The following is a 55866-nucleotide window of genomic DNA, read 5'->3' as shown; positions in this document are numbered from 1 at the left end:
GGTCGACGACGACCGCAACATTCTCACATCCGTCTCGATCGCGCTGGAAGCCGAAGGCTACCGCATCATGACTTACACCGACGGCGCTTCGGCGCTTGACGGTTTCCGCACCACCCAGCCCGATCTCGCCATCCTCGACATCAAGATGCCACGCATGGACGGCATGGAGACGCTGCGCCGTCTGCGGCAGAAATCCGATCTGCCGGTGATCTTCCTGACCTCCAAGGACGAGGAGATCGACGAGCTGTTCGGCCTCAAGATGGGCGCGGACGATTTCATCCGCAAACCGTTCTCGCAACGTCTTTTGGTCGAGCGCGTCAAGGCCGTGCTGCGCCGCTCGGCGCCGAAGGACCCGACCGTCGCGCCGAAGGAGAACGACGCCAAGGCGCTCGACCGCGGCCTTCTGCGCATGGATCCGGAACGGCATACCTGCACCTGGAAGAACGAGCCGGTGACGCTGACCGTCACCGAATTCCTGATCCTGCAGGCGCTGGCGACCCGGCCCGGCGTGGTGAAGAGCCGCAACGCGCTGATGGACGCCGCTTATGACGACCAGGTCTATGTCGACGACCGCACCATCGACAGCCACATCAAGCGGCTGCGCAAGAAGTTCAAGGTGGTCGACAACGAGTTCGAGATGATCGAGACGCTCTACGGCGTCGGCTACCGTTTCAAGGAAGCCTGAGGCGGCTGGCGCCTTCGCGAAACACTTAAGAGCATCTCCGGTTCTCGTTCCATCGGGACCGGGATCACTCCAAAGCGCGATGAGATCATCGCGCTTTGGTTTATTTCTTGAGCATGATCCTTTCGGAAAACCGCTGCACACTTTTCCGGATCATGCTCTAGAATGTGGGGACCTTCTCAACGCCGTCCTAACACGGGCGTAAGCATTGCTGGACCGAACGCAGCCTGATCCAAACCAGAGCGCCGGCGACGTCGCATCCGACGGCGTTAGGGACCAATTTGCCGAAGCCAAGCCGCAGGGCTTCCGGCCGCTGAACTGGCTGAAGCGCGCCGGGCAGTTCTTCTTCGCGCTGTCCTTTTCCAGCCTGACCCGCCGCATCGTCTCGCTCAACCTCGCCGGCCTCGTCGCGCTGGTCGCCAGCATCCTCTATCTGTCGCAATTCCGCGCCGGCCTGATCGACGCACGGGCGCAGAGCCTCCTGGTACAGGCCGAGATCATCGCCGGCGCGATCGCGGCCTCCGCCACGGTGCAGACCAACGCCATCACCATCGATCCCGACCGACTGCTCGACCTCAAGCCGGGCGAGACCTATGGCGGCACCGACGAATATTCGCCGCTGGACTTCCCGATCAATCCGGAACGGGTGGCGCCGGTGCTGCGCACGCTGATCTCGCCGACCAAGACGCGCGCCCGCATCTACGATCCGAACGGCAGCCTGCTGGTCGACAGCCGCAATCTCGAAAACGTGCTGCGCTACAATTTGCCGCCGCCGGCCGAGAAGCCCGGCATCGTCGAACGCGGCATGGTCGCAGTGCGCACCTGGCTGAACCGCGGCGACCTGCCGCTCTATCGGGAGCTCGGTCCCGAGAACGGCAACGGCTATGCCGAGGTGAGCGATGCGCTCCAGGGCCAGAAGCGCTCGATGGTGCGGGTCAACGCGCGCGGCGAGGTGATCGTCTCGGTCGCGGTGCCCGTGCTGCGCTCGCGCGCGATCCATGGCGCCTTGATGCTATCGACGCAAGGTGACGACATCGACCAGATGGTCACCGCCGAGCGCCTCGCCATCCTGAAAGTCGGCGGCGTCGCGGCCACCGTGATGATCATGCTGTCGCTGCTGCTCGCGAGCACGATCGCCGGGCCCGTGCGCCGGCTCGCCGACAGCGCCGAGCGCGTCCGCCGCCGCATCAAGGCCCGCATCGAGATTCCCGATTTCACCCGCCGCCGCGACGAGATCGGCCATCTCTCGGGCGCATTGCGCGACATGACGAGCGCGCTCTACAGCCGCATCGAGGCGATCGAGATGTTCGCGGCCGACGTCGCCCACGAATTGAAGAATCCGCTGACCTCGCTGCGCTCGGCGGTCGAGACGCTGCCGCTGGCGCGCAACGAGAACAGCCGCGCGCGCCTGCTCGAGGTGATCGAGCACGACGTCAAGCGGCTCGACCGTCTCATCTCCGACATCTCCGACGCCAGCCGTCTCGACGCCGAATTGCAGCGCCAGGACGCGATCCCGGTCGATTTGCGCCGCCTGCTGACGACGCTGGTGTCCGTCGCCAATGAAACCAAGCTCGGCCATGACGTCGCGGTCGAAACACGCTTCGAGGGCCGCAGCCCGACCGACACCTTCGCCGTGAGCGGCCATGATTCGCGGCTCGGACAGGTGGTCTCCAACCTGCTCTCCAACGCACAATCGTTCTCGGAAGCCGGCAACAAGGTGCGCCTCACCTGCCGCCGCGTGCGCTCCGAGATCGAGATCGTGGTCGACGACGACGGCCCCGGCATTCGCGACGACGCGCTGGAGCGCATCTTCGAGCGCTTCTACACCGACCGTCCGCATCAGGGCTTTGGCCAGAACTCCGGCCTCGGCCTGTCGATCTCCAAGCAGATCATCGACGCCCATGGCGGACGCATCTGGGCCGAGAATCGCGCCGGCCCGCCGGATGACGAGGGCGTCCCGACGGTTGCCGGCGCGCGCTTCGTGGTGAGGCTGCCGGCGCTATGAGCCAAAGCAGTTTGAACGAAGGCGAGCCCAGCGTTCACGCCTCCGCGGTCAAGGTCGGGCCTCTGGCGGTGCTGATCCGCGGGCCCTCGGGCTCCGGCAAGTCGCGCCTTGCCTTCGATTTGATCATGGCGGGACGCGCGGGCGTGATCGATAGGGCCGTTCTGGTCGGGGATGACCGTGTCCATCTGGCGACAGTCGGCGATGAAATTGAGGTCCGCCCCGCGCCACGTCTGGCTGGCCTGATCGAGATCCGGGGCCTCGGGATCCGCCACTGCGACTTCGTGGAGCATGCGATTGTCGGTCTCGTGGTCGATCTGGACGCCGCAGACGCCGAGCGCCTGCCGCCGCCGGAAGCGCTGAAAACCAGCATTTCTGGTGTCGAAATACCGCGAATTCCCGTTGCTCGCGACACTTTACCCCTCCCCCTGGTTGTTGCGGCCTTGACCACTACCAAGAGTTCATCTTCCGTTAACCCTCCCGGCGATTGTTTGAAGGGAAATGGTAACCATATGAACCCCACTATCGCGACCGAATAGACCGGCGCAGCTCCCCTCATCCATCCGTCTAGATTCAGGGAGATACGCAACATCCCCTCTTGCGCAGGGGCTCTGGATGGTCAAAGTGGCGCGTTCGTGCGGTGCACCAAAAGCGCCCGCGAGGAGTTTTCCGATGATTGGTCTAGTACTTGTGACCCACGGGCGCCTTGCCGACGAATTCAAGGCAGCGCTTGAACATGTCATGGGCCCACAAAAACAAATCGAAGCGATCACGATCGGCGCCGAAGATGATTCCGATCTCTGTCGAAGCGACATCATCGAGGCGGTTAACCGCGTCGATTCCGGCGATGGCGTTGCGATCCTCACCGACATGTTCGGCGGCACGCCGTCGAACCTTGCAATATCCTGCATGAGCCGGCCGAAGGTCGAAGTGCTCGCAGGCATCAACCTTCCCATGCTGGTGAAGCTCGCCAAGGTGCGCGAGGAGCGTCCGCTGCCCGACGCGATCGCGATGGCCCAGGAAGCGGGCCGCAAATACGTCACCATCGCCAGTCGCGTGCTCGCCGGCAAATGAGCGAGGAGGCGCCACAAGCGGGGACAGGCGTGCCCGCGGGCGCGATCTCCAAGGATCTCCTGATCATCAACAAGCGCGGCCTGCATGCCCGCGCCTCGGCGAAGTTTGTCCAGGCGGTCGAGCGCTTCGATGCGCAGGTCTGGGTGACGCGCGGCGGCGAGACCGTCGGCGGCACCTCGATCATGGGATTGATGATGCTCGCCGCGGGACCTGGCACCACCATCACGGTCGCCGCCGCCGGCACTGACGCCGAAGCCGCGCTCACGGCAATCACCGAGCTCGTTGAAAGCAAGTTCAACGAGGAAGGGGTTTAGCGGCTTCCTCTCGTGTCCCGGACGCGGTGCGGCGCGCAGTGCCGCGCCGCTGAGCCGGGACCCAGTGCATCAACAACTGGACCCCGGCTCTGCAGCGCATCGCTGCGCGCTGCGCTGCGTCCGGGGAACGTCAGGCACAGTGCGTTACTATTTCGCCGGCGGCGCGATGTAGACGTTCCAGCTCATCGACGGGCCGGCCTTGCCGTGGGTGAAGCGGCGCGTGGTCATCACCATACGCTCGGCATTCGGCGCGGTCTCGGATATCCATTGCTCGAACTTGGGCAGGCGTTCGTCGGCAGCATCGAACACGCCGATGAAGCCGTATCGCTTGACGTCGTCGAGCGAGGTCAGTCCGGAGGCCCAGGCTTCGTTCGGCGTGAACGGGCTGGGGTGATCGGCGCTGTAGAACACCATCGGCTGGATCGTCTCCATCGTCCCCGCAACGACGGCCCAGCGCGAGGCGAAGCGTGCGTGCCAGGCCTGGGTCAGCTCGCGCGCGAGATCCGAGCGCGCCCCATAGGTCGCGGTGTTGCCGGCATTGGCCGCCATCTCGCGCGCGGCAATCCAGGGCGAGGCTAGCAGCGTCGCGACGCTGAGCACGAACCAGATCGCAGCGATGTTGAACAGGCTCGCGCTCTGCACGCGCAGCGCGGGGATCGCGACCAGCGCCAAGGGCACCAGGAAGAACAGCGAGATGCCCCAATCGGTCTTCAGGTAGATGCTGAAGACCAGCGCGCCGAGCGGCGGGCCGAATGCGACGATGATCTGGATGATCCAGACGTTCAGCGCCTGCGAGAGATTGACGCTCGAATTGGCGCCGCGCGCCCAGGCGCGCGTGACGATCCGTGCGGGCGCGCGCAGCAGCAGTGCGAACCACGGCGGCACCAGCGCCATCGCGAGCCCGGCCAGCGCCACCGGCAATGCCAGCAATCCCAGATTATGCAGCGCGTAGCCGGCGACGAGCTGATGCACCTGGCCGCTGTCCGCGAGGCTGTAGGTGTCGCCGGCATAGGTCAGCGGCACGAAATGCGCCTCCGCCAGCCAGACGACATGCGGGATCATCGCCACCGCCATCGTCGCGATCGCCAGCCACGGCGCCGGCGATGACAGGAAGCGCAGTCGCTCCGGATGGATCAGCGCGGCAAGCCCGATGGCGCCGATCATGGTCAGCACCCAATATTTGGTCATCAGCGCCAGCGCGCCGGCAAGTCCGAGCAGGACTCCGGACTGCCAGCTCCGCTTCTCGAACGCATTGAGATAGGCGAGCACGAGCAGCGGCAGCGTGACGAGCTGCAGCAGATCCGGGTTGTACTTGAAACCCTTGAAATTGAAGATCGGGTAGAGCGCGACCATCACCACGACCAGGAAGGCGCGGCGCGCATCCACCACGCGCAAGGCCACCAGCCAGCAGATCACCATGCCGACGCTGACGGTCGCCATCGCGAGCGCATAGGTCGCCCAGTCCGCGGGCGGGAACAGCTTGAACCAGACGCCCGCGACCCAGCCCGACAGCGGCGGGTGCTTGCCGTAGCCCCACAGGAATTTCTGGCCCCAGCCATAGGCTTCTGCGACGTCCATATGAACGTCCTGCGCGGCCTTGAGATTGATCAGGATGACGGTCCAGAGCACCGCGTGCAGGATGGCGAGCTGGATCACCAGCCACAATCTCGCCTCGGGGCGGACCGCGCAGGCAACCAGCCAGGCCCGGAAGCGGGTCAAGCTCAGGCGGGTCTTAGTGCGCGCCCTATGGGTCGGAAGAGACGTGATCGACATGGGCGTTGCCTAGCGCGTTTTGGGCGATGGTGGAATCAGCTTGGCGTGAACAAAGGCCCTGAAATTACAGCAATATGGTTGCCGCACGGGGATGTGAGTGGTATCCCGCGCCCATGACGACCGTCCCCATTTCCAACATCCGCAATTTCTCCATCGTCGCCCATATCGACCATGGCAAATCGACGCTGGCCGACCGCCTGATCCAGATGACCGGCGGCCTCTCCGACCGCGAAATGGCGGGCAAGGAGCAGGTGCTCGATTCCATGGACATCGAGCGCGAGCGCGGCATCACCATCAAGGCGCAGACGGTGCGCCTCTCGTACCGCGCCAAGGACGGCAAGGACTACATCTTCAACCTGATGGACACGCCCGGCCATGTCGACTTCGCCTACGAAGTCTCGCGGTCGCTGGCGGCCTGCGAAGGTTCCCTGTTGGTGGTCGACGCCAGCCAGGGCGTCGAAGCGCAGACGCTCGCCAACGTCTACCAGGCGCTCGACAACAATCACGAGATCGTCCCGGTCCTGAACAAGGTCGACCTTCCCGCCGCCGAGCCCGAGAAGATCAAGCAGCAGATCGAGGACGTCATCGGCATCGACGCCTCCGACGCGGTGATGATCTCGGCCAAGACCGGCCTTGGCGTCCCCGACGTGCTGGAGGCCATCGTCACCCGCCTGCCGCCGCCGAAGGGTGACCGCGACGCCACGCTGAAGGCGCTCTTGGTCGACAGCTGGTACGACGTCTATCTCGGCGTCGTCGTTCTGATCCGCGTCGTCGATGGCGTCATGAAGAAGGGCAGCCGCGTGCGCATGATGGGCACGGGCGCGGCCTACGACGTCGAGCGCGTCGGCTTCTTCACGCCGAAGATGCAGCAGGTCGACGAGCTAGGCCCCGGCGAGATCGGCTTCATCACCGCCGCGATCAAGGAAGTCGCTGACACCCGCGTCGGCGACACCATCACCGACGACAGGAAGCCGGTCACCGAAATGCTGCCGGGCTTCAAGCCGGCGATCCCCGTGGTGTTCTGCGGCCTGTTCCCGGTCGACGCCGACGATTTCGAAACGCTGCGCGCCGCGATGGGCAAGCTGCGGCTCAACGACGCCAGCTTCTCCTTCGAGATGGAGACCTCGGCCGCGCTCGGCTTCGGCTTCCGCTGCGGCTTCCTCGGCTTGCTGCACCTCGAGATCATCCAGGAGCGGCTGTCGCGCGAGTTCGATCTCAATCTGATCGCGACCGCGCCGAGCGTCATCTACAAGATGAAGCTCACCGACGGCACCGAGATCGAGATTCACAATCCCGTCGACATGCCCGACGTGGTCAAGATCGCCGAGATTGACGAGCCCTGGATCGAGGCGACGATCCTCACCCCGGACGAATATCTCGGCAGCGTGCTGAAACTGTGCCAGGACCGCCGCGGCGCGCAAAAGGAGCTCACTTACGTCGGCTCCCGCGCCATGGTGAAATACGATTTGCCGCTCAACGAGGTCGTGTTCGACTTCTACGACCGCCTGAAGTCGGTCTCCAAGGGCTACGCCTCGTTCGACTATCATCTCACCGACTACAAGCCGGCCGATCTCGTCAAGATGCAGATCCTGGTCAATGCCGAGCCGGTCGATGCGCTCTCGATGCTGGTCCATCGCACCCGCGCGGAAGGGCGCGGCCGCGCCATGGTCGAGAAGATGAAGGAGCTGATCCCGCCGCACATGTTCCAGATCCCGATCCAGGCGGCGATCGGCGGCAAGGTGATCGCGCGCGAAACCGTCCGCGCCCTGCGCAAGGACGTCACCGCGAAGTGCTACGGCGGCGACATCACGCGTAAGCGGAAACTTCTGGAGAAGCAGAAGGAAGGCAAGAAGAAGATGCGGCAGTTCGGCAAGGTCGACATCCCGCAGGAAGCCTTCATCGCCGCGCTGAAGGTGGACAGCTGAGGCTGCGCTTGGGGCGAGCCGGCCCCGTCTACGCGGCCGTCAAACTAAAACTGCGAAAACAACCCCATGCACAGTAGCCGCTCCATTGGCGGCATTGCACTTTTTCGATTTTACGAATTCGGTTTGATCCGTCGGGCAAAACAGGGTTATGGCACCTGCATCGCAGGGTGTGCGATGCAGGCATCCACGTTCGCTTCCTGATCGATCACACCTTCTGCTTCGCCTCGACGTACCGCGCAAAATTGTCGAGGATCGCCTGCCAGCCGCCTCGCTGCTGTTCGACCGAGTGCGTCGTTTCGCCATCGAAGACAACGCGGACCACAATGCCGTTCGGGGCGGACACGAACTCGATCTCGGCCTTCCGATCGCCGAACGAATATTCGATCCGCTTGTGCTCGATGATCTTGGTGTAGGTGCCGGCGAAGTCGAAGCCCATGCTGCCATCCTTGGCTTCCATCCGGGACGAAAAGTCGCCGCCTTCCCGCAGGTCGACCGTCGCCTTGGTCGTATGCCAGTCGTCGGACGCCGCATTCCACTTCACGATGTCGGCAGGCGTCGTATAGGCCAGCCAGACCTGACCAATGGGGGCTGCGACGCTGGTTTCGACGGTGATCCTCATGGGTATTGCTCCAGTATGATTTCGGCGGCCCGAGGTGACATCAATTCACCCGTGCGGGATCCATGCTCCGCTCGTGCGGGACATGTCCATCAAAGGACGAACGAGCCCCGTCGATGCCGACATGATCGAACCATCAATACGATAAAAGAGGGGCCATCGGGGAGGCGCGCGCCCCACCTGCCCGCAGTCCGCGTCAGCAGATCTTTTGAAAACGCGCGCGCCACCGCGATGCCTTGACCGGCGGAAGCACGTAGCTTTTGCCTTCGGCCGAGATCTTCAGGGGCTGCCCGGACTCCAGGAGATCGAGGACGCGGTCTTCCAGCACGCGCCATTGATCATCGGCAAGCCCGGGATGACCGAGGTCCGCCTGGTTGAACATCGAGGTGCTCGGCGGGAAGGAAGAGGGGCCGGAATATGTAAAGCCGGCGAAATCCATGTGCGTCTTGCCGTTGCCGATCGTGATCGAGGCCTCGGTGTGTTCCTGTGTCGGCGCGTTGCCCGGATAGACCGCATCCAGCTCGAAATGCGAACCGCAGCCGATGCGGAATACCGTCTTGCCGCGCGGGTCGGAAAAGACGAGCCATGGCCGATCCTGGCGGTCCATTTCGAACGTCCATGCGCCGCTCCACATGTCCTTCGATGGGCCGCCGGCCGCCGCTGCGGCAGACAATCCGAGCCACGTCAGGGCGACGACAAGTTGGAGCAGTCTTGCATGCTTCGTCATGGCCCCCTCAACGCGATCCGCTGATGATCCTCACACTAAGGACGTCTCGATCGGCCCGGCCGACCTGCTCAGATCGGCCTTGTCTTCCCTCGAATGGCCATCGACCGCTTCAGCACCTGCTCGGCGTCGGCATGGCGGCCTTGATTCCTGTAGAGACCGGCGAGGTTGTCCAGGACACCGGCAAGATCCGGATGATTGGGGCCGACGGTTTTCTCGAAAGTGACCACCGACCGCTTGAACAGCCGCTCGGCCTCGGTGTTCCGTCCCTGACGCGCATACAGCGCACCCAGATTGTTCAGCGCCTGCGCGATGTCGGGGTGAACAGGACCGAACGCCTTCTCGGACACCACCATCGACCGCTTCAGCAGCCGCTCTGCGTCGGCATAGCGATGCTGCTGGATGTAGGCATCGGCCAAATTGTTCATCAGCACCGTGGCTTCGGGATCGTCGGGACCGAGCGCTTTCTGCAGCACGGCCAGGCCCCGCTTGAACAGCGGCTCGGCCTGATCGTATCGGCCCTGGCTGCTGTAGACGGCGCCGAGATTGCACAGCGGCAACACGATCGACGGGTCGTCTGAGCCGAGCATCTTCTCGTCGATGGCGATCGATCGCTTCAACAGCGGCTCCGCTTCCGCGTAGCGCCTTTCCGCGCGATAGAGATCGCCGAGATTGTTCAGCACCATTGCGACTTCCGCGTGATCCGGGCCGAACGTCTTCTCGCGGATGGCCAGCGCCCGCTTGTACAGCGGCTCGGCAACGGCGTGTTGGCCGAGATTGTGATGGATCGTGCCGAGGTCGCTCAGCGGCATCGCGACGCGCGCGTCATCCGGGCCGAACTCCTTCTCGTGAAGGGCCAGGGACTTCTGGGCCAATGGCAGCGCTTCCGCGTACTTCCCGGCCCGATAAAGCGCCTTCATCTGCTGCGTGAGCGCGCCCGTCTCGTCCTCCTCGCCGTAGGACGGCGCGCCGAACGATAGGCTCAAGGCAAGTGCGGTGACCGCAACGCAGATCGATGCTTTCAGGGTCTTCATCGCGCTTGTCTCTCGTCGCAGGCACAAAGGGAGCCAACACGCCGTTGGTGCTCCCGGAAGCCGGACAGGTTCAAGGCGGCGGCTGGCGGACCCATCGCCGGCGGTTTCGCCGACCTCAACCAGCACAAGAGCGATCGATCATGCGGCTGTGCGCAGCCGGCGGGCAAAAGCAGATCATCATTGCCCGAGCTGCTGAAGCACGGCGGACCACAGCGCGAGCGGCTCCCTGAGGGCTCCCGGCTCGGAGGGCTTCTGACGAACGGCGGTGTGCACCATGATGAGCTTGGAGGTTGGATCGACCAGGATGACCTGACCGCGGATGCCAAGCAGCGCAAATCTGCGCGGCTCGCGAGGCAGGAGCCACACCTGATAGCCGTAGCCGAAATAGGATGTGGCCACGCCCGGAGCGAGATGGCCATCGCCCGGTCTGACGGTCGTGGCATCGAGCAGCCACTGCCGGGGGATCAATTGACGACCTTCCCAGGCGCCGTCATGTGCGAGCAGCCGGCCCAGGCGCGCATAGTCGCGCAAGGTGGCGTTGAAGCAACAAAAGGCAATCTCTTGCCCGCTACCGTCGATCGCCCACGAGGCATCCGCTTCGGTGCCGATGGGGTCCCAGATCCGGTCGTGGAGATAGTCGGCAACCGGCGTGCCGGTGGCGGCGCGCAGGACCAGGCCGAGGATTTCCGTTTCAACGCTGGCATAGTGCCATTTGGTCCCCGGCGGTGCGGTTCGAATATTGAATTGCGCGACGATGGCAGCGGGGTCCTTTGGCTCATCGACGAACAGCGCCCGCCCAAGCCGGGCGATGTCATCGTGCCCATCATAGACTTCCGAGAATTCGACGCCCGAAGACATGTTGAGCAAGGCCCGGATGGATGTGTTTCCATATTCCGTTCCTGCAAGGCCGGGGACGTAGGTCGAGACGATGTCGTCGATCGACTTGATCCGTCCCTCCGAGACCGCGATCCCGACCAGCATGGCCACCAGCGTCTTCGCCATCGACTGCGAGAGAAAGCGGTCGCGGTCGGTCCGCGCATATTGATAGTGCTCGTACAGGATGGTGTCGTCCCTGGCGATCAGCAGTCCCGTCACCGGGTTGCGCTTGAGGTAGTCCCCGATGTTCAGCCGTTCGTTACCGAAACTGTAGGCGATCGATGGCTCTGGGGCGCGTTTGAATTGCCAGGGCGCCATTGCGCGACCGACCGGGCGCGAAGGGTAGATCTCGCCGAAATGGCTGTAGACCCCGACGAGCTTGTCAACCTGGGTGGCGGTGCCGCGCGCGCCGACCGGATAGCCCATCGCCGCGCCGTAGAGCTCGGCATCGGGGCCACTATCCGAAAAGACCGGCCCCGGCTCGCGGGGAGAGCTTCGGTCGTCCTGTGCGTATGCTGGAGGTGCCAAGACCGCGGCGGCGACAATGACAGACAAGGCAAGCGCGCGCCAACCGCGCGGCCTCCAGAGTGCTTCCCGTTTCATCGGACTTGCCTCCTCGCGCGTTCCTGTGTGTGCGCCTATGAGAACAACCTCGCAGACCGGTGACGAGAGGCATGCTATCATGACGGGCAGAAGGTGTCAGCGTGCGGCCGGTCCGCCTTGCGCCCAGCATCGACAAAACCAAAAGCGCGAGGAAACGCATGAGCAAGCCACCGAGCTCCGACGATGGCTGGGTTGTTGTCGCCACGTGCGCTGATGACTTGTGCTGGGTTGGGCACGATGCTGACGCCGGAGGTGTTGGCTTCCCGACCAAGCGCAGACCATCGCTCGACCTTGGCCGCGCTGTGGCCTGACACCGCCGACTGCCGTCGCCCGATGGCGGCCGTCCCGAGCCCTCTACTCTCTCTGCGCGATCCTGGTGCCATCGGCGATGCGGTCGCTCGGGTGCAGCACGATTCGGTCGCCGGCGGCGAGTCCTGAGAGAAGCTCGGCCGTGCGGTTGTTGCGGTGGCCGATCTTGACGAGAGTGGTCTTGGCGCGGCCGTTGTCGTCGACAAAAACGGCCCATTGATCGCCTTTCCGGAACAAGGCGCTCACCGGCACGGACAAGGCGTCCGGCGCGCTCCAGGTGGTGACATGAACGACAACGCGGTAGTCGTGTCCGAGTGAGGCCCACGCTTCGGGCGGGTCGCTGAGATCGATGGTGACCCGGACTCGCTGCTCCTCGATACCCAGCGCCGAGACCTTGAGGAAGCCGGCGGGGTCGACCCGGACCACCTTGCCCCTGATCGGCTGCCCGCCCCAGCCGTCGATTCGTACGGGCGCGCCGACCTTGATCTGGACGGCGTCGGTCGAAAGCAGGTCGGCCACGATCTCCAGATCGAGCGGGTTGCCGATGTCGACCAGCGGCGTGCCGGGCAGCACCGTCGCCTCGCTGTCCTGGATGATCTTCAGCACCCGTCCGCCCGCCGGCGCCAGCACCCGGACGCAGCACGTCGGCTCGTCCGACGGCGCGGCGTTGGCCGGATCCATCAACCGCGCCGCAAGACTGGTGCGCGTCGCGCGCCGCATGTCGATCTGAGCCTTTGCACTGGCTAGAGCGGCTTCGTTGGTCGCCACCTCGAATTTCGCCTTGTCGAAGGCCTGAGCCGAAATGGACTGTGTCCGCAACAGCGCTTGTGCCCGCTGGAACTCGGTCCGGGCGAAGTCCAGAGCGGCTTCGATCCGCTTCACCTCGGCTTCCTGCTGCTGGATGGCCGCATCCGCAGCCAGCACCTCGGCCTGAAGCTGGTCGCGCGAGCGCACATCGATGAAGCCCGGGAGCGTCGGCTGCATCAGCGCGACGACGGTCTGGTTGGCTACCACCTCGTCGCCGACGTGGAGCGAAGGCCCCTGCTCGCCAAGCGGATGCGAAATCCTCAGGACCTTTCCTGCGATGGGCGCCGAGACCGTGTAGACATGGCGGACGTGCGTCTTGCCGTCGTCATCCGCCGTGACTTCGATCGGCCCTTTCGCGACGGCGGCGAGATCCACCAGAACCGGCCGCGGCCAGGCGAACCAAGCCAGCCCGCCCGCAATCGCGGCCAGAAGCGCAACACCGATGAAACGTTTGGTCCAGTTGGCCGGCATGGCTAGTCTCGCGTCTTGAGGACCGCGACGAGGTCCAGTTTGTCGATGCGTTCGCGGATGATTGCGGCGGAGGCGATGGCAGCCAGCACCACGACGGAGGTCGCGATGACGTAGGTTGAGTGCTCGACGACAAGGCGGACGCGCATCAATTCGCCGGCCAGATTGGTCTTCATCACCCATGCGAGGCCGTAGCCCATCAGCCAGCCGGGCGGCTGGGCGATCAGCGTCAGGATGGCGAGCTCGAGCAGGAGGATGCGCAAGACCTCGCCGCGAGTGAAGCCGAGCACGCGCAGGCTCGCCAGCTCGCGCGCCCGTTCCGACAGTGAGATCCGGGCGTTGTTGTAGACGACACCGAACGCGATCACGGCGGCGAGCCCGGTATAGATGCTCGCCATCGTGGTGACGAGCAATGCGACCGTCTTGCGGAAGTTCACGAGCGAGACGCGCTGCAGCGCCACGCCGCCGACCGGCGGCATGGATTTCACCGCCGCGTAGAAATCCTCCGTCCGGCTCTCATCGAGGCTGAGGCTCACGCTGTTCACGACCGGTGCTTCGCGCATCAGCTTGCGGAGCGCCTCGATGTCCATCATCCCCTTGATGCCGAAATAATCCTCCACCGTCGCCACGACCGGCGTCGTGACCGTGCGGCGGGCCCCTTCCAGCAGATCGAGCTCGACGGTGTCACCGGCGCGGACGCCGAGGATCTGAGCGAGCATGCCTGACAGCGCAAGGCCCGTATCCGGAAGCGCGACCGGGTGGAGGTCGGCGTCGATGATCCGGCGCAAATCGGCATTGGCGGGCCGGCCGCTGATCATGATCCGGCGTTCGACGTTGCCGTGCCGAATCCGGACGGGCACCTCGCGGAACGGCTCGGCGGCGAGAACACCGGGAAGCCGCCGGACCTGCTCCACGACATTCGCGATCCGCTTCTCGGCAAAGCCGATGGTCGCGTCCTGCCGGTCGGCGAGGAAGTAGGTCACGTCGATCAGGTGCTCCATCGAGTCCCGCGTGAACAAGGAGACGACCAGGATGGCCGTGGCCAGCGCCATGCCGAGCGTCGTGAACGCGGCGCGGACCGGGTGTCGCGCGATGTTGCGGATCATCATCAGCGTCGGCTGCGAAACGAACCGGTCGAGCTGGATGCTCGCCGGCAGCAGCCGCCGATAGACCGGCGGCGCGGGCGGCTGCATGGCAACGGCCGGCGGCAGCTTGACCACCTCGCGCAGCGCCCGCAGCGCGCCGACGGCGGCCGCCGCCGCGCTGAGCGCGCCCGCGGTGACGTACAGGTCCGGCGCCTTCGCGAAAACAAGGAACGGGAAGTGGAAGAAGTCGCCGAACAGGGCGGTGACGCGCAATCCGAGCCAGGTGCCGGCCGCGCCGCCGAGGAGGATGCCGATCGCCACGATCAGCGCCACGAATTTCAGATAGTGCAGCACGACGCTGCGATCGGAATAACCCAGCGCCTTGAACAGGCCGATCTGCTCGCGCTCGAGCGCCACCAGCCGTGTCAAAGTGAGATTGACCAGGAACGCGGCCACCAGCAGGAAGATCGGCGGCAGCGTGCGGCTCATGTTGTTGAGCATGTCGAGCTCATGATCGAGCCAGGCGTGCGAGGTCTGGTCCTTCCGGCCATGGGCCGCCTGGCCGCCGTAGGGGTCGAGCAATGCGTCGAGCCGCGCGATCACCTCGCGCTCCGACGCGCCGGGTTGCAGCTTGAGCGACACCGCCGAGAACGCGCCGTCGAGATCGTAGACGCCCGCGAGCGCCTTCTCCGACATCCAGACGATGGCGTAGCGGCGATCGTCCGGCATCAGGTCGCCTGGGCCGACGGTGTAGACGAATTCGGGTGACAACGCCGTGCCGACGATCACGAGCTCGCGCTTCTTGCCGTTCAGGATGGCCGAGAACCGTGCCCCTTCCGAGAAGCCGTGAGCCCGCGCGAACGGCTCGTTGACGACGATTTCTTCGGAGCGGCCGGGCTCCGGAAGCCGTCCGGACCGCATGTAGAGGCGATTGAGATGCGGCTCGCCGCTATCGGGGAGCGAGACGAACTGGGCGCTTGCGGGCTCCGAGAAGCCGGGAATGTCCAGCAGCGCCGGCTTGGCGATACGAGCATCGACGGCGGCGACGCCGGGGATCTCGCGGATCCGGTCGGCGAGCGCCTTGGGTGCGCGCTTCGCCTGCGCGAACACGTCGCCGAACCCGTAGCGTTCGTAATATGCGATCCGCGTCTCCTCGAGCGATCGATGCGAGCCGACCGCGAGCACCAGCGTCGCAACGGCCCCTCCGATCACGAGCGCGACGGCGAGCACCTGCGCCCAGAGCCTTCTGACATCGCGAAACAGCTTGATGTCGAGCACCGTCATGGCCGTCACCAGGTGAGCTCGGCGGCTTGCCGCCGTGTCTCGTTGGTCTGAATCCGGGAGATCCGACCGTCGGCGAAGAACAGCACCCGGTCGGCGACCTCCTGAATGCTGGCGTTGTGGGTAATGATGATCGTGGTGGTGCCGAGTTGCCGGTTCACCCCGAGCAGCGCTTCGATGACGCGAATGCCGGTCTTGGAGTCCAGCGCCCCGGTCGGCTCGTCGCACAGCAGCACCGCCGGCCGCTTCGCGATGGCGCGGGCGATGGCGACGCGCTGCTGCTCGCCACCTGAGAGCTGCGCGGGAAAGTGGTGCATCCGCTCTTCCAGCCCGACCAGGGCGAGGGCCTCGTCGGGCCGCATCGGGTCATGAGCGACTTCGGTCACCAGCGCGACGTTCTCATACGCGGTGAGGCTCGGCACCAGATTATAGAACTGGAAAACGAAGCCGATATGGTCGCGGCGATATTTCGTCAGTTCACGATCTTCCAGATCCGTCAGGTCGAGGTCGCGGAATAACAGCCTGCCGCTGGTCGGCCGGTCGAGACCGCCCATGATGTTGAGCAACGTCGTTTTGCCGCTGCCGGAGGGGCCGAGCAGCACGACCACTTCCTTCTCGGCGATCTCGAGATCGACCTTGTTGAGGGCATGCACCATCACCTCGCCGGAGCCGTAGGTCTTGGTCAGGGCTTTGGCAGTGAAGACAGGCTGGCTCATCGAATTTGCCTGCGCATTCGTGGTCAGAATTACAATGGCCGAAGGTTAGGATGCACGCCGCGATCGATTACGGCGAGCAACATCGCCATCGCGCTCATCAGGCCGAGGCCCGCGAGAGTGATCACCGTCTGCGATGCCAGTCCGTTCCAGCCCAGGCTGAGCACCGCATGAGCCGCGGAGGACAGCAAGACACCGATGCAATAGATCGCAAGCGAGTATTCGCCGCATCTGATCAGCGGAAGCAGTGCTCTGGTCTTCAAGATGGCGGCATTGCTTGGCAGAAGGCGCCAACAGAGCAGTGCGAGCGCAGCAAAGTGCAACAGCCGCAAGATGTCGAGATTGGTCTTATCGACCGGGTAGATCAGCCGCGACAGCCATCCCGGCACGTAATCTTCAATGGCGTGGATCTGCCAGCCCAAGGTGATCACGAACGAGAACAGGACGAAGCTCGCCGCCAGAACGGCAAGAGCGCGGGAGTTGATAACGGCAAGTTGCCAATCGCCGCGGTCCGCGCCCCACCCGATGCCGATGACGAACAGCAACTGCCAGTTCAGCGGATTGAAATAGAGTTGCCCCCTCGGATAGGCCGGGATGTACCAGTCAAACAGATGGGCGAGAACATAGAGCGCAACGGATCCGGTCAGCGCCAGCGGCCAGGCGCCTATCGCGAGCGGCAGGATCAGGATGAGCGCGAAGTGCAGGATGACCATCAACAACAGAGGGTCCAGGTTGACCGGAGAATAGCGCAACATGGCGACCTGAAGCAGTGTTTCTCCGGGGTGTTGCAGCAGGATGGCCAGGTTGGCGTGATCGAACATGTCGGGCTGCCATGTCGCGATGTAGGACACTTCCGCCAGCAACACGACGACGGTCAGGATTTGCGCGACATAGATCTCGCACGATCGCCTCAGCATGCGTAAGCTCGCAACCCCAAAGCCGGAGCGGCGAAACAGGTCGCCGTAGACGATACCGGACGCCAGGCCCGACAAGAACACGAGAATCTCTGCCGCGTCGCTGAAGCCGAAATTCTTGGGCGTGAACCTGTTCAAATAGCTTTCCGGGATGTGATTGATGAAGATCCACCATAGGGAAAGGCCCCGGAACAGGTCGATCCGGAGATCGCGCTTCATCAAAGCGGGCGGTATGATCGCAATCGGTTTCACTCTTGCGCGCTTCCTCTCCTGATGGGTGCGCCTCCCTGCATTGGCAAAGTGCTTCACTGGCTCCGGTGAGCTGATCGCCCAGGATCAGCCGTGACGATAGGTGCCGGCCGAGCCCTGCCGGAGGATTCGGCTCAGGCGCGGTATGAAACCGGGGACATCAGCAGCGTACTTCGCATAGGCTCCGCCGAATTCCACCCTGGCATCCCGCTCCTCGTCCCTGGCGAGCTTCACGTACATGACGGTCAAGACCGGAAACATCGCCAGCGTGAGGATGGTGGGCCATTGCAACAGGAAGCCGAGCATCACCAAGACGAAGCCGACATATTGCGGATGCCGGACGTAGCTGTAAGGCCCGGTGGTCGCGAGGCTGCGGGTCTGCTGCGCGTCGTACAGCACCCTCCAGGCCGCGGAGATCAGGATGAACCCGGCCCCGATGAAGATGAAGCTCAGAATGTGGAACGGACCCGCGTGCGGATTGGTCTTCCAGCCGAACATCATCTCGAGCAGGTGGCCGGCGTCGTGCGAGAACCAATCGATGTTCGGGTAGCGCGACTGCAGCCAGCCGGACAGGAAGTAGATGGTCAGCGGAAAGCCGTACATCTCGACGAACAGCGCCACCAGGAACGCGCTGAACGCGCCGAACGAGCGCCAGTCGCGCGAGGTCTGCGGCTTGAAGAAAGTATAGGCGAACAGGATGAACACCGCCGAATTGACGATGACGAGGCTCCAGAGACCGTAGGCGGGCGCAGCGTCGTGCATCACACGCTCCTTTGGTCGTTCGGCCGGCCGCCGCCGTGATGGTGACCGTGCCCTCCGTGCATGAAGACGTGCATGAGCGGACAGGCGAGCAGCGGCAGCCAGATCAGGAGCCCGAGAACGTGAGCCCGATGTTCGGTGAACAGGAGCGCGCCGGCGATAGCCAGGAATCCCAAGAGAACGAGGCCAGCCTTGGTCTTGACGGACATGCCGCCCTGTGAGCCCTCGCGATACCCGGGATGGTCTTGCACGGTCATGGCACCCTCCTGCGGCCATTGGGAGCCTAGCGGCGCGGTCGTCATCAGAGTTGATTCACGTCAAGGTCGCGCCAGGCCTCCTCACTTGCCTTGCATCGGCATGGCGCCCATCCGCTCCTGCATCATCGGCATCATGCCCATGTGCGGCGCGAGCACTTCGTCGGCGGTCTTTTTCTGCTCGTCGGAGAGAGGGCCGACGAGGCCAAGGGCTCGGAGCCGGCGTCGTCCTTGAGCTTTATCAACATGACCCCTGCCGCCGGACGTTATTTTGAAACATCCGCAACCCGGAGAACCGAACATGATCACCAAGAAGCTCCTCGTCGCCGTCGGCGTCGTATCCCTGCTTGCCGTTCCCGCGATGGCTCAAACCACCGACAAGGAAAAGAACGGCCATCACTACAGCGGCGGCCCGAAGACCGAGGTCCCGCACCATATGGGCAAGAAGGAAACGATCGGCAGTTCTTCGACCTCTGGTTCGGGCGGTCACCACTACACGGGAGGGCCAGGCACCTCGACGCCGCACCACATGGGCGACAAGAAGTAAGCCGGACCTAGCCGGTCTGCGACCCCCGCAAGGTCGGTTCGCCGCTGTCATTCCGGGGCGCTCACAAGGCGCGACTCGGAATGACCACGCATTGCTTGATCCCGTCCGCCAAATGGACCACCATCGCGCCTCTACCGCTCACGGCAGAAGGAGCGAGACAACGCGGATGCAGGAGCTTCCCGGAGTTGGTCTGGTCGAACGCGCCCGCGCCGTCGCGCCGCTGATCGCGCGCGAGGCGGACGAGATCGAGCGGTCGCGGCGGCTGACGCCGTCCGTCGTCGCAGTTCTGATCGAGAACGGGCTCTATCGCGCGCTGCTGCCGCAGAGTCTCGGCGGCGCGGAAGCCCCGATCGAGACCTTCATGCAGATGCTGGAGGAGATCGCGAAGGCGGATGCATCCACGGCCTGGTGTCTCGGCCAGTGCAGCGTCTGCGCGATGATCGCGGCCTGGCTCGATCCCGACACCGCGCAGGAGATCTTCAACGTAGCCCCCGGCATCCTCGCCTGGGGCGCGATCGCGCATGAGGCGCGCAGCGTCGAGGGCGGCTATCGCGTCACGGCGCGGTGGGATTTTGCCTCGGGCTCGCGGCAGGCGAGCTGGCTCGGAGCGCATGTGCGGATCGTCGAGGCTGACGGCACGCCGCGGAAGAACGCCGATGGCTCGCCGGAGGTGCGCACCATCCTCTTTCCCGTCGCGAGCGCGACGTTGCACGACGTGTGGCAGGCGATTGGCCTCGCGGGCACCGGCACGGATTCCTACGAGGTGGCGGACCTCTTCATCCCCGAGCGCTTCACGGCCTTTCGCGATGTGCCGGCTGCGCTGCGCGAGCCGGGTCCACTCTACAGGATCGGCACCGGCGCGACCTTCAGCCTGGGCTTTGCCGCGGTCTCGCTCGGCGTCGCACGCGCCACGCTGGATGCCGCCATCACCTTAGCGCGCGCAAAGCACCCCTCGCTGGCAGGCAGCGCCATGCGCGACAATCAGGCCGTACAGGGTCTGATCGGCCGCACCGAAGGCGATCTGCGCGCTGCCGGCGCCTATCTCTACGCCACCGCACATACGATGTGGCGCGACCTCTGCGCCACCGGCGAATTCAGCGCGGCACATCGCAGCGCGGTGCGCTTGGCGGCGACCTGGACCATCCATCAGTCGGCCAAGGTGGTCGACGCCGCCTATCACATGGCCGGCGCGACAGCAGTGTTCCGCAGCCAGCCGTTCGAGCGCCGCTTTCGCGACATGCATGCGATCGCGCAGCAGATCCAGGCGCGGGACACGCACTATGAGGATGTCGGGAAGGCGATCTTGGCGGGGGGCTGATGGCAGCCGCTCAGCGCGCGCCTCGTCCTTCGAGACGACCGCTTTCAGCGGTCTCCTCAGGATGAGGCTAAGGAGCATTGGTGCTCGTTGAGACTAGTGCCGCGCACTCGGCCCTCATCCTGAGGGCCCGCCAACGGCGGGCGTCTCGAAGGACGGCCACAGTCGAGAGCGTTTCCATATGCGAGGGCCCTGGCTGCTTGCGGGAGAGGTTCGCCGAGAGAGCGGTGCATCCCTTAAGTCAGCATCCACTCACGCCACCAGCGCGGCGTCATTGCCGTCGATGCCGCGCTGTGCGGCGAGCAGGCTGACGATCTCGATATTAGGCCGGGCCTTGCTGAACAGAAAGCCCTGGCCTTCGTCGCAGCCCTCGGCACGCAGGCAGCTCAGCTCGGCTTCGGTCTCGACGCCTTCGGCCGTGATGGTGACGCCGAGGCCCTTGCCGAGGCTGACGATGGAGCGGATGATCGCCTGCGCTTCGCGGTTGGCACCGAGATCGCGGACGAAGGACTGATCGATCTTGATCTTGTCGAAGGGGAAGCTGCGCAAATAGCTGAGGCTGGAATAGCCGGTGCCGAAATCGTCCATCGAGATGCGCACGCCGAGCGCGCGCAGGGCATGCAACGTCGCCAGCACCTGCGCGCTCTTTTCCAAGAGCAGCGTCTCGGTGATCTCGAGTTCGAGCCGCCGCGGCGGCAAGTCGGAATGCTTCAGCGCGTCCGTCACCATCGAGAGCAGATTGCCGCTGCGGAACTGGAGCGGCGACAGATTGACGGCGACGCGGACGTCGTCCGGCCAGGTCGCAGCATCCAGGCACGCCCGGCGCAGCATCAGCCCGCCGAGCGGATTGATCAGTCCGGTGTCCTCGGCAACCGGAATGAACTCGGCCGGCGAGACCATGCCGCGCTCGGCATGGGGCCAGCGCACCAGCGCCTCGAAGCCGGTGATGCGGCCGCTCTGGAGGTCGATCAGCGGCTGATAATACGGACGCAGCACGTCGTTCTGGATCGCGTCGCGCAGCTCGACCTCGATCTTGCGGCGGCTCTGCGCTTTCGCATCCAGCGCCGCCTCGAAGAAGGCGAAGCTGCCGCGCGCATCCTGCTTGGCGCGCGACAGCGCCATGTCGGCGCTCTTGAGCAGCTGTTCGGACTCATCGCCATCGCCCGGCGCCATCGCGATGCCGATCGAGGCGCCGATCACCACGGAATGACCGTCGAGCAGATAGGGATCGGCGATGGCCTCGAGCAGGCGTTTGGCTAGGCCCACCGCGTCCTCGGGCCGCGTCAACCCGCTCTGCACGATCGCGAATTCGTCGGAATTGAGCCGAGCCAGCGCGTCTTCCTCGCGAAGTGTCGAGCGCAGCCGCTTGGCGACGCCGCGCAGAAGCTTGTCGCCGACCGCGTGGCCGAGCGTGTCGTTGACCGCCTTGAAATTGTCCAGCCCCAGCATCAAGAGCGTGACCTTCTCGGCGCTGCGCCGCGTGTGCAGCAGCATCTCGTCCATCTGCTGGCGCAACAGGGTGCGGTTGGGCAGGCCGGTCAGGGCGTCGTGCTGGGCCATGAAGGCGAGCCGCGCCTCGGCGCGCTTGCGTTCGGTGATGTCCATCAGCGCAAGCAGCACCGCGGGCCGCTCGGCATAGGTCAGTTCGCGGAAATAGATCGCAAGGTCGATCAGCGCGCCGTCGGCCTTGACGTGCTTCCAGGTGCGGCCGGCCTTTTCCTCGCTCGAACGGTCGGCGGTCCAGGGCGGCTCGCTGTCGAAGGCCTGCAGGGAGCGGATCTTCAGTCGCTCGAACTCGGCGCGGCTGTAACCGTAATGGGCGACCGCGGCATCGTTGACGCCGAGGATGCACTCGTCGTCCAGCGCGCAGACGATCATGGGGACGGGATTGCCGTCGAACAGCAGGCGGAACGAGGCCTCGCGCTGCTTCAGCTCGGTGATGTCGACGCGCAGGCCGACCACGCCGCCGTCATCGGTCAAGCGCTCGTCGATCAGAATGACGCGGCCGTCCGACAGCTTCTGCTCGTGGCGCGCGCCGGGCTGATAGAGTTTTTGCAGCCGCTCGGCGATCCACTCGTCCTCGTGCCCGGCAGCCTCGGGATAGTCGCCGCGGGCGACACCGATGCGCAGCGTGTCTTCGAGACGTGCGCCTTCTTCGAACAGATCGGCGGTCTTGCTGTAGATCTCGGCGTATTTCTTGTTCCAGAGGACGTAGCGGCCTTCGGCATCGAGAAACACGATGCCCTGCGGCAGGATGTCGACGGCCTGGCGCAGGCGCTCATGGGATTTGCGCGCGTCCGCGATCGCAGCTTCCGCCTCGGCGCGACTGCGCAAGACCTCGTCGCGTTCGGAAAGCGCTCGCGGCGTGCGCGCGAAGCGCGGCTTGCGCGGCGATTGGCCGGCCCGCGCAAGCCGCGCTCTGTTTCGCTTTGTTGCTTTTCGAGACTTCAAACCCAACTTCACTCGTCCCAATCGCGCCCCGCGGCGCAAGTCTTGAGGCAAGTGTCTGAAAGAAAAGTAATCTTGCCCGGCCGCGGTCCGCGCGAGGCGGGCCTTGCTGCCTGTTTGCGCGGCGCGGCTGCGGCGGCAGGCGCCGTCCAACTGGGTCCCGCGCCGCAATCGATGATCGACTTGCCGCAAAATTGCGCGCACGCTTGAATCAGTTCCGAAATCGCGCGCGATTGCATGCGACCCGCGGATTTTCCTCACTCCGCGCACGAATTTTGGTCAATGCAGGATACGGTTATTGCCCCCTTAAGAAACGCCGTTTGAGACACGATTTGGCGAGCAGCGGTGAGCCGGTGGCCGGGCCCAAGCCCCATTCTTAACCCTGATGCAGCATTGGGCTATAAGGACGTCTGCATGAGTCGCCGCTGCATCATCCTCCTCCTGCTTGTCATGACGCTCCTGTCCGCCGGCGGCGCGCTGGCCCAGGACAAGGGCAGCGTGAATCCGAAGCCGCTGCCGCCGCTCGCCAATCCGAACGACCCTGGTGTGGCCGCCAAAGAGCTGTTCGCGCGCAAGCTGCTGCCGTCGAAGGGGCCGGCTCATGTCGTCGGCTCCTACACCAAGGGCTGCATCGGCGGCGCGGAGCAGATGCCGCTCAACGGCGATCATTGGCAGGTGATGCGGCTGTCGCGCAATCGCAGCTATGGCCACGCCGACATGATCGCGCTGATCAAGCGGCTCGCGGCCAAAGCGCACAAGGACGCGGGATGGCCGGGCATCCTGGTCGGCGACATCGCCCAGCCGCGCGGCGGCCCGGCGCTATCGGGCCATGCCAGCCACCAGATCGGTCTCGATGCCGACATCTGGCTGACGCCGATGCCGGACCGCCGCCTCTCGCGCGAGGAGCGCGAAGACATGTCGGCGGTGATGATGGTGCGCCAGGACCGGCTCGACATCGACCCCCGTGTGTTCACGCCTGGTCATGTGCTGGTGCTGCGCGATGCGGCGCGGGAGCCGGCGGTGCAGCGCATCTTCGTCAACGCCGCGATCAAGAAGGCGCTGTGCCGCGAGGCCAAGGGCGATCGCTCCTGGCTGTCGAAGATCAGGCCGTGGTGGGGCCACGACTACCACTTCCACATCCGTATGCGCTGCCCGGCGGGTGCCGGCGAGTGCGAGGGCCAGCCGTCGCAGGCCGAGGACGAAGGCTGCAAGCCCGCCGATCTCGCCTATTGGTTCTCCGATGCGGTGCTGCACCCCAAGCCGCCGCCGGAGCCGCCGAAGCCGAAACCGCCGATGACGCTGGCGCAGATGCCGGCGGCGTGCAAGGCGGTGCTGCACGCGGCGGACGCGAAGCCGTAGCGTAACCTGGCGCCACACTCACCGCTGTCGTCCCGGACAAGCGTGAGCGCAGATCCGGGACGACAGCGGTGCTTGAGGCGCGCTTGTCGGGATGACGAACTCGTTGGTTGGTACACAACACCCAAATGCGCTAAGATTGTACTGCCGCCGTGCCGTAAGCCCGCGGCATCCTCGGGATGCGCATCCCTGACCAAAAAGCCTGACCGCATGCCTCGCATCGCTCGCGTGGCCAACGATGGAATCCCAGATGCGCGTCCTCGCCTTCCTCGCTATGCTCTCGTTCAGCGCGACCTCTGCTCTCGCCGCCGGCGAACCTAGCGGTTGCGACAAGTTCAAATGGCCGATCGAGCGGGAGCGCGCGGCGCTCTCCGCGCCGGACCGGGCGCAGCTCGCATCGGGCAGCGAGCAGGCGGTCTTGCCGTCCTCGGCCATCACGCTGGGGCTGGTTACCCCAGGCGAGGCAAGACTGCCCGCGCCGCCGGAGCGCGCGCCAAAGGGCGGCACCTTTGCCGGCTTCACCAGCGTCAAATCCGCCAAGGCAGGGCTATACACGATCAGCCTGTCCATCGGCGCCTGGATCGACGTGGTCCAGGATGGGCATGTCCTCAAGCCGGTGGCCTTCAGCGGTGCGACCGATTGCAGCGGCATCCGCAAGACCGTGAAATACGAGCTGTCGTCGCAGCCTTTCGTCCTGCAGGTCAGCGGTGCCAAGGAGAATTCAATCGCAATCGCGATCCTCCCCGTTCAATAACGCTGTTCGCCAGATAAACGGCCACCCTTTGACCTGAGGCCGCAGCCCCTGCTATCTTCGCCATGGCGATATCCCTGCCGGCCGTAAGCCGCCGGGTCCCGTGGAGCAGCGCTTCCACCCGTCGCAACCTACCCCACCAACGCCAGTCCTGCGCGTGCATCCTGCGTGCGCGGATTCGCACGGAGCGCTCCCTATGATACGCATTGCAGGACTTTTCACCGCCTTCGTGATCCTCGCGGGCGCGAGCCTTTCGCCGGCCGCCGCCGAGGACAAGACCATCACCGTGTTCGCCGCGGCGTCGATGAAGAACGCGCTCGACGAGGTCGACGCAGACTACACCGCCAAGACCGGCGTCAAGTTCTCGGTCAGCTATGCCGCGAGCTCGGTGCTCGCCCGGCAGATCGAGCAGGGCGCGCCGGCCGATGTGTTCGTCTCGGCCGACACCGACTGGATGGACTACGCGATCGTCAGGAAGACCATCAACGAGGCTTCCAGGGTCAATCTGCTCGGCAACAGCATCGTTCTGATCGCGCCGAAGGATTCTGAGATCAACAACGTCGCGATTACCCAGGGCTTCGACCTCGGAAAGCTCGCCGGCGACGGCAGGATCGCGACCGGCGACGTCAAGTCCGTGCCGGTCGGAAAATATGCCAAGGCGGCGCTCGAGAAGCTCGGAGCCTGGCAGGCTGCCGAGGCGAAATTCGCCATGGCCGAGAGCGTTCGCGCGGCGCTGACACTGGTGGCGCGCGGCGAGGCCAATCTCGGCATCGTCTATTCCACCGACGCCAAGGTCGAGCCCGGTGTCAAGATCGTCGGCACCTTCCCGGCGGACTCGCACCCCGCGATCATCTATCCGGCTGCCGCGACCACGACCGCGAAGGCCGGGACCAGCGACTATCTCGCCTTCCTGCGCTCCTCGGCCGCCAAGACCATCTTTGAGAAATACGGCTTCAAGTTTCTGGTCAGCCCGACAATCTGATATTCAGCACTTGATGTTCGAGATCTCTCCCGCCGAATGGACTGCGATCCTGCTCTCGCTCAGGGTCGCCGTCGTCGCCACACTGGTCGCAACGCCGTTCGGCATTGCGCTGGCGTGGCTGCTGGCGCGGCGCGATTTCTGGGGCAAGGCGGTGCTCGACGCCCTCGTGCATCTGCCGCTGGTGCTGCCGCCTGTCGTCACCGGCTATCTGCTGCTCCTCAGCTTTGGCCGGCGCGGCCTCGTCGGCGGCTTTCTCGCCGATCATCTCGGCATCGTGTTCTCGTTCCGCTGGACCGGCGCGGCGCTCGCCTGCGGGGTGATGGCGTTTCCGCTCTTGGTGCGCCCGATGCGGCTGTCGATCGAGGCGATCGATCGGCGGCTGGAGCAGGCGGCCGAGACGCTCGGCGCCGCCCCCTGGAAAGTGTTCTTCACGGTGACGTTGCCGCTGGCGCTGCCCGGCGTGCTCGCCGGCATGGTGCTCGGCTTTGCCAAGGCGATCGGCGAGTTCGGTGCGACCATCACCTTCGTCTCCAACATTCCCGGCGAGACCCAGACGATTTCGTCCGCGATCTACTCGCTGATCCAGACGCCGGATGGCGATGCCGCGGCCGGCCGGCTCGTGATCGTCTCGATCGTGCTGGCGCTGGGCGCGCTGATCGCGGCCGAATGGTTCGCCCGCCGCGCCACCGCGCGACTGCACGGGAATTGACCATGCTGCGCGTCGACATCGAAAAGAAGCTCGGCGAATTCTCGCTTCACGCGTCCTTCACCAGCGAAGGCCGCGTCATCGGCCTGTTCGGTGCGTCGGGCGCGGGCAAGACGTCGCTCGTCAACATGATCGCCGGTTTGCTGCGGCCCGACCGCGGCACCATCGTGATCGACGGCGAGACCGTCGACGACACCGCGGCCGGCATTCACGTGCCCACTTATCGTCGCCGCATCGGTTACGTGTTTCAGGACGCGCGGCTGTTCCCGCATCTCAACGTTGCGCAGAATCTCGACTATGGACGGCAGATGAACCGACTTGCGCCCGATCCGGCGCAGCACAAGCGCGTCATCGACCTGCTCGATATCGGCATGCTGCTCGATCGTCGTCCCGGAAAGCTCTCCGGCGGCGAGCGTCAGCGCGTCGCGCTCGGACGCGCGCTGCTCTCCCGGCCGCGCCTTCTGCTGCTCGACGAGCCGCTCGGCGCGCTCGACGAGGGCCGCAAGCTCGAGATCCTGCCCTATCTGGTGCGACTGCGCGACGAGGCCAACGTGCCGATGGTCTATGTCAGCCACGACGCCGCCGAGCTGCGCCAGCTCGCCACGCAAATCGTGATGCTGAAACAGGGCCGCGTGACGAGCTTTGGTGGGGTGAAGGTGCTGACGTAGCGGAAACGTGCAGCGCGGCCAGGCTCGCTCCCCTCACCACCCCTGTCATGCCCCGGCTTGACCGGGGCATCCAGTACGCCGCGGCCCATCGATTCCACCATAAATGTCACGGAGTACTGGATCGCCCGGTCAAGCCGGGCGATGACAGAGAGGTTATTGCGCGGGCTGCAAGGCGATGCTGAGCACTAAACCCCCGCCACCGACGTCCACACATCCGCGAGCTTCTTCCGCAGCGCCTGCGCGCGGGTCAGCGGCGCGGGCGTCTCGTCTTCTTCCGGCAGGCGCAGGCCGACGACGTTGACGCGGCCGCCGGAGATGCTGCGTGCGACCAGCACGATCTCGTCCAGTGCGAGCTCGGCCCCCTCCTTCGGCGCGCGGTCAAGATGGACGTCGAAATAATCGGCGAGGGTCAGCTTGCCCTCGTCCTCGCCGATCTTGACGCCGTAGATCTCGGCGAGCTCGGCGAGCGTGTGTTCGCCGGAGACCATGAAGTCGCCGAGCAGATGCGGATCCGGCGCCGAGCTCGGCTGCATGTCGACGAAGAAACGGTCGAGCGATTCGGCCTTTTCCGGCGGTGCCAGCAGATAAATGTAGTCGCCGGGCGCGACCGGATCGGCTTCGCTCGGCGTCAGGATGTTCTCGTTGCGGATCACCAGCGTCGGCTTGGACCAGGACGGGATCAGGCCGCGGCGGAAATACAGGCTCTTGGGCCGCACCGGATAGCCGACCAGCTGCTGCTCGAGCTGGCCGGGCAGATCCAGCTCGACGCGCCGCGGGCCGCGCTCGGCGCGCGGCAGCGCCACGTGAAGCTTGCGCGCGGCAGGCGCCAGGGTCCAACCCTGCAGCAGCAGCGAGATGATGACGACGACGAAGGCGACGTCGAAATAGAGATAGGCCTTGGACAGGCCGACCAGCATCGGGATCGAAGCCAGGAAGATTGCGACCGCACCGCGCAGGCCGGTCCAGGCGATGAAGATCTTTTCGCGCCAGTTGAAGCGGAACGGCGTAAGGCACACGAAGACCGCAATGGGACGCGCGACCAGCATCAGCACGAACGCGACGGCGACCGCCGGCAGCACGCTGGCGCCCAGCCGGCTCGGCGAGACCAAAAGGCCGAGCAGCACGAACATCACGATCTGCGCCAGCCAGGTCGCGGCATCGAGGAAGGCCACGACCTGGTTATGCGCGCGCGTCGGGCGGTTGCCGATGATGATGCCGGCGAGATAGACCGCGAGGAAGCCGGAGGCGTGCATCATCTGCGAGCCGCCGAAGATCACCAGCGCGGCCGTGGTCACGAACGGCGCATGCAAGCCCTGCGGCAGCGCCACCTTGTTGAGCGCGATGACGACGAGGCGACCACCGATGACGCCGACGACAGCGCCCAGCGCCGCCTCCAGGACGAACTCCATCAGCACATGGCCGGGCGAGCTCGAGCCGACGGAGATGTACTCGACCAGCATCAAGGTGAGGAAGATCGCGAAGGGATCGTTGGTGCCGGATTCCGCCTCCAGCGTCGCGCCGACGCGCGGACGCAGGCGCAGGCCCTGGGTGTGCACCAGCAGGAAAACCGCGGCCGCATCGGTCGAGGCCACCACGGCGCCGACCAGCAGCGACTCCGTCCAGTTGAGATCGAGCGCGAATTTGGCGAACGGCGCCGTGATCAGCGCGGTCAGCAGCACGCCGGCGGTCGCGAGCACCACGGACGGCGCAAGCACGGTGCGGATGCTGGCAAAGCGTGTCCTGAGGCCGCCGTCGAACAGGATCAAGGCCAGCGCCACCGAGCCGACCAGATAGGTGGTGCGGACGTCGTCGAACTGGAGCTGGCCGGGACCGGAATCGCCGGCGAGCATGCCGACCGCAAGGAAGACGAGCAGCAAGGGCGCGCCGAAGCGGAGCGCAAGCAGGCTCGACAGGATGCCGGCCATGACGAGGACGGCGCCGAGCAATATGGCGAGGCTGACGGAGTCGAGAGAGGCCATGCGGTGCTGCGGGTTACTCCAAGTAATGAGCGAGTTCAGTCAGGGGGCCACCGGCCGGGCGCTCCCTCGCCCCGCTTGCGGGGAGAGGTGGGGTGAGGGGGAGTCTCCGCGAGGACGGTGACAGCGAGACTCGCGGAGAGTCCCCCTCACCCGAAATTCAAGCTGCGCTCGAATTTCGGCCTCTTCCCGCACGCGGGGAGAAGCGAAGCACGCCGCGACCAACGGATTTACCCAAACATGTATCCATGCATCTCTATCGTCGTCGCCTCCGCGCGCCAACCCATTTTCGCGCCTCGCGGCAATCTGCCCGTATTATACGGCCTTAACGTCCATCACATGCCGGTGTATCGATGGCCCGGCCGCGCCCTTTGTGGGATTCTGCGGCTTCCTCGAATCAATTCCTCCCCGCTTGCCGACGAGACCGATGGACATGGACCTCAAGGACTTCATGGAGTTCGTGCAGACCACCGCGCGCAGCGTCGGGGCGGAAATCTCCTCGCCCTGGTTCTACCTGCAATTCGGGCTCATTCTGGCCGCGGCCGGCATCGCCTATGCGGCGGAGGCCGGCATACGCAACCGGGTCGACATGACCGCGCTGACGATGCGGTGGCCGCTGCCGCTCCGGCACTTCGCCCGGGTGATGGTCGCCAGCGCCTCGACGGCGGTGTTCACCTTGCTCGTGATCATCTCGCGCCTCGTGATGTACCACGCGACCTGGCCGAGTCGCTCCTATCTGTTGATGGTCGCCGCCAAGCTCGGGCTGGCCTGGCTCGCGATCCGGCTCGTGACCTCGGTGCTGCGCAATGCCTTCATCGTTCGCCTGGTGTCGATCACGGCGTGGTTCGTTGCCGCGCTGTCCATCCTCGGACAGCTCGATGCGACCGTCGACCTGCTCGATTCCTTCGCGATCGTGCTCGGCGGCCTCAGGCTGACCCCGCTGCTGGCAATCAAGGCCGGTGCGCTCCTCCTCATCGCGCTCTGGGCCACCAACATCGCCAGCAATTTCGCCGAGAGCCGGATCAACGCGACCACCGATCTGACGCCGTCGGTGCAGGTGCTGCTGGTCAAGATCATCCGCATCGGGCTTCTGGCCGTCGCCATCGTCATCGCGCTCGGCGCGGTCGGCATCGACCTGTCGGCGCTCGCGGTGTTCTCCGGCGCGGTCGGCGTCGGCATCGGTATCGGCCTGCAGAAAATCGTCGCCAACTTCATCTCGGGCATCATCCTGCTCGCGGACAAGTCCGTGAAGCCCGGCGACCTCGTCACCATCGGCGACAACACGGGGCGCATCAGCGCGATGAAGACGCGCTATATTTCCGTCGCCGCCGGCGACGGCCGCGAGTTCCTGGTGCCGAACGAGGATCTGGTGACGCAGAAGGTCGTCAACTGGACCTATACCGACAAGAACACGCTGGTGAAGATCGCCTTTGGCACCAATTACGACGCCGATCCGAGACTGGTCTGCAAGCTCGCGGCCGAGACCGCGGAAGCCCATCCGCGCGCGCAAAAAGGCAAGCCGCCGACCTGCATCCTGACCGAGTTCGCCGAAGCCGGAATGAAGTTCTCGCTGACCTTCTGGATCGCCGATCCCGACGGCATGGACAAGGTCAAGAGCGACGTGATGCTGGCGCTGTGGGACGCCTTCAAGCGGGAAGGCATCCGGGTTCCCTACCCCGTCCGCGAAATTCGCATCCGCGGCGGCGCGCTGCCGGTGGAAACCACCGTAGAAGTCCCGAATTAGGCCGCTTTCGGGCACAAGGCGGTAAGATTCTTGTTTTGACGCGTTTTCTTCACGCGAACCGGTAGCCACTTCGCTCGAAAACGCTCTGCCTTGGCTTGCATGAAGGCCGGCAATCGTTAAATTAGGGCCTGAAATCAAGCCTTTCCGCCGATAACCGCGATCAGCCCCGAAAAGACTGCACAAGCATGAGCTACGTCGAAGCCACCGATACCTCGCTGCGCAAGACCGGACAGATCAAGCTGCATGGCCCGGCCGCCTTTGCCGGCATGCGCAAGGCGGGCGCGCTGGTGGCGAAGTGCCTGGACGAGCTCACCGACATCGTCGGGCCCGGCGTGCCGACCGAGCGCATCGACCAGTTCGTCCGCGACTTCGCCTTCAGCCATGGCGCCTATCCGGCGACGCTGATGTATCGCGGCTATCGCTATTCGACCTGCACCTCGCTCAACCACGTGGTCTGCCACGGCATGCCCGGCGACCGTCCGCTGAAGGAGGGCGACATCGTCAATATCGACGTCACCTTCATCGTCGACGGCTGGTACGGCGATTCCAGCCGGATGTATGCGATCGGCCCGATTGCCCGCAAGGCGGAGCGGCTGATCGAGGTGACGTATGAAGCGATGATGCGCGGCATCGCCGCGGTGAAGCCCGGCGCCACCACCGGCGACATCGGTCACGCCATCCAGAGTTTCGTCGAGCCGCAGGGCATGAGCGTGGTGCGCGATTTCTGCGGCCATGGCTTGGGCCGCATGTTCCACGACGAGCCGAACATCATCCATATCGGCCGCCCGGGCGAAGGCGTGCAGCTCAAGGCCGGCATGTTCTTCACCATCGAGCCGATGATCAATCTCGGCAAGCCGCATGTGAAGATCCTCTCCGACGGCTGGACCGCCGTCACGCGCGACCGCTCGCTGTCGGCGCAGTTCGAGCACTCGGTCGGCGTCACCGCCACCGGCGTCGAGATCTTCACGCTGTCGGAGCGGCACGGCGAGAAGCAGATCGGGTGAGCCCGACGCGACTTCTATCGCCGGCGGCGGAATGAGGATGGCGCCCTCTTGTAGGTCGCAGCAAAGGCGTCGTTGAAGCGGCGCACGCTGCCGAAGCCGGCCGCAAACGCGATCTCCGCCAACGTCATATCGGTCTTGTCGATCAGACGCTTGGCTTCCTGCACGCGCCGGGTTGCCGCGATCTCGCTCGGGCTCGCGCCGGCATGGCGCATGAACAGGCGCAGCAGATGACGCGGCCCGACGCCAAGGGCTTCCGCAAGCTCGGCCATCGACGCCCGGTCCAGAAAGCCGTCATGGATCAGGCGCATGCCGCGCGCGACGGTGGTGGCCGTTCCCATCCAGGCGGGCGAGCCCGGCGCCGTTTCAGGGCGGCAACGCAAGCACGGGCGAAAGCCGGCCCGCTCGGCGGCAGCCGCGGTCGCATAGAAGGTGACGTTCTCCGAGCGCGCCGGGCGAACCGGACAGACCGGCCGGCAATAGATGCGCGTCGAGCGAACCCCGGAAAAGAACAGGCCGTCGAAAGCGCGGGCGCGCGCCAGACGTGCCCGATCGCAGGTCTCCCAGTCGAGATGCGGTGGCAGCATTTGCCGCTCGGCTGAATTCTTCGCCATCGCCAAATCATAGTTTCGATGCAGCGCACCGAGTAGCTGAAATCGGACATCATCGGGCGATGAGGTCCGAATTCAGCCAGCCCGTACCGCAGCTCTGGATCATGGTGCCGATCCAGGAGCCAATCGCATGAGCACACAGGCACAACACACGAGGTCGGGGCAGACCAGTCTCGCCATCGAGATCGGGCTCCTGCTGCTGCTCTCGCTGATCTGGGGCAGCTCGTTCACGCTCATCAAGCTCGCTGTCGCAACAATCCCGCCGTTCACGATGGTCGCCGCTCGCGTGAGCATCGCCGCGACGCTTCTGATCCTGATTGCGAGCGCGCAGGGCCACGCCCTTCCGCGCGAGCAATCGGTCTGGGCCGCCTTCTTTGTGCAGGGGCTGCTGCAAAGCGCGCTGCCCTTTACCCTGATCAGCTGGGGTGAGATGCATATCGCGAGCGGGCTTGCCGGCGCGCTCAATGCGACCCCGCCGATGTTCGTGCTGGCGATCGCTGTCATGACCGGGCGCGGACGGCAGGCGATCAGTGGGCGGAAGGTCGTCGGCGTTGCTCTCGGCTTTGCGGGCGTGGCCCTGACCATGGGCACCGATACGCTCTCCGGGATCGGCACGGCGGCGCCACTGGCCCAGATGGCGGTGCTAGGCGCGAGCTTCTGCTACGCGCTTGCACCGATTTGGGGGCAGCGGTTTTCGGGCCTGCCCGCGATCGTCACGGCAGCAGGGGCGATGAGCTGCGCCGCGGTGCTGATGCTCCCGACCGCCGCGGCTCTCGAACAGCCGTGGAGGCTGGCACAGCCGCCCGTGCAAGCGATCGCAGCGGTGATCGCGCTCGGAATGATCTGCACAGCCTTGGCGATGGTGATCTATTTCCGGCTGATCCGCACGCTCGGCCCGCTTGGCACGACCAGCGGGAGCTATCTGCGCGCAGGCTTCGCCGTGGCGCTCGGCACCGCCATTCTCGGCGAGCATTTGACCTGGTCCAGCCTTGCCGGAATGGCGCTCATTCTCGCCGGGGTGGTGGCGGTCACGGTGCCCGCGCTCGCACCGACCACCAGGACGCCAGTCGGCGCGTCGCCCCGCAATTGACGGTTGCAAAAGCGCTAGCCCCCGGCGATGCTGGCCCTGATGCCCGCCAAGCCGGATCACGACAAGAGCAAGCCTGACGACGCGCCGCACTACCACGGCCATCGCGAACGGCTGCGCGAGCGCTTCTACAATGCCGGCGCGGATGCGCTCAGCGACTACGAGCTGTTGGAGATGGCGCTGTTTCCGGCGCTGCCGCGGCGCGACACCAAGCCGCTGGCGAAGGCGCTGATCAAGACCTTCGGCTCGTTCGCCGAGGTCGTGCATGCGCCGGTGGCGCGGCTGCGCGAGGTCGACGGCATCGGCGAATCCGCGATCAACCAGCTCAAGCTGATCGCCGCCGCCGCGAGCCGCGTGACCAGGGGCGAGGTCAACAGCCGCAATGCGCTGTCGTCCTGGAACGAGGTAATCGACTATTGCCGCTCCAGCATGGCGTTCGCCGACAAGGAGCAATTCCGCCTGCTGTTCCTGGACAAGCGCAACCAGCTGATTGCCGACGAGGTACAGCAGACCGGCACCGTCGACCACACCCCGGTCTATCCGCGCGAGGTGATCAAGCGCGCGCTGGAATTATCGGCGACCGCGCTGATCTTGGTGCACAATCATCCAAGTGGTGACCCGACCCCGTCGCAGGCCGACATCCAGATGACCAAGGCGATCATCGACATCGCAAAGCCGCTCGGGATTGCCGTGCATGACCACATCATCGTCGGTCGAAGCGGGCACGCGAGTTTGCGCGGGATGCGGTTGATCTAAGACGAAAACGTGCCCACGGCATGCGGTGCGGCGAACCAGCCGTGCGGGTGCGTCAGGCCACGTAGCGCCGACCTCACTTGTCGACGGCAAATGCGAGCACGATGTGTTCGGGTGTCTGCTTGAAATCCTTGGCGATGGTGTCGCGAACGAGACCTGCGAGCTGGTTCAAGGGCTTGTCGTCATAGAGGCGCGGGAACTGGACCGTGACCGACACCAGCCGCCCATTGTGCCAATTGAAACCGACCTCCGGCTTGACGCCGATCGATTGCTCGAGGTCGGCGGCCACGGCCTTCGACTGCTTGAAACCTTCCGTCACCGTGCTGACGGCATCGCAGCCCGCGAGCGCGGTTGCGCAAAGGAGCAGCAGCATAAATCTGGACATGAAGATTCCCCACCGGTGACGGTCCCGCGAGCATGATCGGCGACAAAGCCCGGGGTCGTCAACGGGCGGTTGCATTGACGATGCTCACCGACATCAGAGCATCAGGGCGAGCGTTGAGGCGGTTCACGGCTCGACCCAGCGCTGCACGGCTTCGGCGGTATCGGCGGGCGTGGTGTTGAAGCAGATCGCGGCATCCGGCGCGAGGCGGTGAACGAGGTTGATCACCTTCTCGAACAGCACGAGACGCTCCTTCGGCTCGCGCAGGCCGGCGCCGATCACGATGCAGTCGAAGCGCTCGTCGCGCAGTGCCGCCGTGACACCGGCTTCCGCGGTGGCGTCGAGATCGATCAGGCAGCTCGTGACCTCGAAGCCGAGATCGCGCAGGCGCAGCAGCTGCGCCTCGATGTAGTCGCGCACGAGCTCCGGCGTGAGCTGCGGAAATGCGCTGTAGTCGGCATTGCCGGGTTCGATGCCGATGGCGAGGACGCGCTTGGCCATGCAGGACTCCTTGCCGGACCGTCTCGCTTCGCTAACGGACGGAGGACGGTGCCGGTTCCGCCATAGGCGGTCGGGCCCCGCATTGCCGTTCCTGCCGCCGATTTCCTATCCGGGCTGTAAGCCATTTCACATGCAACCGACCGGCGACCTGCCAGATTTGCGGGAGTTCACGCTGGCGTCACGCCCCGATCAGCCACCCCGTCTAGCTGGCTGGCGGAGATTCGATCGTTCATTCATTTGCGGGAGCGAAAAATGATTTCATTCGAGAGTTTGAAAGCGGAATATGAGCGGAATTGGGCCGGTCTCGAGATCCGGCCCGGGCGCCTTGCTGAGGCGAATGCGGTTGCCCGCAAGGCCCTCAATGGCAAGGCGACCTATCAGCAGATCGAGCGGTTGACGGGCGTGCCCTGGCATTTCACCGCGCTCTGCCACTACCGCGAGGCCAATTTCGATTTCGACACCTATCTCGGCAACGGCGAGTCGCTGCATCGCGTGACCACCATCGTTCCGAAGGGGCGCGGCCCGTTTGCCACCTTCGTGGACGGCGCCGTGGACGCGTTCAGGATCGAGAACTTCATCGGCGCCCGAGATTGGGGCATCGAGCGGATGCTGTTCAGGCTCGAGGCGTTCAACGGCTTCGGCTATCAGGCCAAGGGCGTCAAATCGCCCTATCTCTACGGCGGCTCGACATTATACGGCCCGCCCGAGGCACGCGGCGGAAAATTCGTCCGCGACCACGTGTTCGACTCCAACCAGGTCGATTCTCAGCTCGGCACGGCGGTGATCTTGCACGCGATGATGTCGCTGGATTCCTCGATCACACTCGACGGCGGCGCCCAATTCGCCGGCCACATCGAGCCCGAGGACGAAGCGGCCTCGACCATCGTTCTCATGCAGCAGGCGCTCAACAGGCTCGGCGCCAATCCGCCGCTCGCCGAGGACGGCATCAGCGGGCCGAAGACCAGAGCCGCCGTCTCGCAGTTTCAGCAACGGAACGGCCTGAGGGATACCGGGCTTCTCGATGCGGCCACGGTCGCCGCCATCACCCGCGCGACGCAGCAGCCGGGCCCCGCCGGGCAGACCGCCGATCTGTCCGACGTCCTGACGCGGCTGGAGGACCTCGCTCAAGTGCTGCGACCGTCAGCCGGCGGCACGACGCTGCCGGCGACGATACCGGGCAACACGTTGCCCGCCGTCTCCAACGATCCGATCAGCCTGTTCGAACGGCTTTTCTCTCTCGTCAACAAGGCGACGCCGATGCCAGGACCGGTCACCGCGACCAACGCCGCCCCCGTCGATCAGTTGAAGCAGGTCGTTGATCTGCTCAGCACGCTGCTGAGCAAGGACGGCAAGCCCATGCTCGGCCAGGTCAACGGCGCGCTCGGCGAAACCATCGGCAAGCTGCTCGATGGCAAGAAGACTGCGCTCGGCATCGGCGGCTCGCTAATCACCGCGCTGCTCTCGTCGGTGACGGCGAGCCCCAACGCGGGAGGCCTTGCCGGACTGCTCGGCACCATCGTGTCGGCGGTGCCGGGCCTCGGCCAGTTCGCGATGCCGATCTCGCTGGCGCTTGCGGCGTGGGGCGTGCTCGGCAAGCTGGAGAAATGGGCGCAAGGCACTGCACCACCACCGAAGCTGACGACTTGAGGCGCGATGAGATTGCGCCTACTGACGCAGCATGATCAGGGGATCGGCGGTGTCGGGGACGCGCCGCCATTGCGCGTTGTCGTCGGCCTCGAACTGCCAGACCGCGCCTGATTTCGACATCAGGACGATCTGGCCGCGCTCGAGCCGCCATTGCGTCGGGTTGAACTGCGCGATGGTCGGGTCGCATTTCGGCTTGAGGAAGACCTGGAAATTGTCGGGACTCGCCTCGGTGTTGGTCAGCGTCAGCCCGCACACCGGCTGGCCGTTGCCGCGCACCATCGCCCAGTCGCCGATCATCTGGTCCATCGACTTGGCCATCGAGCGGGCGGCGGCGAGATCTTGCAGGATGTAGACGCCCTCGCCCTGGCGCAGGCCTTCGAAGATGCCGGCTTCGACCTCGGTGAAGTCGATCACCGCTTCACCGGTCGCGTCCTGCATGCGTACGATGTCGAGCCCCCTGACGCTCCAGGCCACGATGTCCTTGGTGAACGGCAGCGCGGTCTTGCAGGCCGGCTCCAGCTCCAGCTTGTAGCCCTGCCCCGCCGCATCACCCTTCATCGTGACGACGCAGGTCTTGCTGCGCTCGGTGGTCGAGAGCTCCCACTGTCCTAGCATCGACTTCTTCAGGCTCGTCGCATCCTGCGCATGCGCAGGGCCGATCGCGGCCAACGAGGCCGCGACGGCGAATGCAACGCCCCGAAGAACGGCCATCAGCGCCCCCTGAACGGCGTTTCGGCCACCGGCGTCAGCGGCGCCTTGCCGGCGAACCAGGATTTGAGGTTGTCGACGACGAGCTGGTCCATCGCGTTGCGCGTCACCACCGAGGCCGAGCCGATATGCGGCAGCAGCACGACGTTCTGCATCGCCTTGAGCTCGTCCGGAACGTTCGGCTCGGCCGCGAACACGTCGAGGCCGGCGGCGAGGATGGTGCCCGATTTCAACGCCTGAACCAGCGCCGGTTCATCGACCACGGAGCCGCGCGCGACGTTGATCAGCACGCCGCGCGGGCCGAGGGCCTTGAAAACCTCGGCATTGATCATCTTGTTGGTGCTGGCGCCGCCGGGCACGATCACCATCAGCGTGTCCACCGCCTTCGCCATCTCGATCAGGTCGGGATAGTGCTTGTAGGAGACATCCTTGGACGGGTTGCGCGAGTGATAGACCACCGGCACCAGCGAGGCATCGAGCCGGCGCGCGATGGCCTGGCCAATCCGGCCCATGCCGACGATGCCGACCTTGCGGTCGCGCAGAGAGCCGACGCTGAGCGGATAGTTCTGCGTCTGCCAGAGCCCGGAGCGAACGTAGCGGTCGGCCTTGATGAATTCGCGCAGCGTGGAGATGAGCAGCCCCATCGCGACGTCGGCGACCTCCTCGGTCAGCACGTCGGGCGTGTTGGTGACGATGATGTTGTGCTCGGCCGCGTATTTGGCGTCGATGTGGTCATAGCCGACGCCGAAGCTCGCCACCATCTCGATCTTGGGCAGTTGCGACAGCGAATCCCTGTCGGCTCGGACGGTGTGATAGGTCACGGCGACGCCGCGAATCTTCTCGCGGATCGCCGGCGTCAGCCGCTCGAGATCGCCGCGCGTCTCGGCCTTGTGCACGACGAAATGATCGGAAAACCCGTTCTCGAGGATCGGCCGCACCGGCCCATAGATCAGAAGGTCGATCTTTTCGGACGAAATCGAACCGGCAGCCATCAGTTTTCCTTTCCAAGCGCGCTTTCATGCCAGCGCCGTAAAACGAGGTGCGAAACTAGCGCCAGCACCCCATAGATGACAATCCCGGCCAGCGACAACAAAAGCAGCGCTGCGAACATGCGGGGTATGTTCAATCGATAGCCGGACTCGGCGATCCGGTAGGCCAGCCCGGAGCCGGCGCCCGCCGTTCCCGCCGCGATCTCGGCGACGACCGCGCCGATCAGCGACAGGCCGCCTGCGATGCGCAAACCGCCGAGAATGTAGGGCAGTGCGGCGGGCAGCTTGAGAAAGCGCAGGGTCTGCGGCTTTGACGCACCATAGAGCTGGAACAGGCCGGCGAGGTTGCGATCGACCGAATTGAGCCCGAGCGTGGTGTTGGACAGCACCGGAAAAAAGGCGACGATGAAGGCACAGACCACGACCGCGGTCTGCTGTTCCAGGTAGATCAGCAAGAGGGGCGCAATCGCGATCACAGGGGTGACCTGGAGCACGATCGCATAGGGAAATAGCGAGTATTCCACCCATTTCGACTGGTTGAACAACAGCGCCAGCGCGATGCCGCCGATGCTGGCCGCGACAAAACCTTCGAGCGTGGTTGCAAGCGTGGTCTCGAGCGATTGCGACAGCACCGCCCAGTCCTTGATCAGCGTCAGGACGATGATCGAGGGGGCCGGCAGCACGTAAGGCGGGATCCCCTTGAGGCGGACCACCAGTTCCCAGGCGATGAGGCCAGCCGCGAACACGATGACGGGAAGCACCAGGCGCATCGCGCGTTGTGCAGCTCGTGGTTTTGCGGTGACGGGAACTTGCGCGTTCATAGCGTCAACTGCCCCGCATAGGACGGCGCCAGCGCGGCCGACACTTTCCGGCAATAATCCGAATAAGCCGCCGAGGTGCGAAACCCCTCGCCGCGCGGCTCGACCGTCTCGATGCGGATGTCGGCCTGGATACGGCCCGGCCGCCCCGTCATCACCACCACGCGCTGCGACAGATAGACGGATTCGAACACCGAATGCGTGACGAAGATGACGGTCTTGCCGAGAGCTCGCCACAGCGCGAGCAGATCGTTGTTGAGGCGGAAGCGCGTGATCTCGTCGAGCGCGGCGAACGGCTCGTCCATCAAAAGGATATCCGGATCGGTGACGAGCGCGCGCGCCAGCGACACCCGCATCTTCATGCCGCCGGAGAGCTCGCGCGGAAAGCTATCTGCGAAATCGGCGAGCCCGACGCTGGCCAAGGCGGCGTCGGCACGCGCGCGCCCCTCGGCCTTAGGCACGCCGCCGAGCTTGAGCGGCAGCCGCACGTTCTCACGGACGCTGGCCCAGGGCATCAGGGTCGGCTCCTGAAACACGAAACCGATGCCGTGACCCGGCTGCACCTCGCCCTCGTGGCGCGCCACCCGCACGATCCCGGAGGACGGCGCGCTGAGCTCCGCGATCAGCCGCAGCACCGTCGACTTGCCGCAACCGGACGGGCCCAGTAGCGAGATGAATTCGCCCTTGCGCACCGCGAGGTCGAACGGGCCGAGCGCCATGATTCCGTTGTCATAGGTCTTCGTCACGCCGCGCAGGCTGACGGCGAGATGCGTCAGGCCGGTCTCGACGGCGGAGGAGGTTCTGTCGGCTGACATCGACCTTGCGCTAGGGCTTGTTCGGGCGCAGTTCGACGCCGACGCCCTTGTTGACGAAGCGCAGCGTGTAGGATTTGCGGAAGTCGAGATCCGCCTTGACGACGCCGGCCTTCACCATCTTGTTGAAGAAGGAGGTGTAGCGCTCGTCGCTCATCGCGCCGATGCCGTTCTTCAAGGAGTCGCCGGAATCGACGATGCCGTGCTCCTTCATCTTGGCGACGGAATAGGCGAGCAGATCGTCGGTCATCTCCGGGTTCAGCTGCTTGATCATGGCGTTGCCGGCGGAATTGTCGCGATAGATGTAATTGTACCAGCCGACCATGGAGGCGTCGACGAAGCGCTGGACGAGATCTGGCTTCTTCTCGACGATGTCGCGGCGCGTCTCGATCAGGGTCGAATAGGTGTTGAAGCCATAGTCGGCGAGCAGCAGCACGTTGGGCTTGAAGCCCGCCGCCTTCTCGACCGCAAAGGGCTCGGAGGTGACGTAGCCCTGCATGGCGCTCTTGGGGTTGGCGATGAAGGGCTGCGGATTGAAATTATAGGGACGGACGTTCTTCTCGCTGAAGCCGTATTCGGACTTCAGCCATTGGAAATAGCTGCCCATGCCCTCCTTGGAGACGAACAGCGTCAGCGGCTTGAGGTCCTCGATCTTGCTGACCTTGGCATCCGGCTGCGTCAGCATCACCTGCGGATCCTTCTGGAAGATCGCGGCGATGGTCACGACGGGAACGTTGTTGGCGACCGCGTCGAACGACATCAGCGTGTTCGCGGCCATGAAGAAATCGATCTTGCCGGCGATCAGCAGCATCCGGTTGTTCTCGTTGGGCCCGCCGGGGACGATGGTGACGTCGAGCCCGTATTTCTTGTAGGTGCCGTCGGCCACCGCCTGGAAGAAGCCGCCGTGCTCGGCCTCGGCGACCCAGTTGGTGCCGAAGGTGACCTTGTCCAGCGTCTCCGCACGCGCCGGGGCGCTGCAGACGAAAGCGGCGAAGAGGCCCGCCGTCAGCGCGCGCCACAGATGAAAGGGGGTCATAATGGCACTCCGTCGATTGCTTTTTGCCAATCGCGTCTGGCTCATGTGAGGCCAACGCGATAGAACCGCATGACATCAGGGGACGCGAGCCGGCCGGGCCCGCGTCCCCTGATACCCCAAATTACGCGACAAATTCGGGCAATGAAACCTCCAAAGAATACTCAATGATGCCATCCCGCGACTGGACCGCAATCGGCTGGGCCGAAGCGCCCCCCGCGGAGAGGGCGCGCTGGATCGCCGTGCTGCCGCTGGCGGCGACCGAACAGCACGGCCCGCATCTGCCTGTGACAACGGACGTGCTGATCGCCGACGCCTATCTGGCGCGCGTGCGCGAGCTGCTGCCGGGAAGCGTTCCAGCGACGTTCCTGCCCGTTGAGAGGATCGGGATTTCCACCGAGCATATCGACTATCCGGGCACGCAGACGCTGCGAACCGAGGTCGCGCTGAAGCGATGGACTGATATCGGCGAGGATGTCGCGCGCAGCGGCGTCAAGAAGCTCGTCATCATCACCAGCCATGGCGGCAACAGCGCGGCGATGATGCTGGTCGCACAGGATCTGCGCGCTCATCACAAGCTGTTCGTGGTGACGACGTCATGGTCGCGGCTATCGGGCGCGGATCAATTGTTCCCGGCCGAGGAAGTGCGTCACGGCATTCATGGCGGCGCGATCGAGACCTCGATCATGCTGGCGCGCTACCCCGATCAGGTGCGTCAAGCTGCGATTGCGGATTTTCCCGCGAGCAGCATCGCAATGGAAAAGCAGTATCGCTGGCTGTCGACGCAGCGGCCGGCGCCGTTCGCCTGGCAGGCGCAGGATCTCAACGCCAGCGGCGCGATCGGCAACGCGACATTGGCTGAGCCGGCAAAAGGCGAGCAACTGATCGACCAGGGCGCTCGCGCTTTTTGCGAGTTGCTGAGCGAGGTCGATAACTTCGACGTGAACAGGCTCGCCAAAGGGCCTCTCGGCTAGCCAATATCCTGCTGGAATCATTCAAGAAAGTTCTCGACTCCGGGAGCGGATTTGCCGCTTTCGAACCGGACGCGAGGAGCCTCCGTCAAACTGGGCACGCGGGCCACAACGGACCCCTCAACCCCGGATGGAGTTTCACATGTCGATCAAGACCAAGATTGCCGCCGTAGCGCTGGCCACCCTCGCCGTCACCGGCAGCATCGTGTCCACCACCTCGCAGGCCGAAGCCAAGCCGCTCGGCTGGGGCTGGGGTGTGGGCGCCGGCATCGCCACCGCCGCCGTCGTCGGCTCCGCGATCGCCGCCAGCAACGATCCCTATTACTACGGCTATCACCGCTGCGGCTGGGTCGCCCAGTACAACGCCTTCGGCCAGTACGTCGGCCGCGTTCGTACCTGCTACTGATTTGGGTACCTGAGGCCGATCTCTCACGTGGATCCTGCGTTCGACACGGGCGCCTCATCCACCCCGTGTCGTGCCCCCGACCCGCCCGGCTGTCCCCCCGGGCGGGTCATTCATTTTCCGCGCCAAACGCCCAGAACGCCTTCCGATTGCACGTTCCGCGTGTCAGGATTCGAATGGGCAGCAGGAGGGCGAGGATGAATTGGCGAGTCTCGATCGGATCGATCATGATTGCGATGCTGGCCTCGACGCAGACGTTTTCCGAGCCACAGCGACAGCCGCAAGCAATGATCCAAGCCGAAAATCGTCTCGCCGTGGATGTCGAACTCGTGATCGCGGTCGATATTTCCTACTCGATGGAAATGGATGAGCTGGCAGCTCAACGCGAGGGCTTTGCCGAGGCCATCGTCTCGCAGGAATTTCTTCAGGCCTTGCGCGCCGGTCCGATCGGCAGGATCGCGCTGACCTATTTCGAATGGTCAGCCACGAACCACCAGAAGATCATCGTCCCCTGGCGATTGATCGACGGAGCGGAAACGGCCGAGGCCGTCGCAGCTGAACTCATGAAGGCGCCGGTCCTTCGCGGTTCGCGCACGTCGATTTCGGGCGCGATCAAGTTCGCCGTGCCGCTGTTCGAGCAGAGCCCATATCGTGGTTCGCGCCAGATCATCGACATTTCGGGCGACGGTCCGAACAACGTCGGCGATCCTGTCGCCACAGCGCGCGACACGGCGTTGCAGAACGGCATCGTCATCACTGGCATGCCGGTCTTGACCCATGCGGCGCTCCTTGGGCCGACGGACATCGACCATATCGACCACATCGACCGGTACTATGAGGATTGCGTCATCGGCGGCCCAGGTTCCTTTGTCGTGCCGATCACCGATCGCGGAAACTTCAAGGAGGCGGTCCGGACCAAGCTCGCTCTCGAGATCGCAGGCCGCACGCCGGATCAATCGCCTGCCACCTCTGGGGACAAGAAGCCGCGGGTTCTCTGCACGATTGGCGAGAAGCTCTGGCAGCAACGGTGGAATGCGAACACGCCTGCGGCGAATAATTCGGTGATGAGCAAACCGGCGGCGAACAAGGATGACGCGCTGCTCGACAGGAAGATCAGGGGCATCTGCCGCGGCTGCTAGGTGCTTTCGCCGGCCGGCGACCGGCCGCCGCCTTCGCCCCCGCCCCTCCCATTTGCCTGGTCACCGACAGGCTTCCAGCAGAGGCCCGACTCCGCTTGGGCAATCCAGATCCTGGCACCTTTAGCGATGTTGCAGCCTCGTCACACAGTGGTGCGATCCATGCCATGCGGCAATCCGCGCCAGTTGCTATTGCGAATTAATCGCAATAATCTTCGCAATGGGATCGGGAACTTGGGAAGAAACTGCATCGGAATGAGATCATCTCGCCGATTGCGTAGACAACCAGAGACCTGATGACAGGATCGCTGTGAATCGGCAGGGATGACGGCTGCGGCGAATGGGATAGATTCGCGTTTGGGGGCGTGCGTTTTGACGTTGAGGGGTCATCGTTACAGGTACTTGCGGACGGCCGCGGCAATCGCCTCGGCTGTGCTGGCTTTTCCCGCAATGGGCCGCGCGGCCGATCTGCCGCTGAAAGCGCCGGCGCTGAAGGCGGTCTACGACTGGACCGGCCTCTATATCGGCGCGCATGTCGGCGTCACCCGCGGCACGTCCTCGGCGACGCTGACCGATCCCACATTCGCAACCGACGACAACGTCTTCACCGGCGCGACCGGCGGCGTCCAGGCCGGCTACAATTGGCGCCTCAATTCGGGCCTGCTGCTCGGCGTCGAAGGCGACATCTCCTTTCCGAACTATCTGCCCTCCAATCACGTCGTGTCATCGGCGGCGACCGCGCTGTCGTTCGCGGAGGAACGCTGGGACTATGTCGCGAGCCTGCGCGCGCGGCTCGGCTACACCAACGGCAATTGGCTGTTCTACGCCACCGGCGGCGCGGCCTTCACCGGCGAGCGCTTCCTCTCGACCCCGAACGGCGGCGTTGAAGAAAAGGTGCTGCACACGAGGTTTGGCTGGACCGCCGGTGGCGGCGTCGAATACGGCTTCGCGCCGCATTGGAGCGCGCGGCTCGAATATCTCTACAGCAAGTTCGAGAACGCCAACGTCACCTTCTCCTCAGGCGCGCAATATTCGTCGTCGATGGATTTTCACAGCCTGCGGATCGGCCTCAATCGCAAGATCGACTGGCCGGGCGTGCCGACCTATAACCCGACGTCGGATGTCACCGACACCGAGTCGAATCGTTGGGAGATTCACGGCCAGTCGACCGCGCTGGGACAGGGCTACCCCGCGTTCCGCGCGCCCTATACCGGACCGAACAGCCTGCTCCCGTCGCCCGATTTTCAGCAGACCTGGAGCAATTCGCTCTATCTCAATGCGCGGCTGTGGGACGGCGGCGAGGTCTATTTCAATCCCGAGCTGCTGCAAGGTTTCGGTTTCAATAACACGACGGGCGCCGCCGGCTTCCCCAACGGCGAAGCGCAGAAGTCCGGCTTTCCCTATCCGCATTTCAATGCCTCGCGGCTGTTCGTGCGCCACACCTTCGGCTTCGGCGGCGAGCAGGAGGAGCTTGCCAGCGGCCAGCTTCAGCTCGCCGGCAAGGCCGACGTCTCGCGCCTGACCTTGCAGGTCGGCAAGTTCTCCGTGGTCGACGTGTTCGACGGCAATTCCTATGCGCATGATCCGCGCAAGGACTTCATGAACTGGTCGATCTGGGCCTCCGGCGCCTTCGACTACGCCGCCGACAAGCTCGGTCTCGGCTACGGCGCCACGGCCGAATTGAATCAGAAGCAATGGGCGCTGCGCGCGGGTTATTTCCTGATCGGTGCGGAGTCGAACTCCAGCAATTTCGACATGAACGTCGGGCGGCGCGGCGAATATGTCATGGAGCTCGAGACGCGATATTCGCTGTTCGGCCTGCCTGGCAAGCTGCGCACACTCGGCTTTGTCAACAGCGCCTTTGCGGGCAGCTACCGTGAAACGCTGGATAATCCCGCGTTCGGGGTGGACATCAGCCAGACCCGCCGCGGCCGCATCAAATACGGCTACGCGTTCAACCTCGAGCAGGCCATCACCGACGACATCGGCGTGTTCGGCCGCTGGAGCTGGAACGACGGGCGCAACGAGATCATGGCCTTCACCGACATCGACCGCAGCCTGTCCGGCGGCGTCTCGGTGAAGGGAACGACGTGGGGCCGGCCCGACGATGTCGTCGCGCTTGCCGGCGCCGTCAATGCGCTGTCGCAAGACCATCGCGACTTCATCGCCGCCGGCGGTCTCGGTCCGCTGATCGGCGACGGCCGGCTCAACTACCGCCGCGAACGCGTGCTGGAGACCTACTACGCCTATGCGCTGAACAAGGCGCTGACCTTCACCGCCGACTATCAGCTCATCGTCAACCCCGCCTACAACGCCGACCGCGGACCGGTGTCGGTGTTTTCGGGGCGCCTGCACGGCGAGTTCTAGACACGCTCGATCCGCTTGCGACCGGGCTGTAAGGCTTCTTGGCTGCAGGATGCGCGCGCCTCGTCCTTCAAGACGCCCGCTTCGCGGGCCCTCAGGATGGGGCTAAGGGGCACCGGTGCTCGCTGAAACTACCGCCGTGTATTCCGCCCTCATCCTAAGGGCCCGCCATTGGCGGGCGTCTCGAAGGATGCGCTGCGAGAAAGCCGCTCCTGACGTAATTGCGTCAGCGGGGAAATCCGACCTCTACGCCGCGCGGATCGCGTCCAGAAACTTCCCGACCTCCGTCTTGAGGCGCGTGCTCTCGCCGGACAGCGACCTCGCGGACGTGAGCACGTTGGCGGAGGCCGAGCCGGTCTGGCTTGCGCCGCGCTGCACGTCGACGATGCTGGCGGAGACCTGCTGGGTGCCACGTGCTGCCTGCTGCACGTTGCGGGAAATCTCCCGCGTCGCCGCGCCTTGCTCCTCGACCGCCGAGGCGATCGCTGACGCGATCTCCGACATGCGGGTGATGGTGTCGCCGATCGCCTTGATGGCGCCGACGGACTCCTCCGTCGCGGTCTGGATTCCCGAGATCTGCTGGCTGATCTCGCCGGTGGCCTTGGCGGTCTGCTCGGCGAGCGCCTTGACCTCGGAGGCAACGACGGCGAAGCCGCGCCCGGCCTCGCCGGCGCGCGCCGCCTCGATGGTGGCGTTGAGGGCGAGAAGGTTGGTCTGGCCCGCGATCTGGCTGATGAGCTCGACGACGTCCCCGATTCGCCCGGCAGCCCTGGCGAGCTCACCGACATGGTCGTTGGTGCGCCCCGCCTGTTGCACCGCCTCGCCGGCGATGCGCGCGGAGTCCTGGACCTGCCGGCTGATCTCGTCGACCGACGAGGCCATCTCCTCGGCCGCCGCGGCAACGGTCTGCACGTTGGTGGAGGCCTGTTCGGAGGCGGCCGCGACGGTTGCGGTGACCTTCTCGGATTGATCGGCAGTGCTCGTCAGCGTACCCGCGGACACTTCCAGCTCGGACGACGCCGACGACACCGTGTTGATTACGTCACCGATCATGGCTTCGAACTCGCGCGCGATCTGGTCCATGCGCTGGCTGCGCCGGAGCTTCGCCTCGGCCTCGACCGCGGCCGCCTCGTCGGCAGCCTTCTTGGCGAGCAGAGAATCCTTGAAGTGCTGCAGCGAGGCCGCCACCTGGCCGATCTCGTCAGTGCGGCCGGTCGCGGGAATCTCGACTTCGTGCTGTCCGGCAGCGAGCTTGCCGATCACGTCCGCGATCCGGCCAAGCGGTGTCACCACACGGCTGCGCAGCATCGTGGTCACCGCACCGAGCGTTCCGAGCAGGGCAAGCACCGCCACGCCCGCCAGCGCAAGCATCGCCAGGGCGCCGTTGCGCGCAGCCGTGGCGCGCTCGGACGCTTCGCCCAGCGCGGCGTCGCGCACGCCATAGAACATCTGGATGGCGGGGACGATGACGTTCGCCAGCTCCTCGGCGTTGACGCCGTATTTGCCGTCGCTCCTAGCGGCAGGCATCTCCTTGTCCACGACCGGCGCTGCTTTTCCAAAATAGGATTCCGTCGCCGCCTTCAGCGCGGCGGCGATCCGCGGCGGATTGCCGAGCTGCTGCATGCCGGCTTCGATGCGCTCGCGATCGGCTTCCACGCGGCCCTGCATGCGGTCCATCAGCGAGAATTCGGCCGCCACGAGCGGACGACGCGCGGACAGCGCTGGCGACAGGGTGGCGGCGCGGCTGCCGGCCGAGACGCGCAGATCCTGTGCGGTCCGTGCCAGGCTCAAGAGCGCCGCGAGCGAGGAATCGGCATTGACGACCTGCCCTTCGTGCCGGTTCATGATCGGCTCGATATTGCTGATGATTTCGGCAACGGCGGGCAGGAAGCCCTTGACCACAGCGCTGTCGCGCGCCGCCAAGGGAACGCTCATCGCGCGATCTGCCCCCGTGGTGATGTCCTTGAGTCGTCGGGCGGCACGATCCAGGGTTTCGATCATCGCTGCGCCGTCATCGAGCACCATGATGGCGCGCCGCGCGGCCTCGAATCCGGCATCGGCCGCTTTGGCAGCCTTCCCGGCAGCTTCGCTCTGGGCCTGCGTCGCAACGCCTTCCTGGAAGATCGGGGAGATGTAGGGCGCACGAAGTCCGGCGACGTGCTGGCTGACCGTCAGCATCGCACTGAAGGCATCGACCGTCTTGATCGCGTCGGAACGGTTCGTGAAGATGCGGGTCTGGGGTATCAGCACTTCGGCGCCGAGGATGACTGCGAAAATTGTCACCGTCAGCATCGACAGCGCGAAAAGCTTCCCGATCCGCATCTTGGGGTCCCCCGAATACATTTCTGCAATGTCGAAAACCTAGCTGCCGGCCACTAAGGGGCCGTTAAGCAACGATCCGTAGTTCCGCGGAGTGCCAGATCGTCGCGGACGCCTCGGAAACGTTGTCGCCTCCGGGTTCCCTCCGGCGCCGGATGCGCCGAAATTGACGGCATTTCCTCGCCGAATACCTATATCAAGGCATGTGCCGTTCATCCGGCCACACTCCCTTACCTCGGAACCTCAATGCTCTCGGTCGAACTCGTCATCGTCGTCGTGCTGATCGTCATCAACGGCCTCCTGTCCATGTCCGAGCTGGCCGTGGTCTCGTCGCGTCCGGCGCGGCTGTCGCTGCTCGCCGCCAAGGGCGTGCGCGGCGCCGAGCGGGCACTGACGCTGGCGGCCGATCCCGGCAAATTCCTCTCGACGGTGCAGATCGGCATCACGCTGGTCGGAGTGCTCTCCGGCGCGTTCTCGGGCGCGACGCTCGGACAGCGGCTGACGCAATGGCTGCTCGAGCTCGGCCTGTCCCCCGGCGTTGCCGACATCGTCGGCGTCGGCATCGTCGTCACGCTCATCACCTACGCCACCCTGATCGTCGGCGAGCTGGTGCCGAAACAGGTGGCGCTGCGCGACCCCGAAAGCATCGCGGTGAGGGTCGCGCCGGCCATGCACGTGCTTGCGAAGGTCTCGCTGCCGCTGGTCTTTCTGCTCGATGTCTCCGGCAAGCTGATCCTCACGCTGCTCGGCCGCGGCGGCAAGTCGGAGGAGAAGGTATCCGAGGACGAGATCCATCATCTCGTCAGCGAGGCCGAGAGCGCGGGTGTGCTCGAGCCCGGCGAGAAGGAGATGATCGCCGGCGTGATGCGGCTCGGCGACCGGCCGGTGGGCGCGGTCATGACGCCGCGCACGGAAGTCGACGAGATCGATTTGAACGACGATCCGGCCGCCATCCAGGAGATCATCGCCAAGAGCCCGCACTCGCGTTTTCCCGTCTCGGACGGCGACCGCGACAAGCCGATCGGCGTGCTCCAGGCCAAGGACCTGCTGGTCGCCTATATGAACGAACGCAGCCCCGACCTGCGCGCGCTGGTGCGCGAGGCGCCCGGCATCCCGGCGTCGGCGGACGCGCGCGACGTGCTGACCATTCTGAAGACCGCTCCGGTTCATGTCGGTTTCGTCTACGACGAATACGGTGGCTTCGAGGGCATGGTGACGGCCGCCGACATCCTCGAGTCCATCGTCGGCGCCTTCCATTCGGAAGCGGGACCGCCGGAGCCGGCCTATGTCAGGCGCGCAGACGATTCGTTCCTGATCTCCGGCTGGATGCCGGTCGACGAATTCGGCGAGCTGCTCGGCGTCGAATTGCCGCCGCACCGCTACAACACGGTGGCAGGCCTCGTGCTGCAACAATTCAGCGCGCTGCCCGACACCGGCGACGCCTTCGACTTCGGCGGCTGGCACATCGAGGTGATCGATCTCGACGGCCGGAGGATCGACAAGATCTTGGCGAGCCGGTTGAGTGAGGTCGAGACGGGGTGAATTAAGCGAAAGTGCGAATCCCAACCTCAGCTGTCGTCCCGGACAAGCGCGCCTAAAGTGCGCGCCGATCCGGGACCCATACTTCCAGGAAGCGGTTTGGCGAAGGCTCGACGTTCGGTACCGCTATCAACTGCAATCGATAGATCACGCGGTATGGGTCCCGGATCTGCGCTGACGCTTGTCCGGGAGGACAGCGGAGATTGCGGCGCGCGCTGCGCCAACTCACCCTCACCCGAATCTCACGCCGATCCGCTTCTCCTTGCGCCAGATCACGGTGCAGGACAGATGGGTTCCGTCGGCCGGAACAAACAGGGTGAAATGCTCGGGAATGCCGACCGGGCTGGTGACGTCGAGCGCTGCGCCGGTGTCGGACAGGTTGCGGACGGTGCAGTCGATCGCGCCGCCGCCGAACTCGATGGTTCCGGCCTTCAGCACGCGATGCCTCGCCTTGTCGCGCCGTTCGTCCATGGGCACAATTTACACCCAAAGTTGAACCAATCGTTAAAGCCCGCTGCGCGCTCGGCATCCCTCCGCGGGCGGCGGCGCGAAGCGCCGCTACGGCGCCGGCTGGAACGTGTCCGCCCGTGCCATCCGCCAGGCGTCACTGAAACGCGGGTCCTCGGTGCCTTCGAGCAGCTCGCCCGGACGCAGCGCCGGATAGAGCTGGGCAAAGGATTGCACCCTCGTCGTCGACGTCCGTTGGCTGAAATGAATCGGGCGCAGTTGCTGCGGATGTTCCAGGCCCGCTGCGGCGATCAGCTCGGTCAGCGAATGCAGCGTCGCGTGGTGATAATTGTGCACGCGGTCGATCTTGAGCGGCACGTAGAGCGCGCGCGCCCGCGTCGGATCCTGGGTCGCCACTCCGGTCGGACAACGGTCGGTGTGGCAACTCAGCGACTGGATGCAACCGAGCGAGAACATGAAGCCGCGCGCCGAGTTGCAATAGTCGGCGCCGATCGCCATCGCCCGCGCCATGTCGAAGGCGGTGGCGATCTTGCCGGAGGCGCCGATCCTGATGCGGTCGCGCGCATTGATTCCGATCAGCGCGTTGTGGACGAAATTGACGCCCTCGCGCATCGGCATGCCCAAATGATCCATGAATTCCAGCGGCGCCGCACCGGTGCCGCCTTCATTGCCGTCGACGACGATGAAATCAGGGTAGATGCCGGTCTCGAGCATCGCCTTGCAGATCGCCAGGAATTCCCAGGGGTGGCCGATGCAGAGCTTGAAGCCGGTCGGCTTGTCACCCGAGAGGCGGCGCATCTCGGCGATGAATTGCATCATGCCGACGGGCGTGGAGAACGCGCGGTGCGAGGCCGGCGAGATGCAGTCCTCGCCCATCGCGACACCGCGGATCTTGGAGATCTCTTCCGAGACTTTTGCCGCCGGCAGCACGCCGCCATGGCCGGGCTTGGCACCCTGGCTGACCTTGAGCTCGACCATCTTGATCTGAGCGTCACCAGCGACGCGCGCAAACGCTTCGGGATCGAAGGTGCCGTCGAGATGACGGCAGCCGAAATAGCCGGAGCCGATTTCCCAGATGATGTCGCCGCCCATCTCGCGATGATAGGGGCTGACGCCGCCCTCGCCGGTGTCATGCGCAAAGCCGCCCTTCCTGGCGCCGGCATTGAGCGCCCGCACCGCGTTGGGGCTGAGCGCGCCGAAGCTCATCGCGGAGATGTTGAACACCGAGGCCGAATAGGGCTGCTTGCAATCGGGGCCGCCGATGGTGATGCGGAACTTCTTCTCCGCATGCGCCTTCGGCGAGACCGAGTGATGCATCCACTCATAGCCCTCGCGGTAGACGTCCTCCTGGGTGCCGAACGGGCGCTTGTCGAGCTCCATCTTGGCGCGCTGATAGACCACCGCGCGGGTGTCGCGCGAGAACGGCATGCCGTCTTTCTCGCTCTCGAAGAAATATTGCCGCATCTCGGGGCGTATCTCTTCGAGCAGGAAGCGGATATGCGCCGCGATCGGATAGTTGCGCAGCACCGCGTGGCTCTTCTGCAGGAGATCGCGGACGCCAAGCAGCGTCAGCGCGCCGAAGATCAGGATCGGCACCAGCAGGATGTCGAAGATCTTGCGATCGACGATACCGATACCGATCAGAAGCGCGGTGACGACCGCGCAGATCGTCAGCACGATGAAGCGCGGCGAGAATGGCAGCAGCAGGGTTTCAATGATCCCCTCTTCCGCCAGCGGCAGGCGTTTGGGGGATTGCTGTGTCTTGTTGTCGTCGGCCACGATTCCATCCTCTCGCCAGCATGAGGCGGTACGATACGCCCTCGCCTGTCATACGGATATGACGCGGCCCTTGTTTCAGGCTAGCGAATTCGGCCGAGACAAATCAATCAGCCCGATGGGCGGGTTTTGCGGTGCAGCAAGGGAATGGGGAGGGAGGAGACGGCGGGCCGCCGGAATCCTGAATGGGCTGCACGTGAGCCACACTGCATTCCACAAGCTCAGCTGTCGTCCCGGGCAAGCGTCAGCGCAGACCCGGGACCCATAACCACAGGAAGGGATGTCGCGCGAAGCTGGTGGTTACCAGCCTTCGCAAAGCTGCTCCCTGTGGCTATGGGTCCCGGATCTGCGCGCGCTTTGGGCGCGCTTGTCCGGGACGACAGCTGAGTGGATGACTAGCCGTTCGATACGACGGCCAATAGGCACCTACCGCTCGACGAACGCCTTCTCGATCACGAAATGGCCGGGCCTGTTGCCGCTTCCTTCGACGAAGTCGCGGCCTTCGAACATCACCTTCAGCTCTTCCAGCATCGCCGGGCTGCCGCACATCATGATGCGGTCGGTTGCGATGTCGAGGGGCGACTGCCCGATGTCGTTGAAGATCTGCTCGGAGCTGATGAGGTCGGTGATGCGGCCGCGGTTGCGGAACGGTTCGCGGGTCACGGTCGGATAGTACACGAGCTTGTCCGCGAGCAGCTCGCCGAACAGCTCGTCCTCGCGCAAGGTCGCGACGAGCTTCTCGCCATAGGCGAGCTCGGAGACCTGGCGGCAGCCGTGCACCAGCACGATGGACTCGAACTGCTCGTAGACCTCGGGGTCCTTGATCAGGCTGGCAAACGGGGCGAGGCCCGTGCCGGTCGAGAGCAGCATCAGCCGCTTGCCGGGAAGGAGGTTATCGGTGATCAGCGTGCCGGTCGCCTTGCGGCCGACCAGGATGGTGTCGCCTTCCTTGATCTTCTGCAGGCGCGAGGTCAGCGGACCGTCCTGAACCTTGATCGAGAAGAACTCGAGCTCTTCCTCGTGGTTGGCGCTCGCCATGCTGTAGGCGCGCAGCAGCGGACGGCCGTCGACTTCGAGGCCGATCATGGCGAACTGGCCGTTCTGGAAGCGGAAGCCGGTGTCGCGCGTGGCGCGGAAGCTGAACAGCGTGTCGGTCCAGTGCTGAACGGAAAGAACCTTCTCTCGGTAAAACGCGCTCATGATTTTCGATATTCCGAATAATTGCGGTTTTCGGGCAAAAGCGTTGCCCGGCCCTGAAAACGGGGCGGACACCATTGCCATGGCGGAGGATTTCGCGTGTGTGATCTACGCCATTGAGACCAATAATCAACCTCGTTTTGGGTGCAATTGATGCCGATCAAACCGGCATTTGCGGCGGAATTGGCTGCATCATTAATGAATCTGCTGCCGGGCCTGCCGGGAGGGCAATTTCTTTTCCCTCCAGGACTGAATTGCAGCACTTAATTTCCGTCGCGCTCGCGAGAATTTCATTAAGAATAGCTCTGATTTTCCGCGCGATTGGCGCCGTTGCCCGCGTTTTTGCGGCTTTCGGCGACGGGAACGACAAGAGAGATGGCAAACGACTCTGCAAGCGGCGAGCGAATCTTCGTTCAGGCAATCAGGCGCTATTGCGCGGAGCACGGCATCGCGGTCGACGTCCGCGCCGGCGGCTGGCTGATCGCGATGCGGCGGGGCAACGAGCGGCGCTTCGCCTTCGGCTACGACATCGGCCTCAACAGCGCGATCGCGCACCGTCTCGCCAACGACAAATCGGCCACCGCAGAGGTGCTGACGCTGGAGCGCGTGCCCTGCATTCCCCATCACCTCTTCCTCAATCCGAAGCTGGGCAGGAACGTTGTCGGCGCCGGCTGGCGAGAGGCCATGGTCGAGCTGCTTGGCGGCAATCCGCAAGGCGTGGTGGTCAAGCCGAACGAGGGAACATCGGGGCGCTCGGTGTTCAAGGTGACGACCGAGGCGGAACTCGATCGCGCCGCCAGCGAGGTTTTCTCGATGAGCGCCGGGCTAGTGATCTCGCCCTATGTCGCAATCGAGGACGAAGTCCGTGTGGTGCTGCTCGGTGATAGGCCGCGCGTCGTCTACAGCAAGCAGCGTGGCACGGATTGGCGGCACAATCTCGATGCCGGCGCAAAGCCGGTGTTGTTGGAGGATGGCGACGTTCGCGCGGCCTGCGTGAAGCTCGCCAGCGACGCCGCGAAGACGATCGGCATTGTCTTTGCTTCGATCGACGTGGTGCGCGTGAACGGCGAATGGAAGGTGCTCGAGATCAATTCCGGCGTGATGATGGAGGCGCTGGGCAAGCTGCATCCGGACCTGGTGCAGGCGACGTATGACGCGGCGCTGTATCGGGTGTTTGGGGAAAGCATGAGCGGTGATCTATCCCCGTCACCCTGAGGTGGCGGCTTCTTCAGCGGCCCTCGAAGGGCGACGGCCGGCTGCAGCAGTGCGGCCGTTCATCCTTCGAGGCTTGCTCGGCGGTGCGCCTGCACCGCCGAGCGCGCACCTCAGGATGACGGAGAGAGAGACTCCCGCCTAATTATTCGCGCTCGCGGAATCGTCCATCGCCTTGAACGCCTCTTCCAGCTGCAGCGAGATCGGCACGTTCAAACGTTCGCCGGTCGGAAGCCGTGCGGTGAACCATTTGTTGTAGAGCGGGACGAGGTCGCGATTGGAGCCGAGCTTGCGGAAGGCGCGCTCGACGACGGCGGAGAGCTGCGGCTCGCCCTTCCTGAACATGATGCCGTAGGGATCATAGGACAAATAATCGCCGGTGACACGGAACTTGTCCTGCGCCTTGTGGCGCGCGATCAGACCGAAGAGCAGGATGTCGTCGGTCGCGAACGCATCGGCCTTGCCGTCGGCGAGCATCTGGTAGGATTGCTCGTGATCGGCGCCGACGGCAATGTTCAGCCCCAATGCGAACTTCTTGTCCGCCGCCTGGATCGCCTGCTCGTTGGTGGTGCCCTTGGTCACCACGACGGTCTTGCCCTTCAGATCGATCAGCGACTGGACGGCGGAGGCCTTCGGCACCATCAGCTTGGTGCCAGCGACAAACATCAGCGGCGAGAAGGCGACGCGCTTGCCGCGTTCGGCATTGGCGGTGGTCGAGCCGCATTCGAGGTCGATCTTGCTCTGGAGCACGGCGTCGATGCGGTCGTCCGAGGTGACCTTGACGTAGTCGATTCTGAGATCGGGATCGTCGACCTCGACGCCGATCTCCTCGACGATGGCCTCGCAGAGCTCGAGGCTGTAGCCGATCGGGCGGCCCGACTGGTCGAGGAAGGAGAACGGCGGCGAGCTCTCGCGATAACCCAGCCGCACGGCGTGCGCCTTCTTGATGGCGGACAGCGTCGGGCTGAGCCCTTCGCTACCGGTCTGCGCGAGCGCCGAAGCCGCGAACAAAGACGTCGCGGACAAGGCGGCCGCGAGCAACGACGCGGCGAGCAAAAGGCGGCCCGAGGTCAACGACCTCGCCCATATCTGGCCCATGGTTCGCTCCTACCCATGGCCGGCCATCGCGGGCACTTCGCCCGGCACCATGTCCTCGGGCACGACGTCGGCGGGTCCGAGCGCGT

General features: G+C 64.8%; 53 protein-coding genes (2 of these 53 cut by a window edge). 25 read left to right on the top strand and 28 right to left on the bottom strand.

What is annotated here, in order from left to right:
• From UNPA324_RS25780 to UNPA324_RS25760, 5 genes are all read left to right on the top strand, one after another.
• A protein-coding gene (locus UNPA324_RS25780) for a response regulator transcription factor (protein ID WP_008542552.1) crosses the window boundary here: on the top strand, nt 1-685 show its 3' portion. 17 nt of this gene lie to the left of the window's left edge; only the last 685 of its 702 coding nucleotides appear in the window; the start codon falls outside the window, past its left edge; its stop codon occupies nt 683-685.
• Between the two features lie 205 nt (nt 686-890).
• Complete coding sequence (locus UNPA324_RS25775; protein WP_128920310.1) at nt 891-2687, top strand: sensor histidine kinase; 1797 nt, start codon at nt 891-893, stop codon at nt 2685-2687.
• A gap of 11 nt (nt 2688-2698) precedes the next feature.
• Nucleotides 2699-3223, top strand: a complete 525-nt coding sequence (locus UNPA324_RS25770) for an HPr kinase/phosphorylase (protein ID WP_128920479.1) — start codon at nt 2699-2701, stop codon at nt 3221-3223.
• 133 nt (nt 3224-3356) lie between these two features.
• The gene (locus tag UNPA324_RS25765; RefSeq protein ID WP_007597752.1) at nt 3357-3758 is read left to right on the top strand and encodes a PTS sugar transporter subunit IIA; all 402 of its coding nucleotides are present in this window, start codon (nt 3357-3359) and stop codon (nt 3756-3758) included.
• Nucleotides 3755-4072 (top strand): HPr family phosphocarrier protein, encoded by a 318-nt coding sequence (locus UNPA324_RS25760; RefSeq protein WP_128920309.1) that lies wholly within the window; start codon nt 3755-3757, stop codon nt 4070-4072. The genes UNPA324_RS25765 and UNPA324_RS25760 overlap by 4 nt, the downstream gene beginning before the upstream one ends.
• 147 nt (nt 4073-4219) lie before the next feature.
• On the opposite strand, the gene UNPA324_RS25755 is transcribed toward UNPA324_RS25760, so the two are convergent.
• Nucleotides 4220-5845, bottom strand: a complete 1626-nt coding sequence (locus UNPA324_RS25755) for a glycosyltransferase family 39 protein (RefSeq protein ID WP_141936608.1) — start codon at nt 5843-5845, stop codon at nt 4220-4222.
• Between the two features lie 113 nt (nt 5846-5958).
• Here UNPA324_RS25755 and lepA point away from each other — a divergent pair, with 113 nt between their 5' ends.
• Entirely contained in the window at nt 5959-7770 is a 1812-nt protein-coding gene (gene lepA, locus UNPA324_RS25750; RefSeq protein WP_128920307.1) for a translation elongation factor 4, read from the top strand.
• 205 nt (nt 7771-7975) lie between these two features.
• Here the strand turns inward: lepA and UNPA324_RS25745 are convergent, their stop codons facing one another.
• From UNPA324_RS25745 to UNPA324_RS25730, 4 genes are all read right to left on the bottom strand, one after another.
• On the bottom strand, nt 7976-8389 hold the full coding sequence (locus tag UNPA324_RS25745; RefSeq protein ID WP_141936606.1) for an SRPBCC family protein: 414 nt from the start codon (nt 8387-8389) through the stop codon (nt 7976-7978).
• 193 nt (nt 8390-8582) lie between these two features.
• Complete coding sequence (locus tag UNPA324_RS25740) at nt 8583-9113, bottom strand: hypothetical protein (protein ID WP_141936604.1); 531 nt, start codon at nt 9111-9113, stop codon at nt 8583-8585.
• Between the two features lie 68 nt (nt 9114-9181).
• Entirely contained in the window at nt 9182-10144 is a 963-nt protein-coding gene (locus tag UNPA324_RS25735; protein WP_128920304.1) for a tetratricopeptide repeat protein, read from the bottom strand.
• 177 nt (nt 10145-10321) lie between these two features.
• Complete coding sequence (locus tag UNPA324_RS25730) at nt 10322-11623, bottom strand: serine hydrolase domain-containing protein (protein ID WP_181769518.1); 1302 nt, start codon at nt 11621-11623, stop codon at nt 10322-10324.
• Between UNPA324_RS25730 and UNPA324_RS36205 the strand changes: the two genes are divergently transcribed.
• Nucleotides 11565-11837 carry a helix-turn-helix domain-containing protein gene (locus UNPA324_RS36205; protein WP_430649332.1) on the top strand — a complete coding sequence of 91 codons (273 nt, stop codon included), beginning with the start codon at nt 11565-11567 and terminating at the stop codon, nt 11835-11837. The two genes, UNPA324_RS25730 and UNPA324_RS36205, sit on opposite strands and share 59 nt — an antisense overlap.
• 140 nt (nt 11838-11977) lie before the next feature.
• Here UNPA324_RS36205 and UNPA324_RS25720 read toward each other — a convergent pair whose 3' ends face one another.
• The 7 genes from UNPA324_RS25720 to UNPA324_RS25690 form a co-directional block, all read right to left on the bottom strand.
• Nucleotides 11978-13210 (bottom strand): efflux RND transporter periplasmic adaptor subunit, encoded by a 1233-nt coding sequence (locus UNPA324_RS25720; RefSeq protein ID WP_128920302.1) that lies wholly within the window; start codon nt 13208-13210, stop codon nt 11978-11980.
• 2 nt (nt 13211-13212) lie between these two features.
• Nucleotides 13213-15576: an ABC transporter permease gene (locus UNPA324_RS25715; protein ID WP_141936602.1), complete on the bottom strand. Its 2364-nt coding sequence runs from the start codon at nt 15574-15576 to the stop codon at nt 13213-13215.
• A 5-nt stretch (nt 15577-15581) separates the two neighbouring features.
• The gene (locus tag UNPA324_RS25710; protein WP_141936600.1) at nt 15582-16289 is read right to left on the bottom strand and encodes an ABC transporter ATP-binding protein; all 708 of its coding nucleotides are present in this window, start codon (nt 16287-16289) and stop codon (nt 15582-15584) included.
• A 29-nt stretch (nt 16290-16318) separates the two neighbouring features.
• Nucleotides 16319-17452: an OpgC family protein gene (locus tag UNPA324_RS25705; protein WP_246667219.1), complete on the bottom strand. Its 1134-nt coding sequence runs from the start codon at nt 17450-17452 to the stop codon at nt 16319-16321.
• Nucleotides 17453-17536: 84 nt separating this feature from the next.
• Nucleotides 17537-18211, bottom strand: a complete 675-nt coding sequence (locus UNPA324_RS25700; protein ID WP_181769517.1) for a methyltransferase family protein — start codon at nt 18209-18211, stop codon at nt 17537-17539.
• Nucleotides 18211-18465 (bottom strand): DUF2933 domain-containing protein, encoded by a 255-nt coding sequence (locus UNPA324_RS25695; protein ID WP_128920298.1) that lies wholly within the window; start codon nt 18463-18465, stop codon nt 18211-18213. The genes UNPA324_RS25700 and UNPA324_RS25695 overlap by 1 nt, the downstream gene beginning before the upstream one ends.
• 81 nt (nt 18466-18546) lie before the next feature.
• Nucleotides 18547-18771 carry a hypothetical protein gene (locus UNPA324_RS25690; protein ID WP_141936595.1) on the bottom strand — a complete coding sequence of 75 codons (225 nt, stop codon included), beginning with the start codon at nt 18769-18771 and terminating at the stop codon, nt 18547-18549.
• Between UNPA324_RS25690 and UNPA324_RS25685 the strand changes: the two genes are divergently transcribed.
• Nucleotides 18764-19009, top strand: a complete 246-nt coding sequence (locus tag UNPA324_RS25685; RefSeq protein WP_128920296.1) for a hypothetical protein — start codon at nt 18764-18766, stop codon at nt 19007-19009. The genes UNPA324_RS25690 and UNPA324_RS25685 overlap by 8 nt on opposite strands.
• 166 nt (nt 19010-19175) lie before the next feature.
• Nucleotides 19176-20327, top strand: a complete 1152-nt coding sequence (locus tag UNPA324_RS25680) for an acyl-CoA dehydrogenase family protein (RefSeq protein ID WP_141936593.1) — start codon at nt 19176-19178, stop codon at nt 20325-20327.
• Between the two features lie 249 nt (nt 20328-20576).
• On the opposite strand, the gene UNPA324_RS25675 is transcribed toward UNPA324_RS25680, so the two are convergent.
• Nucleotides 20577-22775 carry a putative bifunctional diguanylate cyclase/phosphodiesterase gene (locus tag UNPA324_RS25675; RefSeq protein ID WP_181769516.1) on the bottom strand — a complete coding sequence of 733 codons (2199 nt, stop codon included), beginning with the start codon at nt 22773-22775 and terminating at the stop codon, nt 20577-20579.
• Nucleotides 22776-23186: 411 nt separating this feature from the next.
• Here UNPA324_RS25675 and mepA point away from each other — a divergent pair, with 411 nt between their 5' ends.
• The 5 genes from mepA to modC all read left to right on the top strand — a co-directional run bounded on the left by mepA (nt 23187) and on the right by modC (nt 27235).
• Nucleotides 23187-24131, top strand: a complete 945-nt coding sequence (gene mepA / locus UNPA324_RS25670) for a penicillin-insensitive murein endopeptidase (RefSeq protein WP_141936587.1) — start codon at nt 23187-23189, stop codon at nt 24129-24131.
• Between the two features lie 247 nt (nt 24132-24378).
• Complete coding sequence (locus UNPA324_RS25665; RefSeq protein ID WP_164936374.1) at nt 24379-24882, top strand: hypothetical protein; 504 nt, start codon at nt 24379-24381, stop codon at nt 24880-24882.
• A 193-nt stretch (nt 24883-25075) separates the two neighbouring features.
• Nucleotides 25076-25861 (top strand): molybdate ABC transporter substrate-binding protein, encoded by a 786-nt coding sequence (gene modA / locus UNPA324_RS25660; RefSeq protein WP_141936584.1) that lies wholly within the window; start codon nt 25076-25078, stop codon nt 25859-25861.
• 13 nt (nt 25862-25874) lie between these two features.
• The gene (modB, locus tag UNPA324_RS25655) at nt 25875-26570 is read left to right on the top strand and encodes a molybdate ABC transporter permease subunit (protein ID WP_128920290.1); all 696 of its coding nucleotides are present in this window, start codon (nt 25875-25877) and stop codon (nt 26568-26570) included.
• 2 nt (nt 26571-26572) lie between these two features.
• Nucleotides 26573-27235 (top strand): molybdenum ABC transporter ATP-binding protein, encoded by a 663-nt coding sequence (modC, locus tag UNPA324_RS25650; RefSeq protein ID WP_128920289.1) that lies wholly within the window; start codon nt 26573-26575, stop codon nt 27233-27235.
• Between the two features lie 185 nt (nt 27236-27420).
• Here the strand turns inward: modC and UNPA324_RS25645 are convergent, their stop codons facing one another.
• Entirely contained in the window at nt 27421-29214 is a 1794-nt protein-coding gene (locus UNPA324_RS25645) for a potassium/proton antiporter (RefSeq protein WP_128920288.1), read from the bottom strand.
• 424 nt (nt 29215-29638) lie between these two features.
• On the opposite strand from UNPA324_RS25645, the gene UNPA324_RS25640 reads away from it, so the two are divergent.
• Together UNPA324_RS25640 and map are read left to right on the top strand one after the other, a co-directional pair.
• A complete protein-coding gene (locus UNPA324_RS25640; protein ID WP_164936373.1) occupies nt 29639-30955 on the top strand; it encodes a mechanosensitive ion channel family protein in 1317 nt (438 codons plus the stop codon).
• 185 nt (nt 30956-31140) lie between these two features.
• Nucleotides 31141-31959: a type I methionyl aminopeptidase gene (gene map, locus UNPA324_RS25635; RefSeq protein ID WP_141936580.1), complete on the top strand. Its 819-nt coding sequence runs from the start codon at nt 31141-31143 to the stop codon at nt 31957-31959.
• 14 nt (nt 31960-31973) lie between these two features.
• Here the strand turns inward: map and UNPA324_RS25630 are convergent, their stop codons facing one another.
• Nucleotides 31974-32570 (bottom strand): bifunctional transcriptional activator/DNA repair enzyme AdaA, encoded by a 597-nt coding sequence (locus UNPA324_RS25630; protein ID WP_128920285.1) that lies wholly within the window; start codon nt 32568-32570, stop codon nt 31974-31976.
• Nucleotides 32571-32697: 127 nt separating this feature from the next.
• Here UNPA324_RS25630 and UNPA324_RS25625 point away from each other — a divergent pair, with 127 nt between their 5' ends.
• Nucleotides 32698-33657, top strand: a complete 960-nt coding sequence (locus tag UNPA324_RS25625; RefSeq protein ID WP_141936577.1) for a DMT family transporter — start codon at nt 32698-32700, stop codon at nt 33655-33657.
• 39 nt (nt 33658-33696) lie between these two features.
• Entirely contained in the window at nt 33697-34410 is a 714-nt protein-coding gene (gene radC, locus UNPA324_RS25620; protein WP_128920283.1) for a RadC family protein, read from the top strand.
• A 73-nt stretch (nt 34411-34483) separates the two neighbouring features.
• Here the strand turns inward: radC and UNPA324_RS25615 are convergent, their stop codons facing one another.
• Nucleotides 34484-34792: a hypothetical protein gene (locus UNPA324_RS25615; protein WP_245472006.1), complete on the bottom strand. Its 309-nt coding sequence runs from the start codon at nt 34790-34792 to the stop codon at nt 34484-34486.
• A 123-nt stretch (nt 34793-34915) separates the two neighbouring features.
• Nucleotides 34916-35290 carry a hypothetical protein gene (locus tag UNPA324_RS25610; RefSeq protein ID WP_128920282.1) on the bottom strand — a complete coding sequence of 125 codons (375 nt, stop codon included), beginning with the start codon at nt 35288-35290 and terminating at the stop codon, nt 34916-34918.
• A 252-nt stretch (nt 35291-35542) separates the two neighbouring features.
• Here UNPA324_RS25610 and UNPA324_RS25605 point away from each other — a divergent pair, with 252 nt between their 5' ends.
• Nucleotides 35543-36937, top strand: a complete 1395-nt coding sequence (locus tag UNPA324_RS25605; RefSeq protein ID WP_128920281.1) for a peptidoglycan-binding protein — start codon at nt 35543-35545, stop codon at nt 36935-36937.
• An 18-nt stretch (nt 36938-36955) separates the two neighbouring features.
• On the opposite strand, the gene UNPA324_RS25600 is transcribed toward UNPA324_RS25605, so the two are convergent.
• From UNPA324_RS25600 to UNPA324_RS25580, 5 genes are read right to left on the bottom strand one after another with little or no spacing between them, the layout of a single operon-like run.
• Nucleotides 36956-37648: an AprI/Inh family metalloprotease inhibitor gene (locus UNPA324_RS25600; RefSeq protein WP_141936574.1), complete on the bottom strand. Its 693-nt coding sequence runs from the start codon at nt 37646-37648 to the stop codon at nt 36956-36958.
• Complete coding sequence (locus UNPA324_RS25595) at nt 37648-38637, bottom strand: 2-hydroxyacid dehydrogenase (protein WP_128920279.1); 990 nt, start codon at nt 38635-38637, stop codon at nt 37648-37650. Before UNPA324_RS25595 ends, UNPA324_RS25600 begins: the two co-directional genes overlap by 1 nt.
• Nucleotides 38637-39455, bottom strand: coding sequence for an ABC transporter permease (locus tag UNPA324_RS25590; RefSeq protein ID WP_141936572.1), 819 nt, complete (start codon nt 39453-39455; stop codon nt 38637-38639). Before UNPA324_RS25590 ends, UNPA324_RS25595 begins: the two co-directional genes overlap by 1 nt.
• A complete protein-coding gene (locus UNPA324_RS25585) occupies nt 39452-40267 on the bottom strand; it encodes an ABC transporter ATP-binding protein (protein ID WP_141936569.1) in 816 nt (271 codons plus the stop codon). The genes UNPA324_RS25590 and UNPA324_RS25585 overlap by 4 nt, the downstream gene beginning before the upstream one ends.
• A gap of 10 nt (nt 40268-40277) precedes the next feature.
• Nucleotides 40278-41300 carry an ABC transporter substrate-binding protein gene (locus UNPA324_RS25580; protein WP_128920276.1) on the bottom strand — a complete coding sequence of 341 codons (1023 nt, stop codon included), beginning with the start codon at nt 41298-41300 and terminating at the stop codon, nt 40278-40280.
• Nucleotides 41301-41464: 164 nt separating this feature from the next.
• Here UNPA324_RS25580 and UNPA324_RS25575 point away from each other — a divergent pair, with 164 nt between their 5' ends.
• The 4 genes from UNPA324_RS25575 (at nt 41465) to UNPA324_RS25560 (ending at nt 46174) form a co-directional block, all read left to right on the top strand.
• A complete protein-coding gene (locus UNPA324_RS25575; protein WP_141936566.1) occupies nt 41465-42271 on the top strand; it encodes a creatininase family protein in 807 nt (268 codons plus the stop codon).
• 139 nt (nt 42272-42410) lie between these two features.
• Nucleotides 42411-42674: a hypothetical protein gene (locus UNPA324_RS25570; RefSeq protein WP_164936372.1), complete on the top strand. Its 264-nt coding sequence runs from the start codon at nt 42411-42413 to the stop codon at nt 42672-42674.
• Between the two features lie 194 nt (nt 42675-42868).
• Nucleotides 42869-43810 (top strand): DUF1194 domain-containing protein, encoded by a 942-nt coding sequence (locus UNPA324_RS25565; RefSeq protein WP_141936564.1) that lies wholly within the window; start codon nt 42869-42871, stop codon nt 43808-43810.
• A gap of 447 nt (nt 43811-44257) precedes the next feature.
• Nucleotides 44258-46174 (top strand): carbohydrate porin, encoded by a 1917-nt coding sequence (locus tag UNPA324_RS25560; protein WP_246667217.1) that lies wholly within the window; start codon nt 44258-44260, stop codon nt 46172-46174.
• A 243-nt stretch (nt 46175-46417) separates the two neighbouring features.
• Here the strand turns inward: UNPA324_RS25560 and UNPA324_RS25555 are convergent, their stop codons facing one another.
• Nucleotides 46418-48493, bottom strand: a complete 2076-nt coding sequence (locus UNPA324_RS25555; protein ID WP_141936560.1) for a methyl-accepting chemotaxis protein — start codon at nt 48491-48493, stop codon at nt 46418-46420.
• A 243-nt stretch (nt 48494-48736) separates the two neighbouring features.
• Here UNPA324_RS25555 and UNPA324_RS25550 point away from each other — a divergent pair, with 243 nt between their 5' ends.
• Nucleotides 48737-50032 (top strand): hemolysin family protein, encoded by a 1296-nt coding sequence (locus UNPA324_RS25550; RefSeq protein ID WP_128920270.1) that lies wholly within the window; start codon nt 48737-48739, stop codon nt 50030-50032.
• A 228-nt stretch (nt 50033-50260) separates the two neighbouring features.
• Here UNPA324_RS25550 and UNPA324_RS25540 read toward each other — a convergent pair whose 3' ends face one another.
• The 3 genes from UNPA324_RS25540 to UNPA324_RS25530 form a co-directional block, all read right to left on the bottom strand.
• Nucleotides 50261-50500, bottom strand: coding sequence for a PilZ domain-containing protein (locus tag UNPA324_RS25540; RefSeq protein ID WP_128920269.1), 240 nt, complete (start codon nt 50498-50500; stop codon nt 50261-50263).
• A gap of 87 nt (nt 50501-50587) precedes the next feature.
• Complete coding sequence (locus UNPA324_RS25535; protein WP_181769514.1) at nt 50588-52276, bottom strand: FMN-binding glutamate synthase family protein; 1689 nt, start codon at nt 52274-52276, stop codon at nt 50588-50590.
• Nucleotides 52277-52699: 423 nt separating this feature from the next.
• A complete protein-coding gene (locus UNPA324_RS25530; protein ID WP_141936557.1) occupies nt 52700-53473 on the bottom strand; it encodes a ferredoxin--NADP reductase in 774 nt (257 codons plus the stop codon).
• Nucleotides 53474-53845: 372 nt separating this feature from the next.
• On the opposite strand from UNPA324_RS25530, the gene UNPA324_RS25525 reads away from it, so the two are divergent.
• The gene (locus UNPA324_RS25525) at nt 53846-54685 is read left to right on the top strand and encodes an ATP-grasp domain-containing protein (RefSeq protein ID WP_141936555.1); all 840 of its coding nucleotides are present in this window, start codon (nt 53846-53848) and stop codon (nt 54683-54685) included.
• A gap of 138 nt (nt 54686-54823) precedes the next feature.
• Here the strand turns inward: UNPA324_RS25525 and UNPA324_RS25520 are convergent, their stop codons facing one another.
• The gene (locus tag UNPA324_RS25520) at nt 54824-55780 is read right to left on the bottom strand and encodes an amino acid ABC transporter substrate-binding protein (RefSeq protein ID WP_128920266.1); all 957 of its coding nucleotides are present in this window, start codon (nt 55778-55780) and stop codon (nt 54824-54826) included.
• Between the two features lie 9 nt (nt 55781-55789).
• Nucleotides 55790-55866: the 3' portion of a dicarboxylate/amino acid:cation symporter gene (locus UNPA324_RS25515; protein WP_128920265.1), read on the bottom strand. The gene runs 1222 nt beyond the window's last position; 77 of the gene's 1299 nt are visible here — the last part of the coding sequence; the start codon falls outside the window, past its right edge — the gene reads right to left on this strand; the stop codon is at nt 55790-55792.

This window comes from Bradyrhizobium sp. UNPA324, assembly GCF_006658635.1.
In the GTDB taxonomy this organism is placed as follows: domain Bacteria; phylum Pseudomonadota; class Alphaproteobacteria; order Rhizobiales; family Xanthobacteraceae; genus Bradyrhizobium; species Bradyrhizobium nanningense.
This window is presented reverse-complemented; position numbering and strand designations above follow the sequence as displayed.

Coding starts and splice junctions, on each gene's coding strand:
- UNPA324_RS25615 (WP_245472006.1), bottom strand. CDS start 34,792: ATGTCCAGATTTATGCTGCTGCTCCTTTGCGCAACCGCGCTCGCGGGC.
- UNPA324_RS25570 (WP_164936372.1), top strand. CDS start 42,411: ATGTCGATCAAGACCAAGATTGCCGCCGTAGCGCTGGCCACCCTCGCC.
- UNPA324_RS25525 (WP_141936555.1), top strand. CDS start 53,846: ATGGCAAACGACTCTGCAAGCGGCGAGCGAATCTTCGTTCAGGCAATC.
- UNPA324_RS25520 (WP_128920266.1), bottom strand. CDS start 55,780: ATGGGCCAGATATGGGCGAGGTCGTTGACCTCGGGCCGCCTTTTGCTC.
- modC (WP_128920289.1), top strand. CDS start 26,573: ATGCTGCGCGTCGACATCGAAAAGAAGCTCGGCGAATTCTCGCTTCAC.
- UNPA324_RS25710 (WP_141936600.1), bottom strand. CDS start 16,289: ATGAGCCAGCCTGTCTTCACTGCCAAAGCCCTGACCAAGACCTACGGC.
- UNPA324_RS25605 (WP_128920281.1), top strand. CDS start 35,543: ATGATTTCATTCGAGAGTTTGAAAGCGGAATATGAGCGGAATTGGGCC.
- radC (WP_128920283.1), top strand. CDS start 33,697: ATGCCCGCCAAGCCGGATCACGACAAGAGCAAGCCTGACGACGCGCCG.
- map (WP_141936580.1), top strand. CDS start 31,141: ATGAGCTACGTCGAAGCCACCGATACCTCGCTGCGCAAGACCGGACAG.
- UNPA324_RS25685 (WP_128920296.1), top strand. CDS start 18,764: ATGATCACCAAGAAGCTCCTCGTCGCCGTCGGCGTCGTATCCCTGCTT.
- UNPA324_RS25720 (WP_128920302.1), bottom strand. CDS start 13,210: ATGCCGGCCAACTGGACCAAACGTTTCATCGGTGTTGCGCTTCTGGCC.
- UNPA324_RS25640 (WP_164936373.1), top strand. CDS start 29,639: ATGGACATGGACCTCAAGGACTTCATGGAGTTCGTGCAGACCACCGCG.
- UNPA324_RS25740 (WP_141936604.1), bottom strand. CDS start 9,113: ATGACGAAGCATGCAAGACTGCTCCAACTTGTCGTCGCCCTGACGTGG.
- UNPA324_RS25645 (WP_128920288.1), bottom strand. CDS start 29,214: ATGGCCTCTCTCGACTCCGTCAGCCTCGCCATATTGCTCGGCGCCGTC.
- UNPA324_RS25715 (WP_141936602.1), bottom strand. CDS start 15,576: ATGACGGTGCTCGACATCAAGCTGTTTCGCGATGTCAGAAGGCTCTGG.
- UNPA324_RS25760 (WP_128920309.1), top strand. CDS start 3,755: ATGAGCGAGGAGGCGCCACAAGCGGGGACAGGCGTGCCCGCGGGCGCG.
- UNPA324_RS25745 (WP_141936606.1), bottom strand. CDS start 8,389: ATGAGGATCACCGTCGAAACCAGCGTCGCAGCCCCCATTGGTCAGGTC.
- UNPA324_RS25700 (WP_181769517.1), bottom strand. CDS start 18,211: ATGCACGACGCTGCGCCCGCCTACGGTCTCTGGAGCCTCGTCATCGTC.
- UNPA324_RS25765 (WP_007597752.1), top strand. CDS start 3,357: ATGATTGGTCTAGTACTTGTGACCCACGGGCGCCTTGCCGACGAATTC.
- UNPA324_RS25665 (WP_164936374.1), top strand. CDS start 24,379: ATGCGCGTCCTCGCCTTCCTCGCTATGCTCTCGTTCAGCGCGACCTCT.
- UNPA324_RS25630 (WP_128920285.1), bottom strand. CDS start 32,570: ATGGCGAAGAATTCAGCCGAGCGGCAAATGCTGCCACCGCATCTCGAC.
- UNPA324_RS25580 (WP_128920276.1), bottom strand. CDS start 41,300: ATGACCCCCTTTCATCTGTGGCGCGCGCTGACGGCGGGCCTCTTCGCC.
- UNPA324_RS25610 (WP_128920282.1), bottom strand. CDS start 35,290: ATGGCCAAGCGCGTCCTCGCCATCGGCATCGAACCCGGCAATGCCGAC.
- UNPA324_RS36205 (WP_430649332.1), top strand. CDS start 11,565: ATGACAGACAAGGCAAGCGCGCGCCAACCGCGCGGCCTCCAGAGTGCT.
- UNPA324_RS25585 (WP_141936569.1), bottom strand. CDS start 40,267: ATGTCAGCCGACAGAACCTCCTCCGCCGTCGAGACCGGCCTGACGCAT.
- UNPA324_RS25560 (WP_246667217.1), top strand. CDS start 44,258: ATGGGCCGCGCGGCCGATCTGCCGCTGAAAGCGCCGGCGCTGAAGGCG.
- UNPA324_RS25755 (WP_141936608.1), bottom strand. CDS start 5,845: ATGTCGATCACGTCTCTTCCGACCCATAGGGCGCGCACTAAGACCCGC.
- UNPA324_RS25555 (WP_141936560.1), bottom strand. CDS start 48,493: ATGCGGATCGGGAAGCTTTTCGCGCTGTCGATGCTGACGGTGACAATT.
- UNPA324_RS25735 (WP_128920304.1), bottom strand. CDS start 10,144: ATGAAGACCCTGAAAGCATCGATCTGCGTTGCGGTCACCGCACTTGCC.
- UNPA324_RS25730 (WP_181769518.1), bottom strand. CDS start 11,623: ATGAAACGGGAAGCACTCTGGAGGCCGCGCGGTTGGCGCGCGCTTGCC.
- UNPA324_RS25695 (WP_128920298.1), bottom strand. CDS start 18,465: ATGACCGTGCAAGACCATCCCGGGTATCGCGAGGGCTCACAGGGCGGC.
- mepA (WP_141936587.1), top strand. CDS start 23,187: ATGAGTCGCCGCTGCATCATCCTCCTCCTGCTTGTCATGACGCTCCTG.
- UNPA324_RS25680 (WP_141936593.1), top strand. CDS start 19,176: ATGCAGGAGCTTCCCGGAGTTGGTCTGGTCGAACGCGCCCGCGCCGTC.
- UNPA324_RS25565 (WP_141936564.1), top strand. CDS start 42,869: ATGAATTGGCGAGTCTCGATCGGATCGATCATGATTGCGATGCTGGCC.
- UNPA324_RS25530 (WP_141936557.1), bottom strand. CDS start 53,473: ATGAGCGCGTTTTACCGAGAGAAGGTTCTTTCCGTTCAGCACTGGACC.
- modB (WP_128920290.1), top strand. CDS start 25,875: ATGTTCGAGATCTCTCCCGCCGAATGGACTGCGATCCTGCTCTCGCTC.
- lepA (WP_128920307.1), top strand. CDS start 5,959: ATGACGACCGTCCCCATTTCCAACATCCGCAATTTCTCCATCGTCGCC.
- modA (WP_141936584.1), top strand. CDS start 25,076: ATGATACGCATTGCAGGACTTTTCACCGCCTTCGTGATCCTCGCGGGC.
- UNPA324_RS25550 (WP_128920270.1), top strand. CDS start 48,737: ATGCTCTCGGTCGAACTCGTCATCGTCGTCGTGCTGATCGTCATCAAC.
- UNPA324_RS25625 (WP_141936577.1), top strand. CDS start 32,698: ATGAGCACACAGGCACAACACACGAGGTCGGGGCAGACCAGTCTCGCC.
- UNPA324_RS25590 (WP_141936572.1), bottom strand. CDS start 39,455: ATGAACGCGCAAGTTCCCGTCACCGCAAAACCACGAGCTGCACAACGC.
- UNPA324_RS25540 (WP_128920269.1), bottom strand. CDS start 50,500: ATGGACGAACGGCGCGACAAGGCGAGGCATCGCGTGCTGAAGGCCGGA.
- UNPA324_RS25595 (WP_128920279.1), bottom strand. CDS start 38,637: ATGGCTGCCGGTTCGATTTCGTCCGAAAAGATCGACCTTCTGATCTAT.
- UNPA324_RS25600 (WP_141936574.1), bottom strand. CDS start 37,648: ATGGCCGTTCTTCGGGGCGTTGCATTCGCCGTCGCGGCCTCGTTGGCC.
- UNPA324_RS25575 (WP_141936566.1), top strand. CDS start 41,465: ATGATGCCATCCCGCGACTGGACCGCAATCGGCTGGGCCGAAGCGCCC.